Origin of the sequence: Streptomyces sp. NPDC093097, assembly GCF_044754325.1 — a bacterium.
In the GTDB taxonomy this organism is placed as follows: domain Bacteria; phylum Actinomycetota; class Actinomycetes; order Streptomycetales; family Streptomycetaceae; genus Streptomyces.
In genome coordinates this window covers 115,343-173,013 of sequence record NZ_JBIVOW010000011.1, presented here as the reverse complement: position 1 = coordinate 173,013, position 57,671 = coordinate 115,343, and the positions used below count along the sequence as shown (strand labels likewise).

General features: G+C 73.6%; 37 protein-coding genes and 1 pseudogene (2 of these 38 running past the window's edge). 24 read left to right on the top strand and 14 right to left on the bottom strand.

Translation table 11 applies throughout. The features are described 5' to 3' along the window. The 4 genes in view from ACIQE0_RS20295 to ACIQE0_RS20280 are tightly spaced (at most 42 nt apart) and all read right to left on the bottom strand, a layout consistent with a single transcriptional unit that may run on beyond the window. Positions 1-292, bottom strand: the beginning of a protein-coding gene (locus tag ACIQE0_RS20295) for an acyl-CoA dehydrogenase family protein (RefSeq protein WP_402333962.1). 788 nt of this gene lie to the left of the window's left edge; only the first 292 of its 1,080 coding nucleotides appear in the window; the start codon lies at positions 290-292; its stop codon lies off the left edge, out of view. Beyond that, positions 289-1,452, bottom strand: a complete 1,164-nt coding sequence (locus ACIQE0_RS20290; protein WP_366332187.1) for an acyl-CoA dehydrogenase family protein — start codon at positions 1,450-1,452, stop codon at positions 289-291. Before ACIQE0_RS20290 ends, ACIQE0_RS20295 begins: the two co-directional genes overlap by 4 nt. 42 nt (positions 1,453-1,494) lie before the next feature. Next, complete coding sequence (locus ACIQE0_RS20285) at positions 1,495-2,286, bottom strand: enoyl-CoA hydratase/isomerase family protein (protein ID WP_402333958.1); 792 nt, start codon at positions 2,284-2,286, stop codon at positions 1,495-1,497. 29 nt (positions 2,287-2,315) lie between these two features. Next, positions 2,316-3,497, bottom strand: coding sequence for a CaiB/BaiF CoA transferase family protein (locus ACIQE0_RS20280; protein WP_402333955.1), 1,182 nt, complete (start codon positions 3,495-3,497; stop codon positions 2,316-2,318). Positions 3,498-3,618: 121 nt separating this feature from the next. On the opposite strand from ACIQE0_RS20280, the gene ACIQE0_RS20275 reads away from it, so the two are divergent. After that, positions 3,619-4,566, top strand: coding sequence for a LysR family transcriptional regulator (locus ACIQE0_RS20275; protein ID WP_402333952.1), 948 nt, complete (start codon positions 3,619-3,621; stop codon positions 4,564-4,566). A gap of 76 nt (positions 4,567-4,642) precedes the next feature. Here the strand turns inward: ACIQE0_RS20275 and ACIQE0_RS20270 are convergent, their stop codons facing one another. Then, entirely contained in the window at positions 4,643-7,486 is a 2,844-nt protein-coding gene (locus tag ACIQE0_RS20270) for an AAA family ATPase (protein ID WP_402333949.1), read from the bottom strand. Between the two features lie 287 nt (positions 7,487-7,773). Between ACIQE0_RS20270 and ACIQE0_RS20265 the strand changes: the two genes are divergently transcribed. The 12 genes from ACIQE0_RS20265 to ACIQE0_RS20210 all read left to right on the top strand — a co-directional run bounded on the left by ACIQE0_RS20265 (position 7,774) and on the right by ACIQE0_RS20210 (position 36,875). Beyond that, complete coding sequence (locus ACIQE0_RS20265; RefSeq protein ID WP_402333946.1) at positions 7,774-14,226, top strand: type I polyketide synthase; 6,453 nt, start codon at positions 7,774-7,776, stop codon at positions 14,224-14,226. A gap of 126 nt (positions 14,227-14,352) precedes the next feature. After that, positions 14,353-16,194 (top strand): asparagine synthase (glutamine-hydrolyzing), encoded by a 1,842-nt coding sequence (asnB, locus tag ACIQE0_RS20260; RefSeq protein WP_402333943.1) that lies wholly within the window; start codon positions 14,353-14,355, stop codon positions 16,192-16,194. 95 nt (positions 16,195-16,289) lie between these two features. Next, positions 16,290-17,945, top strand: coding sequence for an amino acid adenylation domain-containing protein (locus ACIQE0_RS20255; protein WP_402333940.1), 1,656 nt, complete (start codon positions 16,290-16,292; stop codon positions 17,943-17,945). A 95-nt stretch (positions 17,946-18,040) separates the two neighbouring features. Continuing rightward, entirely contained in the window at positions 18,041-19,864 is a 1,824-nt protein-coding gene (locus tag ACIQE0_RS20250; protein ID WP_402333937.1) for an acyl-CoA dehydrogenase family protein, read from the top strand. Between the two features lie 78 nt (positions 19,865-19,942). Beyond that, positions 19,943-29,938 (top strand): amino acid adenylation domain-containing protein, encoded by a 9,996-nt coding sequence (locus ACIQE0_RS20245; RefSeq protein WP_402333934.1) that lies wholly within the window; start codon positions 19,943-19,945, stop codon positions 29,936-29,938. Position 29,939: 1 nt separating this feature from the next. Further along, positions 29,940-31,223 (top strand): MFS transporter, encoded by a 1,284-nt coding sequence (locus ACIQE0_RS20240; RefSeq protein ID WP_366332197.1) that lies wholly within the window; start codon positions 29,940-29,942, stop codon positions 31,221-31,223. Then, positions 31,220-32,506: a cytochrome P450 gene (locus ACIQE0_RS20235; RefSeq protein ID WP_402333931.1), complete on the top strand. Its 1,287-nt coding sequence runs from the start codon at positions 31,220-31,222 to the stop codon at positions 32,504-32,506. Before ACIQE0_RS20240 ends, ACIQE0_RS20235 begins: the two co-directional genes overlap by 4 nt. A 512-nt stretch (positions 32,507-33,018) precedes the next feature. Next, entirely contained in the window at positions 33,019-33,477 is a 459-nt protein-coding gene (locus ACIQE0_RS20230; RefSeq protein WP_402333928.1) for a hypothetical protein, read from the top strand. Next, positions 33,474-34,664, top strand: a complete 1,191-nt coding sequence (locus tag ACIQE0_RS20225; RefSeq protein WP_402333925.1) for a glycosyltransferase family 4 protein — start codon at positions 33,474-33,476, stop codon at positions 34,662-34,664. The genes ACIQE0_RS20230 and ACIQE0_RS20225 overlap by 4 nt, the downstream gene beginning before the upstream one ends. Before the next feature lie 45 nt (positions 34,665-34,709). Then, positions 34,710-35,093: a BlaI/MecI/CopY family transcriptional regulator gene (locus tag ACIQE0_RS20220; protein ID WP_402333923.1), complete on the top strand. Its 384-nt coding sequence runs from the start codon at positions 34,710-34,712 to the stop codon at positions 35,091-35,093. Continuing rightward, positions 35,090-35,989 (top strand): M48 family metalloprotease, encoded by a 900-nt coding sequence (locus ACIQE0_RS20215; RefSeq protein ID WP_402333919.1) that lies wholly within the window; start codon positions 35,090-35,092, stop codon positions 35,987-35,989. The genes ACIQE0_RS20220 and ACIQE0_RS20215 overlap by 4 nt, the downstream gene beginning before the upstream one ends. A gap of 247 nt (positions 35,990-36,236) precedes the next feature. Beyond that, positions 36,237-36,875, top strand: coding sequence for an HAD-IA family hydrolase (locus ACIQE0_RS20210; protein ID WP_402333916.1), 639 nt, complete (start codon positions 36,237-36,239; stop codon positions 36,873-36,875). 132 nt (positions 36,876-37,007) lie between these two features. Here ACIQE0_RS20210 and ACIQE0_RS20205 read toward each other — a convergent pair whose 3' ends face one another. Beyond that, complete coding sequence (locus ACIQE0_RS20205; RefSeq protein WP_402333914.1) at positions 37,008-38,456, bottom strand: FAD/NAD(P)-binding protein; 1,449 nt, start codon at positions 38,454-38,456, stop codon at positions 37,008-37,010. 800 nt (positions 38,457-39,256) lie between these two features. Between ACIQE0_RS20205 and ACIQE0_RS20200 the strand changes: the two are divergent. After that, a pseudogene (locus tag ACIQE0_RS20200) lies at positions 39,257-39,364 on the top strand (GlxA family transcriptional regulator); the annotation flags it as partial. A 68-nt stretch (positions 39,365-39,432) separates the two neighbouring features. On the opposite strand, the gene ACIQE0_RS20195 reads toward ACIQE0_RS20200, so the two are convergent. The 4 genes from ACIQE0_RS20195 to ACIQE0_RS20180 all read right to left on the bottom strand — a co-directional run bounded on the left by ACIQE0_RS20195 (position 39,433) and on the right by ACIQE0_RS20180 (position 42,679). After that, a complete protein-coding gene (locus ACIQE0_RS20195) occupies positions 39,433-39,867 on the bottom strand; it encodes a hypothetical protein (RefSeq protein ID WP_402333911.1) in 435 nt (144 codons plus the stop codon). A gap of 46 nt (positions 39,868-39,913) precedes the next feature. Beyond that, complete coding sequence (locus ACIQE0_RS20190; RefSeq protein ID WP_366332206.1) at positions 39,914-40,747, bottom strand: heavy metal-binding domain-containing protein; 834 nt, start codon at positions 40,745-40,747, stop codon at positions 39,914-39,916. A 69-nt stretch (positions 40,748-40,816) separates the two neighbouring features. Next, the gene (locus ACIQE0_RS20185; protein WP_402333908.1) at positions 40,817-41,773 is read right to left on the bottom strand and encodes a heavy metal-binding domain-containing protein; all 957 of its coding nucleotides are present in this window, start codon (positions 41,771-41,773) and stop codon (positions 40,817-40,819) included. Between the two features lie 768 nt (positions 41,774-42,541). Beyond that, positions 42,542-42,679: a hypothetical protein gene (locus ACIQE0_RS20180; RefSeq protein WP_366332208.1), complete on the bottom strand. Its 138-nt coding sequence runs from the start codon at positions 42,677-42,679 to the stop codon at positions 42,542-42,544. Positions 42,680-43,151: 472 nt separating this feature from the next. Here ACIQE0_RS20180 and ACIQE0_RS20175 point away from each other — a divergent pair, with 472 nt between their 5' ends. The 4 genes from ACIQE0_RS20175 to ACIQE0_RS20160 are packed head-to-tail and all read left to right on the top strand — an operon-like array spanning position 43,152 to position 47,629. Beyond that, on the top strand, positions 43,152-45,044 hold the full coding sequence (locus tag ACIQE0_RS20175) for an asparagine synthase-related protein (protein WP_402333904.1): 1,893 nt from the start codon (positions 43,152-43,154) through the stop codon (positions 45,042-45,044). Then, complete coding sequence (locus tag ACIQE0_RS20170) at positions 45,041-45,475, top strand: lasso peptide biosynthesis B2 protein (RefSeq protein WP_384097884.1); 435 nt, start codon at positions 45,041-45,043, stop codon at positions 45,473-45,475. The genes ACIQE0_RS20175 and ACIQE0_RS20170 overlap by 4 nt, the downstream gene beginning before the upstream one ends. 35 nt (positions 45,476-45,510) lie before the next feature. Further along, entirely contained in the window at positions 45,511-45,771 is a 261-nt protein-coding gene (locus tag ACIQE0_RS20165; RefSeq protein WP_402333901.1) for a lasso peptide biosynthesis PqqD family chaperone, read from the top strand. 34 nt (positions 45,772-45,805) lie between these two features. Beyond that, positions 45,806-47,629 carry an ABC transporter ATP-binding protein gene (locus tag ACIQE0_RS20160; protein WP_402333898.1) on the top strand — a complete coding sequence of 608 codons (1,824 nt, stop codon included), beginning with the start codon at positions 45,806-45,808 and terminating at the stop codon, positions 47,627-47,629. Positions 47,630-47,689: 60 nt separating this feature from the next. On the opposite strand, the gene ACIQE0_RS20155 is transcribed toward ACIQE0_RS20160, so the two are convergent. Further along, positions 47,690-48,100: a VOC family protein gene (locus tag ACIQE0_RS20155; protein ID WP_384097889.1), complete on the bottom strand. Its 411-nt coding sequence runs from the start codon at positions 48,098-48,100 to the stop codon at positions 47,690-47,692. Between the two features lie 10 nt (positions 48,101-48,110). Further along, positions 48,111-48,554: a helix-turn-helix transcriptional regulator gene (locus ACIQE0_RS20150; protein WP_402333895.1), complete on the bottom strand. Its 444-nt coding sequence runs from the start codon at positions 48,552-48,554 to the stop codon at positions 48,111-48,113. 180 nt (positions 48,555-48,734) lie between these two features. Between ACIQE0_RS20150 and ACIQE0_RS20145 the strand changes: the two genes are divergently transcribed. Further along, positions 48,735-49,418: a TetR/AcrR family transcriptional regulator gene (locus tag ACIQE0_RS20145; RefSeq protein ID WP_402333892.1), complete on the top strand. Its 684-nt coding sequence runs from the start codon at positions 48,735-48,737 to the stop codon at positions 49,416-49,418. Then, positions 49,415-50,098: a VC0807 family protein gene (locus ACIQE0_RS20140; RefSeq protein WP_366332216.1), complete on the top strand. Its 684-nt coding sequence runs from the start codon at positions 49,415-49,417 to the stop codon at positions 50,096-50,098. Before ACIQE0_RS20145 ends, ACIQE0_RS20140 begins: the two co-directional genes overlap by 4 nt. 285 nt (positions 50,099-50,383) lie before the next feature. Here ACIQE0_RS20140 and ACIQE0_RS20135 read toward each other — a convergent pair whose 3' ends face one another. Next, positions 50,384-51,262 (bottom strand): acyl-CoA thioester hydrolase/BAAT C-terminal domain-containing protein, encoded by an 879-nt coding sequence (locus tag ACIQE0_RS20135; protein ID WP_402333888.1) that lies wholly within the window; start codon positions 51,260-51,262, stop codon positions 50,384-50,386. Between the two features lie 167 nt (positions 51,263-51,429). Further along, positions 51,430-51,930 carry a GNAT family N-acetyltransferase gene (locus ACIQE0_RS20130; protein WP_402333885.1) on the bottom strand — a complete coding sequence of 167 codons (501 nt, stop codon included), beginning with the start codon at positions 51,928-51,930 and terminating at the stop codon, positions 51,430-51,432. A 411-nt stretch (positions 51,931-52,341) separates the two neighbouring features. Here ACIQE0_RS20130 and ACIQE0_RS20125 point away from each other — a divergent pair, with 411 nt between their 5' ends. From ACIQE0_RS20125 to ACIQE0_RS20110, 4 genes are all read left to right on the top strand, one after another. Further along, complete coding sequence (locus ACIQE0_RS20125; protein ID WP_402333883.1) at positions 52,342-53,331, top strand: phosphatidylserine/phosphatidylglycerophosphate/cardiolipin synthase family protein; 990 nt, start codon at positions 52,342-52,344, stop codon at positions 53,329-53,331. A gap of 371 nt (positions 53,332-53,702) precedes the next feature. Next, positions 53,703-54,851, top strand: a complete 1,149-nt coding sequence (locus tag ACIQE0_RS20120) for a hypothetical protein (RefSeq protein ID WP_402333880.1) — start codon at positions 53,703-53,705, stop codon at positions 54,849-54,851. Between the two features lie 608 nt (positions 54,852-55,459). Further along, positions 55,460-56,518 (top strand): S8 family serine peptidase, encoded by a 1,059-nt coding sequence (locus tag ACIQE0_RS20115; protein WP_402334213.1) that lies wholly within the window; start codon positions 55,460-55,462, stop codon positions 56,516-56,518. Positions 56,519-56,735: 217 nt separating this feature from the next. Continuing rightward, positions 56,736-57,671, top strand: the 5' portion of a protein-coding gene (locus ACIQE0_RS20110; protein WP_402333878.1) for an FAD-dependent oxidoreductase. The gene runs 237 nt beyond the window's last position; 936 of the gene's 1,173 nt are visible here — the first part of the coding sequence; it begins with the start codon at positions 56,736-56,738; the stop codon falls past the right edge of the window.

Here is a 57,671-nt window from a genome sequence, read left to right as displayed (position 1 = left end):
CGAAGGTGAGCGGGCCGTCCGGGACGGTGAGCCCCGCCGCGGCCAGCAGCGGGCGTGCGGTGAGCAGCGTCTCGGCGAGCGGGGCCGGGGTGTGGTGGTAGCCGGCCTCGGTCACCAGGGCCACCAGGGTGGCCGGTTCGGTGTCGAGCGGGGGCAGGGCGTCGGCGGCGCGCAGTGCCTCCCACACCGTCCGGGCGGACTCGGTGGGCCGCTCCGGTGCGTCGGTCGCGTTCGGTGCGGTGAGTCCGGCCAGTGCGGTGGCGGCGCGCTGGGCGAGGGATGCGGTGGTCATGAGGACAGCTCCAGACCGCGGGTGATGACGCCGCGCAGGATCTCGTTGGTGCCGCCGCGCAGCGTGTACCCCGGCGAGTGCAGGATCGCGGTGGCGAGCAGTTCGGGGAAGGTGCCGCGGGTGGCGTCGAAGCGGGCGGTGACCGGCAGGGTCTCGCGGACCTCGGCGACGAGGTCGCCCTCGAAGCGGGTGCCGAGGTCCTTGACCAGTGCGGCTTGGGTGTCGGCCGGGCGGCCGGCCTCCAGGGCGGCGGCCACGCCCAGGGAGAGCTGCCGGATCGAGGCCAGGCGCGCGGTGAGTCGGCCCACGCGGGCGTGTTGCGCGGGGCTGCAGGCGCTCCGCCGCAACTGGTCGACGAGTGCGAGCAGGAGGGGCAGCGTGGACAGGAAGCGTTCCGGTCCGCTGCGTTCCAGGGCGAGTTCGCCGGTGACCTGCCGCCAGCCGTCACCGGGGCGGCCCAGGAGTGCGTCCTCGGTGAGCTCGACGCCTTCCAGGTGGCAGTAGTTGAAGGTGTGCTCGCCGTTGAGCAGGCGGATCGGCTCGACCCGGAGGCGCGGGTCGCGCAGGTCGACGATGAACTGGCTCAGCCCGGCGTGGCGGTCCTCGCAGTCTTCGGTGCGGGCGAGCACGATCGCGTAGTCGTTGACGTGCGCGCCGCCGGTCCACATCTTGGTGCCGGTCAACCGCCAGCCGGTGGTGGTCCGTTCGGCCCGGGTCCGGACGGAGGCCAGGTCCGAGCCGCTGTGCTGTTCGCTCATGCCGATGGAGAAGAAGCACTCGCCGGCGGCGATCCCGGGCAGGAAGTGGTTCCGCTGCCGTTCGGTGCCGTGGCGCAGGATGGAGGGTCCGGCCTGCCGGTCGGCGACCCAGTGGGCCGAGACGGGGGCGCCGGCCGCCAGGAGTTCCTCGATGACGACGTAGCGGTCGAGGTTGCCGCGCCCGCTGCCGCCGTACTGCTGCGGCAGGGCCATGCCGACCCAGCCGCGTTGGGCGAGGCGTCGGGTGAAGGCGGGGTCCCAGCCGGTGAACCAGGAGTCGGGGCGGCCCAGGACGGTGCCGGCGGCGCGCTCCGTGGCGAGGAAGTCGCGTACTTCCTTGCGGAGTTGGCGGGTTTGGGGAGGAAGGTTTACGGCCCTGGTGGTGAGGGCGGAGAGAGCCATGCGGGCGCTCCTTGTGGGTCGTGGTGGAGGGGTGGTCGGCGGTCAGGCGCCCGTGAAGTGCGGGCGGCGGCGCTCCCGTCGGGCCGAGACGCCCTCGCGGAAGTCGTCGGTGGTGGTCGTGACCGGTTGGGCGAGTGCTTCCCAGGTCAGTGCCTGTTCGACGGTGGGCTGTCCCTGGGCCAGTGCGGCCTTGGTCAGCCGGACCGCCAGGGGGGCCGCGGCGGCGATCTCGTCGGCCGCGGCGAGGGCGGTGGCGAGGACCTGGTCGGCGGGCACGGCCTCGTGCACCATGCCCAGGGCGGCGGCTCGGGCGCCGCTGACCAGTCGTCCGGTCAGCAGCAGTTCCCGGGCGCGGGGCAGGCCGACGGCCTCGGCGAGCGTCGCGGTGGTGGCCATGCCCGGGTGCAGGCCGAGGTGGACGAAGGGGGCGCCGAGCCTGGCGTCCTCGGCGGCGTAGCGCAGGTCGCAGGCGAGGGCCAGGGCCAGTCCGGCGCCCACCGCATGGCCGTTGACGGCCGCCACGGTGGGGACGGGCAGGTCGCGGAGGGTCAGCCAGGTCCGGTAGAAGGCCGACAGGTGGGACCGGGCGGCCGGGAGGGATTCGTCGTGCCGGTCGGCGAGTTCGCCGAGGTCGGCCCCGGAGCAGAACGCGGGGCCGGTGCCGGTGACCACGACGGCGCGCAGGTCGGGGGCCTCGCGCAGGGCGTGCAGGGTGTGCCGCCACTGCTCGGTCAGCCGGGCGGTCATCGGGTTGCGTCGGTCGGGGTTGTCGAAGGTGAGCACGGTGACGCCGTTCGGTCGGTGCTCGACGCGCAGCGGTTCCTGTTCGCTCATGGGGTCCTCGGTTTCGGGGTGTCGGGTGCTCAGGCGGCGGGGTGGTGGCCGATCTCGGCGAGGACCTCGTCGGTGTGCTCGCCGAGCCCGGGGCAGTGTCGGTGCAGACCGGCCGGGGTGGCCCAGAAGCGCACGGGTTGGCCGATGAGGTGGTAGCCGCCCTCGGTGGGGTGTTCGGCCGGCTGGAGCAGACCGCCTTCGGTGGCGTAGTCGCTGGCGGCGGCCTGCTCCAGGCTCAGCACCGGGGCGGCGGGGATGCTCGCGGCGTCGCAGAACGCCTGCCATTCGGCGTTGGTGTGCAAGGCGGTGAACTCCCGTACCAGTACGTAGAGTTCGTCGGTGTTGCGGGCGCGGTCGGGCAGCGTGGCGAAGCGGGGCTCGTCGGCGAGTTCGGGGCGGCCGACGAAGGTGAAGAAGTCGCGCCAGTTGCGGTCGCTGTAGGGGAGGATGCACATCCAGCCGTCGGCCGTGCGGGAGGCGGTGCGCTGGGAACTGAGGGCCCGCGGGTAGCCGATGGGGCCTTCCGGCGGGTCCAGGGTGGCGGCCGCCAGGTGCTCGACGAGGTTGAACGCGAGCATGGTGTCGGCCATCGGGACCTCGACGTGCTGTCCCTGGCCGGTGCGGTCGCGGTGGTGGAGTGCGGCGAGTGCGGACTGCGCGATCACCAGGCCGCAGATCTTGTCCGCGACGACGGTGGGGACGAAGTACGGGACGCCGCTGACCCGTTCGTTGAGCCATACCAGGCCGGAGGCGGCCTGCACGATGTCGTCGTAGGCCGGGTGTCCGCCGAGGGCGGAGTCGCTGCGGAAGCCCTGGGCGTTGAGGTAGACCAGGCCGGGGTTGGCGGCGGCCGCTTCCTCGTAGCCCAGGCCGAGGCGTTGCAGGGCCTGCGGGCGGATGTTGGTGAGGAACACGTCCGCGGTCGCGATCAGGGCGAGCAGCGCGTCGCGTCCGCCCGGGGCCTTGAGGTCGATCACGACGCTGCGCTTGTTGCGGTTGAGGTTGAGGGCGAGGACGCCCATGCCGGGGTTGCGGGTCGGTGGGTAGTGGCGGGTCATGTCGCCGGCCGGCGGTTCGACCTTGATCACGTCCGCGCCGAGGTCCCCGAGCTGCTGTGCCGCATAGGGGGCCATGATCACGCTGGCCAGTTCGACCACCCGTACACCCTGCAACGGCCCTGTGCGGCCGGTCTCTTCCTGTCCTGTCGACATGGCGGGTCTCCGATCTCCGGCGCAACGTACGGTGTTCGCCGATCAGTTGGCTGCCAGTCAAGTCCTCCCCGTGCCATATCGTCCAATACTTCTTCCTGGCACCTCTCATATGCTGTGCCATATGGAACTGACCCAGCGCATCCTTCAGCAGTTCGTCGTGCTGGCCGAAGAACAGCACTTCGGTCGCGCCGCCGAGCGGCTGGCCATGCGGCAGCCGCCGCTCAGCCAGGCGATCCAGCGGCTGGAGCGCGGACTCAAGGTCACCCTGCTCGACCGGAGTTCGCGCGGCGCACGGCTGACCGCGGCCGGCCGCGCGTTCGCCGAGGACGCCCGGCGGCTGCTCGAGGCGCAGGAGGCCGCCGTCGACCGGGCCCGGCGCATCGCCGGCGGTCACGAGGGCGACCTCCGGCTGGGGTTCGTCAGCAGCCTCGGCTACGACTTCCTGCCGCGCGTCCTGCGCCGCGCCCACGCGGAGCTGCCCGGCCTGCGGCTGCACCTGGGCCAGCACCCCTCGGCGGAACTGGTCGAGATGCTCAACTCCGGGACGCTCGACCTCGCACTGGTCCGCCTGCCCGTCGCCGACACCGATCGCCTGACCGTCCAACGCATCGGCACGGAACGGCTGGTCGCGGCCCTCCCCGAGCGGCATGCGCTCGCCCCCGGGCCGTCTCTCCACCTGCGCGAGCTCGCCGGTGAGGCGTTCGCCCTCCCCAAGCCCAGTGCCCTGCCCGGGCTCGCCGAGCAGGTCGCGCTCGGCTGCGCCCAGGCCGGCTTCACACCCCGGCCCCTGGGCCAGGCGGACGACCTGCCGGGGCTGCTCAGTTATGTCGCCGCCGGACTGTGCCTGGCCCTCGTCCCCGAGCAGGTGCGCTCACTGGGCATCCCGGGCGTCGTCTACCGCCCGCTGCACGGCGATTCCGCCTATCTGGAGACGGCGGTCGCCGCCGTTCACCGCCCGGACGGACCCGACGCCGCCGTGCAGCAACTCCTGCGGCTGTTCGGCACCTTCGCACGGCCGGACGGCGACGGGACGGAGCCGGGGGTGGCGCCTGGCGGCAGCGCGCGGTGAGGACGCTCACTGCGCCCCGACGTCGTCCGTGGTGCCGTCGGCGACGGCCTGGGGCCGGTCCGGGTCGGCCGTGTGCTCACGTCATGTTGGCCAGGGCCGCCGGCAGGTCGGCGCGGCGGCGGATGCCGAGTTTGCGGTAGCAGTGGGTGAGGTGGGTCTCGACGGTGCGGACGGCCAGGTGGAGGAGTTCGGCGGCTTCCTTGTTGCTGTGGCCGGTGGCGGCGAGTTGGGCGATGCGGAGTTCGGCGGAGGTGAGGGCCGGCGTGCCGGTGTACTGGGCGCGCAGGGGGCGGGCGCCGCATCGGCCGAGGGCCTGGGCGGCGCTTCGCCGGGCCCGGGCGGCGCCCAGCCACTCGGCTTGTTGGGCGGCCTCCCGCAGGATGTCGCGGGCCTGCCGGCGTTGGCCGGAGTCGTGCAGTGCCTGGCCGAACGAGATGAGGGCGGGGATGAGTTCGGGGAGCGGGGCGGGGGTGTCGCGGAGGGTTTCCACGGCCTGTTCGGCGAGTTCCAGGCCGCGGCGGCCGCCCAGGGAGACGGCCAGTGCGCGCAGGGCGCGGCCGATGGTGCGGGGGGTGCCCCAGATCCGGGCCAGGCGGAGTTCCTCCTCCGCCAGGGGGACGGCGTGTGCGGCGGAGCCCAGGGCCACGTAGCAGTCGGCGGCGACGGACCGCCAGGGCGTCACGATCGGGCTGGTGGACTGTCTGGCGGTCTGGCGTCGGCCGCATTCCAGGAGGTCGGGCAGGGCGCCGGCGGGGTCGCCGGCGGCGGCGCGCAACCGGCCGCGGGCGTAGAGGAATTCGCTCCATTCCCAGGAGTCGTGCGCGCCGCAGTCGGCGATGGTGGCGGCCAGGCGTTCGGCCTCGGCCAGTCTGCCGGTTTCGGTGAGGGCGATGAGTGCCTGGGAGCGGAGGTGGACGTTGCCCGGGTAGGGGGCGGTGCGGCGGGCGGGCGGTGTCGGGCTCGGGGAGGGGCCCAGGGCGGCGTCGGCGAGCACGGCGTCGTAGTGGCCGCGCATCACCTGGGTCTCGGCCTGGACGCTCAGCAGGCTCTGGTGGGCGGGGTGGAGCAGCGGCGGGCGGTAGGTGGCGAGTCCTCGGGTGACCAGGCGGTCGGCCTCGTCCAGGTTGTCCGCCCACTGGGTCAGGGTGGCGGTGGAGGCCAGGAGGTAGGGCTCCAGCAACGGGTCGGCGGGGGCGGTCAGGAGGGTGCGGACCCGCGCCATGGCCTGGCGTGCGGTCAGTCGGCCGGCGGTGGCGTCGTATTCGGTGAGCAGGGCCCGGGCGGTGGGGGCGAGGCTGCCGGGGGTGCGGTCCTCCGCGCGTTCGAGCTGGGCGACGACCTGGAGCCAGGCGGTGCCGTCGTGCGAGGAGATCAGGGTGATGGCGGCCTGCACGGCGTGTGCCAACTCGCTGGCGTGGGCGAAGGTTTCGGCGAGTTCGCCCAGGACCTCCAGAGCGGTGGGCACCTCGCCGCGGGCGACCAGGGCCATGCCGAGGCTGGTGGCGGCCTGGACCTTGCCGCCGTCGCGCTGCTGGAGGCGGAGCGCCTCGGAGAGGTGGCGGACGCCGGCGGTGCGTTCGGCCGGGACCTCCAGGCAGCCGAGTTCGGTGAGGACCGCGCCGCGCCGCCGGTCGGTGAGCGGTTCCAGCAGGGCGCGGCGCAGGACCGCGAGGGCGTCGTCGGTCCGTCCGTCGCGGATCGCCCGATTCGCGGCGTCGATGAGGAGGTCGGCGGCCCAGGGCGCGCCGACCGGCGGGACCGGGAGCAGATGGCGGGCCACGGTGTCCTCGGGGGCACCTCGGTGGTGGAGCAGTTCCGCGGTGCGGCGGTGCAGTGCCGCGCGCTGGTGGGCGTGCCAGGTGGCGGTCACCGCCCGGCGGAGGAGGGGGTGGCCGAGGAGCGGGCGGGCGGTGTCCGGGCCGGGGCGGAGGAGCCCTTGGCGGGTCGTCTCGGCGACCCAGCCGGGTACCCGCAGCGGATCGCAGCCGGTGACGTGGGGCAGCAGGGCCAACGCGTCGTCCTCGTCCTGGAGTTCGGCGTAGGCGCGGACCGCCTCGGCGGTGTGCGGGCCGCAGCCGTGCAGCCATCGGGCGACGGCGGCGGCGAACATGCCCGGGTGGAGGTCGGTGCAGCCGGCGGGCAGGCGAGGTGGTGTCGGGGTGCCGTCTGCGGTGATCTCCCGCAGGTCGGACAGGAGGGCGTGCAGCAGCATGGGGTTGCCGCCGCTGGCGCGGTGGCAGTCGGCGGCCAGTTCGGGCGGGGTGTCCGCGCCCAGGGCGGTGCGGACCAGTTCCGCGGCGGCGGCCGGGCCGAGTGGTTTGAGGGTGCACAGGTGCGCCGGGCCGCCGCCGGTGGTCTGGGCGAAGGCGGGGGCGGCCGGGACGAGGTCGTACTGCCAGCGTTCGGTCACCGCGAGCAGGACGGGCAGGTGGTCCAGTCGGCGGGCGACCTGGGCGAGCCAGCGCCGGGAGTGGGCGTCGGCCAGGTGGATGTCGTCGACGGCGAGGAGTACGGGTCCGACCGAGGCTTCGGCGCGGAGCATGCGCCAGAGGCGGGCCGGGAGGTCGCCGCCGTGCAGGGAGCCGTCCCAGTGCGTGGAGCGGGCCGCGGACGGGGCGTCCGGGATGCCGTCCTGCCGGGCGCTGTCGCACAGCTGGTGCAGGACGCTGAACGCGGTGTCGGTCTCCTCGTCGGAGCAGCGGGCGCGCAGGACCGTCGTGTCGCGCGCCGCCCGGTCGCGGGCGAAGGCTTCGAGGAGTGTGGTGCGGCCGGTGCCGGTGCCGCCGCGGATCACCAGGACGCCTCCGGTGCCCGCCCGCGCTCGGCGGGCTGTCGCCGTCATCCGGGCCAGGGCCTCCTCACGCTCCCACAGCCGGTCGGGGTGTCCGGCGGTTTCGTGCCGTGGCCACGTAGCGGTCATCTCGGTCCTCCGGAGTGCTCAAGGGCGCGGTGCCGACGGAACGTTGTCCGGTATCCCCGTGTAAAGCGACGGTGACATCAAACTCCGGCCTTTCGCCAAAGATCAGTGATCTAGCTCACTCGCGCCGTTTTCGGCCGGTTTCCCTCCCTCGATCTCGTGGTTGACCACGATGGCCGACGGTCGCCCGGTGGGGGAACGTTGTGATCACCGAGCACCGCCCGTTTTCCGCACCGCGCCGTCCGAACGCGCCGTCGTAGGCGCCTTCCGTACCGGGAGATGCACGCCTGATGAGCCATGAGAACGCCGTCGCCCTGGTGGGTATGAGCTGCCGTCTGCCGGGGGCCCGCGATGTCGCGGAATACTGGCGCAATCTGCGTGCCGGAGCGATCGGCATCAGCCGTTTTGGCGCGGAGGAGTTGACGGCGGCCGGGGTGGACCCGGCGCTCGCCGCGCATCCCGATTTCGTCCCGGCCCGCGGGGCGGTCGCCGGTGGCGACCTCTTCGACCGGGAGTTCTTCGGGTACAGCGCCGCCGAGGCCGCGGGCATCGATCCCCAGCACCGGCTGTTCCTGGAGTGCGCGGCGCAGGCGCTCGACGACGCGGGGCTGGACCCGGGCCGGGTCGGGCAGTGGACGGGGGTCTACGCCGGTTGCGACCGCACGCCGTCGGCGGTCCCGGGCGCGGTCGGCGATCCGGCCCTCGCCACCCAGCGGTTGATCGGTCGGGAGAAGGATTTCCTGGCCACCCGTGTCGCCTACAAACTCGGGCTGTGCGGGCCGGCGGTCACGGTGCAGACGGCCTGTTCGACGGGGCTGGTCGCGGTGCACCAGGCGTGCCGGGCGCTGCTGGGTTTCGAGTGCGACGTGGCGCTGGCCGGTGGTGCCTCGCTGCGGTTGCCGGCGGCCGGCGGCTACCTCTATCAGGAGGGCGGCATCCTCTCGCCGGACGGCCGGTGCCGGGCGTTCGACGCCGCGGCGGCCGGCACGGTCAGCAGCGACGGGGTGGGGGTGGTGGTCCTCAAACGGCTGTCCGACGCTCTGGAGCAGGGTGACCGGATCATCGCGGTGATCCGTGGTTCGGCGGTCAACAACGACGGTGGGGAGAAGGTCGGTTACACGGCGCCGTCGGTGAGCGGGCAGCGTGATGTGATCCTGATGGCGCTGGCCCAGGCCGGGGTGGACGCCGGGGACATCGGTTACGTCGAGGCGCACGGCACCGGCACCCCGGTCGGCGATCCGGTCGAACTGGCCGCGCTCACCGCCGCGTTCCGGGAGAGCGGTGACCCGGAGCTGCCGACCGGCGGGTGTCTGATCGGGACGGTCAAGGCCAATATCGGCCACACCGGGGCAACCGCGGGCATTGCCGGACTGATCAAGACCGCGCTCATGCTCCGGCATCGGGAGTTCGTCCCCACTCCGCATTTCACCCGTCCCAACCCGGCGTTGAAGATCGAGGATTCGCCGTTCCGGGTCAGTACCGAGCACCGGACCTGGGAGTCCGAGGGGCCTCGGCTGGCCGGGGTGAGCTCGTTCGGGATCGGGGGGACCAACGCCCATCTGGTGCTGGAGGAGGGGCCGGTGGCCGGGGGCGGGGACGCCTCGCGGGAGCCGGAGGGCGGCACGCCGCGGGCGGTGTGCCTGTCGGCGGCGTCCCCGGAGGCGCTGGAGACGCTGCGCGTGCGGCTCGCCGACCGGTTGGCCGCTCCCGCGGACGAGGTGCCGCCGCTGCGCGAGGTGGCGCATACGCTGGCCGGGCGCCGGCAGTTCCCGCACCGGCTCACCGTGGTCGCCCGCAGCAGCGCCGAGGCGGCCGAGCGGCTGCGGGCCGCCGACCGCGGCTCCCTGGCCGTACCGCGCCCCGAGGCCGCCTTCCTCTTCCCCGGCCAGGGCACCCTGAAGGCCGGGCACGGCCGGAGCGCCCATGCGCTGCTGCCGGTCTTCCACGAGGTCTTCGAGGAGTGCCGGGCCCGTTGCCGGGCGCGCTTCGGCGTCGAGCTGGGCCAGGTCCTCGATCCGGGCACCGATGCCGGCTGGTTCACCGACACCCGGCATCAGCAGCTCGGCCTGTTCGTCCAGGGCTATGCGCTGGCGGCGCAGTTGGCGTCCTGGGACGTCGCCCCGGCCGCGCTGTTCGGGCACAGCGTCGGCGAGTACGTGGCGGCCACCGTCGCCGGGGTCTGGGACTGGCAGGACGCCCTGGAGCTGGTCTGGGCCCGGGCCGACGCGATGCACCGGGCCGCCCCGGGCCGGATGCTCGCGCTGCGGCTGCCGCCCTCGCAGGCCGGTCCGCTGCTGGGGGACGGGGTGGCGCTCGCCGTCGCCGGCACCGGTCATGTCGTGCTGTCCGGACCGGCCGACCGCATCGAGGAGTTGGCCCGGACGCAGGCCGCGCAGGGCGCCGCCGGGCGTCTGCTGGACACCGCGCACGCCTTCCACTCGCCGTTGATGGCCGACGCGGCCGACGCCGTGCGCCGGGCGGTGGCGGCGGTGCCCGGCCGGGCGCCGCAGGTGCCGTACGTCTCGAACCTGACGGGGAGTTGGGCGGAGCCGGACCGGGCCGGCGATCCGGACTACTGGGCGGAGCAGTTGGTGGGCACCGTCCGGTTGGAGGAGGGCATGCGCACCCTGGCCGGGGCGGGTGTCGGGCTGCTGGTCGAGCTGGGGCCGGGGGATTCGCTCAGCCGGGAGGCGGGGCGGTCCGCCGGCCGTGCCCAGGGGGCCGGCGACGGTCGACCGGAGCCGGCCGGCACTCCGTTGGCGCTTCTCGGGCGGGACCCGGAGGAGGAGTCCACGGTCCTGCTGGGCGGTCTGGCGCGGCTGTGGGAGGAGGGGGTGGCCATCCCGTGGGAGACGCTGCGCCATGCCGAGCCCGCGGTGCGGTGCGCGCTGCCGGCGCATCCCTTCGCTGCCACGCCGTGCGGGTCGCCGGAGCGCCCGGCGCACGGGCTGTCGGCTGCGCCGTCGGCCGTGCGGGAGCCGGTGCCGGCTCCGGTGCGGGAGCCGCTGCCGTCGGGCGGCGGCAGCCCCCTGGTCCGTTCCGCGTGGACGCAGACGCCCGCGGCCCGCCCGGGTGCGTACGACGGTGTGCTGCTGGTCGGTGCGGCCGCGCCGGGACTGGTGGCGCTGGTGGACGCGGGGTCGGCCGATGCTCCGGGTGCGGCGGGTGGTTCCGGTGCGCCGGCCGACGGTGTCGTCGGGGACCCCGGTGTGGTCCGGGCGTCCTGGGATGCCGGGTCGGCCGGGGCCGCGACGGGTGTGCTGGCCGCTTCGGGGGTGCGCGCTCCGCTGGTCCTCGCCGCCCTGCCCGCTGCCGCCGATCCGACCGACCCCGCTACCGCGGCCGTCCTCGACGCCCTGCTCACCGCCGCCCGGCGGCTCGGTGCCCCGCTGCTGCTCGCCGGGCACGATGTGGCGGACATGCCCGCCGGGGACGCCTCCCCGCCGGACGGTGCCGCGCGCACGTCATCGGCCGCGGAGTCCGTCCGGGCCGCCTGGACCGCCTGGGTGGAGCACCATGGCCGGTCCGGTCCGCAGGTCGCGCTGCTCGACCTCGCGCCGTCCGCGGACGGTGCCGCGTCCGGTCCCGTCCGGCTGCCGGCCCTGGACGGCGGCGGCCCGGCGTCCGCGTATGCCTGGCGGGGCCGGAGTTGGTGGGCGCGCACCGCGCAGGGCGTCTCGCTGCCGCCCGGCACGCCCGGTGCCACCGCCGCGGACCCGGCGGCCACCCGCTGGACGGTGCTCGCCGACGGCCGGCCCGACGGTGCCCGGTTCGCCGCCGATCTGGCCGAAGGCGGCCTGCGGGTGGGCGGGTTCGTCGATGTCACCGACCCCGCACCGGGCCCGCACCCGCATCGTGCCGGTCGTGTGGCCGGGGCGGTGGCCGGCGCCCCCTGGCACACGGCCGAGCCGCCGCTGACCCGGCGTTCCGCCCTCAGCCGTGATCTGGACCGCTACTGCGCCGGCCTGGTGGCGCGCCACCTCCTCCCGCGCACCGGCCTCACCGAGCCCCACGGCGGGCAGGGCATGGCCGATGCGGAGCTGCGTCGTCGTATCGACCCGGAGGACCGGCTGCCCGGTCTGGTCCGGTTCTGTCTGCGCGTCCTTGCGGAGGAGGGCTGGCTGCGCCGGGAGCGGGACGTCTGGTTCGCGTCGGGGAACCTCGCCGAGGACGTCGGGGCGGCCCTGCGCGGCGGCGAGCGGATCGGTGAACTCCCGGGCCTCAAGCGCATGCTGGACCATGTCACCGACGCCTACCCGGCCGTCTTCACCGGCGACCGCACCCCCGTCTCGGTCCTCTACCCGGACGCGGACGAGGACTTCCTGCACACCTGCCTCAAGGACAACCGGGTGCCGCTCGACGACAACGCGGCCGCGCTCGACGCGCTGCGCACGGTCGTCCGCACCCTCACCGCCCGGCGCGACGACGAGCGGCCGCTGCGCGTCCTGGAGATCGGCGCGGGCACCGGACGGCTCACCTGGCCGCTGCTCGCCGACTGGCCGGGCCGCCGCGGCGTCGAGTACCACTTCACCGACATCAGCCCGCTGATCGTGCGCCGCGCACGGCAGCGCGCCGCCGAACTCGGCCTGCCCGACATGCGGTTCTCCACCTATGACATCGGGCAGGACCCGGACGCCCAGGGGCTGGTGCCCGGCAGTTACGACCTCGTCCTGGGCTACAACGTCGTGCACGCCACCCCCTCGGTCCCGGCGGCCCTGCGTCATCTGGGCGGGCTGCTGCGGCCGGGCGGCCGGCTCGGTCTGGTGGAGGTCACGGAGATCCCCCGTTGGTCCCATGTGCTGTGGGGACTGGCCCCGGGCTGGTGGGACTTCGCCGACGAGCTGCGCACCGACTCCATCCACCTGGACGCGGCGACCTGGCTGCGGGCGCTGGACGAGGCCGGGTTCGCCGATGCGCGGCCGGTGCCGGCCAGTCTGGACAGCGATCACCTCGTGGTCCTCGCCGCGCGTCCGGTGGCGGACGGTGGTGCCGAGGGCGGCGTCGCAGTGGCCGCTGGGCTGCGGCAGGCACCGGGTGCTTCCCTGGGGGCGGAGGGTGCCGAGGCGCTGCTCTACGTCCCGGACCCCGAGCGCACGCCCGGGGCCGCCGCCCGGTGGGAAGAGCTGCGCGGCGCGGCCCCGTCGGCCGGTTCCGCCTGGGTCGTCACCGAGGATCCGGCGGACTGGCAGAGCCAGCAGACCCGTCGGCTGCTCGATCCGGACCCGCAGGCCCCGCTGTGGGGGCATGTGGAGGTGCCCGGGGCCGGTGCGGTCGGAGCGGCCGATCTGGCCGCGCTGCTCGGCCGTCCGCTCCCCCTCGGTACGCTCCGGTTGACGGGTGCGCTGCACCGCCCGGAGGCGGCGCCCCGCAGGGATGCGGAGTCGGCGCGCCGCCCGGGGGCGTCGGGGGATGTCGCCGCGTCCCCGGAGGCGGCCCCGGTGGAGCGGGAAGCGGCCGGTACGGCGGTCTCCGGCACCGCGGGGTCCGTCCCCGCGGCGCCGCCGGAGCCGGCCGCGGCCTCGGATGCGGCGGCTCTCTCGGGGGCACCGTCGGGGGCGGCCGCGCCGCATCCCGCAGCCGACGCCCTGCGCACGGCCGTTGCCGGTGTGTGGTGCGAGGTGCTGGGCGTCGCGGAGGCGGCCGAGGCGGACGCGTTCGACCGGCTCGGCGGGGACTCCCTGATGCTCGTCCAGCTCACCGGCCTGATCCGCAACCGGCTCGGGCATCGCGTCTCCGCGGTCTCCCTGCCGCGCGAACTGACCTTCGCGGGGCTGCTCGCCGCGGTCCGGGAGGTCGCCCCCGCCCCCGCCCCGCAGCCGGCCCCCACCCCGGTCTCCCCCACCGCCGTCTCCGTCCCCGTCCCCGGCCCCGCGCCGTCCCCCCTCCCCGGCCGCCTCACGCTCCTCAGGGACGGCGGTCCGGGCACCCCCCTGTTCCTCATCCCGCCCGCCTCGGGCAGCAGCCTGTGCTACCGCCGGCTCGCCGATCACCTCGACGACTCCCGGCCGGTGTACGGCGTCGAGTCGCCCGGTCTGCACGACGGCCGGCGGCCGCCTTCCCGGCTGACCACCTACGCCGCGCACCATCTCGCCGCCATCCGGCGGGTGCAGCCGAACGGCCCCTATCTGCTGGGCGGTTGGTCCTTCGGGGCGATGGTGGCGCACGAGATGTCCCGGCTGCTGGAGGCCGCCGGGGAGCGGGTGGAGCTGCTGGTGGCCATCGACGGCTTCCTGCCGCCGACCAGGGGGCTGCCGGTCGGGACGCTGCCGTCCTGGCTGCTGCCGAGCGTCGGGCTCCAGTTGGAGGCCCGGTTCCCGCGCGGCCGGATGCTGCTGCGCGGTGGTCCGGGGCGGCGGCCCGCGGCCGACCGCGGCCGGTTCCTGAACCTCCTGCGCGACGTCGCGCCGCTCGGCGGAGCGGCACCGGCCGGTGAGGTGGCCCGGATCGGGGAGGTGGCCGGGGTGGCGGCCGATGCCGGACCGGAGTACGTCCGCGTCCACAACGCGAGCATCACCGCGATGCTGCGTCACCGCCCCCGGCCGGTGGCGGGACGGCTGCTGCTGCTCAAGGCGGGTGCCGACGCGGCGCTGCGGGCCCGGCTGACCGGGCGGCTGGGCGCGCTGTACGAGGGGGGCGTCGTGGTCCGTGCCGTACCGGGCGACCACTGGACGGTGCTCGGGGCGCAGCACGCCCCGGCCCTCGGCGCCGAGATCTGCCGCGCCCTGAGCGTCCCGCAGGACTGACCCCGAGGCCGTACGGCCGGCCACCCCGTGCGGCGGGAACCTGCCCGCCGGTTCGCGGGGCGGCGCATCCGCCCGCCCCGCCCCCTATTTCCGCCCCCTGTTTCCGCCCCTATGAGGAGAAGCACGATGTCCGGGATCGCCGGCTGGTGGGACCACCAGCGTGATCTGACCGATGAGGGTTTCGCCGTCGCGGCGATGACCGCCCGGCTGGCGGCGCGCGGCCGGCACGGCGAGGGCCGGTGGTCCGAGCGCCGTCTGGCGTTGGGGCTGCGCGCCGACGGCGGTGACCGGCAGGCCGCCGCCGGGCCCGAGGTCGTCATGGCGGACGGCCGGACCCTGGGGGCCGTCGTCTTCGACGGGGCCCTCACCAACGCGGCCGAGGTGCGGGCCGCGTTGGCCGCCGCCGGCCGTCCCGTCGGCACCCGGAGCGACGCGGGCACGGTGCTGCACGCGGTGCTGGCGTGGGGGGCCGGTGCGGCGGAGCGGCTGGCGGGGCTGTTCGCCTTCGCGGCCTGGGACGCGCGCAGCGGCGAACTGCTGCTGTGCCGCGACCGGCTGGGCGTCAAACCGCTGAGCTACGCCCGGCTGCCCGGCGGCGGCCTGGCCTTCGCCTCCGAGCTGGCCGCGCTGTTGGAACATCCGCTGGTACCGGCCGAGTTGGACCTGCCGGGCCTGTGTGCGGTGCTCTCGCAGGTGCGTGCGGCGGGCCGTTCGGTGCTGCGCGGGGTGCACGAGGTCCGGCCCGGGCATGTGGTGTGCGTCCGGGCCGACGGCGTCACCGAGCGGCGGTACTGGGGGTTCGAGCCGCGGCCGCACGAGGAGGACCTCGACGGGACGGTGCGGACCGTGCGCGGGCTGCTGGAGGAGGCGATCGACCGGGACTGCGGGGCGGGCGGTCCGGACGGGCCGGCCGTACCGGCCGTGCTGCTCTCCGGCGGGCTGGACTCCAGTGCGCTGGCGGGCGTCGCGGCCGCGCTCCGGGGCGGTCCGCCGCGCACCTTCACCGTGGACTTCGGCGGCGACCGGGCCGTGCCGGCGCCCGACCGGCCGTTCGCCGAGGACGTGGTGCGGTATCTGGGCAGCCGCCACCAGGACGTGCTGATCGCGCCGGGCACGCTGACCGACCCGGTCGCCGAGGCCGCGGTGCTCGCCGCCCGGGACGCCCCGAACCCGTTCGGCGACAAGAACCTCACGCCGTATCTCTTCTACCGTCGGGTCGCGGAGCGGGAGCGGGTGGCGCTCAGCGGGGAGGGCGCGGACGCGGTGTTCGGCGGGCCGGCCGGGGCCGGGGAGCCGGACGGCGGCCCCGGGCGGACCTTCCCCTGGATCGAGCGGGCGCGCCGCCTCGGGATGGCCGACGGCATCGGCAACGGCCTCTTCGACGCGGAGCTGCTGCACCAGGCGGATCTGCGCGGGCACTGTGCGGCGCGCTACGAGGAGGCCCGCGCCGAGGTTCCCCATCTGGCGGGCGCCTGCGACGACGACCGCCGGGCCCGTGAGACCTCCTACCTCACCCTGACCCGGTTGTCCGAGCAGACCCTTCAGCACTCCGAGCGCCTCGCCGCCGCGGCCGGGCTCGAGGTGCGCTTCCCGTTCGCCGACCACCGTCTGGTCGACTATCTCTACAACGTCCCCTGGCGGTTGAAGTCCTGCCACGGTCAGGAGAAGGACCTGCTACGGGTCGCCGCCCGCGACGTCCTGCCCGAGTCCGTCCTCACCCGGCGGAAGGTCCCCTTCCCGATCGCCTACCACCCCGCGTACAAACAGCGGTTGACCGACCGGCTGCGTGCTCTGCTCGCGGACGGTTCCGCCCCGGTCCGGCCGCTGCTGGACCTGTCCGCCGCCCGGCGGGTGGCCGAGGAACCGCGTCTGCTGGACCGGGGCGGCTGGCTCGGCCGGGCGGATGTGGAGTCCGTGCTCCAACTCGATGCCTGGTTGCGCCGTCTGCCGGTCCGGCTGGTGCTCTGACCGCCGGCCCGGCCCGCCTCCCGTCCGTCCGCGCCCACCGACCAGCGAAGGCCACCGCCATGACACCGGCACACGCCATGACAGAGGGACACGCCATGACAGGGACCCCCGGGACACCGGTGCCGCCCGCGCCCGTCCTGCTTCCGCACCTCTTCGACGCGCAGGCCGCCCGGGTCCCGGACCGGACCGCGCTGCGCGACGCGCACGGTGCGCTGACCTATGCCGAAGCCGCGGACCGGGCCGACCGGTTGGCGGCCCGGCTGCGCGCGCTGCTGCCCGCCGGCGGCGGCCGGATCGGTCTGCATCTGCGGCGCGGCGCGGACACCGTCGTGGCCATGCTCGCGGTGCTCAAGAGCGGCCATGCCTATGTGCCGTTGGATCCGGCGTACCCGGCCGAGCGGCTGGAGTTCATGGCGCGGGACGCCGCGCTGTCGCTGGTGCTCTCGGACGGGGAGGTGCCCTCGGGGCTGGCGGAGCTGCCCGTGGTCCGCCTGGACGCGGCCGAGCCGTCGGACCCGCCGGCCGCGGTGGAGGTGCCGGGCGGCCCGGACGCGGCCTCCGCCACCGCGCACCCCGATCCCTCCTCCCCCGCCTATGTCATCTACACCTCCGGCTCCACCGGCCGCCCCAAGGGGGTGGTGGTCCCGCACCGCAATGTGCTGGCGCTGGTCCGTGCCTGCGACGAGCGGTTCGCGCTGGGGCCGGACGATGTGTGGACGATGTTCCATTCGGCGTCGTTCGACTTCTCCGTGTGGGAGGTGTGGGGTGCGCTGGCGCACGGCGCCACGCTCGTCATCGTCCCGGAGGAAACCGCGCGTTCGCCCCGGTCCATGCTCGACCTGCTGGTGCGGGAGCGGGTCACGGTCCTCAATGTGGTGCCGTCGGTCTTCCGCCACCTGGTGCGCGCCGTCCGCCCGGGTGTCACCCCGGCCCCCGGTCTGCGCTATGTGGTCTTCGGCGGGGAGTCCATCGACGTGGCCGATGTGCGGGCCTGGCGGCGGGCGTTCGGCACCGCCACCCGCTTCGTCAACACCTACGGGATCACCGAGGCCACGGTCCTGGTGACCACCCGGCCGCTGACCGACGCCGAGTTGGACGGCGATCCGGGCGGTGCGCCGTCCGCCGATGCCGCCGCCGGTTTCGCCCTCGACCTCGGTGAGCCGCTGGCCGGGTGCGAGATGCGGGTGCTCGACGAGGACGGTGAGCCGGTGCGGGAGCCCGGGCAGATCGGCGAGATCCACGTGGCCGGCGGCGGTGTGGCGCTTGGCTACCTCGGCCGGCCGGAGCTGACCGCCGAGCGGTTCGTCACCCGCTCGGTCGGCGGCGGCCCGGCGCGCCGCTACTACCGCAGCGGAGACCTGGCCCGGCTGCTGCCCGGGGGCATGCTGTGCTACGCGGGCCGGGCCGACGACCAGGTCAAGATCAATGGCTTCCGGATCGAACTGGGGGAGGTGGAGGCCGCGTTGCGCGGTCTGCCGGGCGTCCGCGACCTCGTCGTGGTCAGGACCGTGAGCCGGGTCGGCGAGCCGATGATGACGGCCTGCTGGACGGCGGCCGAGGGCACCGACCCGGAGGCGACCGCCGCGCAGCTGCCCGAGGCCGCCCGCGCCCGGCTGCCGCGTCATCTGGTGCCCGGCCGTTTCACCCGGCTTCCCGAGCTTCCCCTGGGGCCGTCGGGGAAGACCGACCGTCGGGCCCTGGCCCAGCGGCTCTCGGCCGCCCCGGCCCGGCGCGCCGCCCCGGTCGTCTGACCGCGGGCCGCCGCCCGCACCGCCGACGACCGTCAACACACTCCCGATGTACCGGACTTCACCCCGCTGCCCACACCTCCCGCAAAGGAACGCCCGTGGCTCATCCCACCCGCAACTTCATCAGCGACCCCGGCCGGCCGAGTTTCCTGGAGGAGCTGTACCAGGGGCGGTTCCGCTGGGACCTGCTCCACCCCTTCCCCCATCAGGACACCGTCGATCGCGCCCATGGGGACGAGGTGGTGTCGGCGCTGCGGGAGTTCCTGCGCCGGCGGGTGGACCCGGTCGCCGTGGAGGCCAAGGGGCAGCTGCCGGACGGTCTTGTCACCGAACTCCACGACCGCGGCTATCTGGGCCTGCAACTCGACCAGAAGCTCGGTGGTTTGGAGCTGTCCCACTTCAACACCTTCCGGGTGCTGGAGGCCGCCGCCGGCTGGTGCTTCCCCGTGGCGTTGGTCCTGGGCATCGAGAACTCCGTCGGCGCTCCCGCGTTCCTGCCGGTCGTGCCGGAGGGCCCGCTCAAGGAACTGCTGCACCGGCACGTCACGGCCGGGGGGCTGTCCGGCACCGCCGACACCGAGCCCGACGGAGCCGCCAACCAGCGGCGGTTCACCACCGCCGAGCCCGTCGAGGACGGGGCCGCCTACCTCCTCAACGGGCACAAGGTCTTCGTCGGGCACGCCCCGGTCGGCACCCTCTTCAGCGTGACCGCCTCCGTCGTCGACGAGGACGGTGCCGCACAGAACCGGGTGTTCTTCGTCGAGGCGGACACCCCTGGTTTCGGCAACGGCGCAGCGCAGGAGTTCTCCGGCATCCGGGGCTTCCCCAACGGCTGGATCACCCTCGACAACGTCCGGGTGCCGGCCGGCCACCAGCTCGTGGAGGCCGAGGGGCCGCACCGGTCCCGGCTGACCCCGGCCGTCTCCCGGCTGGTGATGCGCGGCCGGCTCCATATGATCGTCGCCCCCTCGCTCGCCGTGGCCAAGCGGTGCCTGCACTGGTCCAGGGAGTTCGTGAACCGGCGGAGCGTCGACGGTCGCCCCCTCGGGGAGTACGAGGAGATCCGGCGGCAGCTGGCCGAGTCGCTGTCCGAGGCGTTCGCGATCGAGAGCGTCGCCCGGGCCGCGCTGCTCGCCGAGGACGGCGGGCCGGCCCGCAATCTCGCCTTCGAGCAGAACGCCGCCAAGAACATCGGCTCGGTCATCGCCGGGCGGATCGCCGACCGGACGACATCCCTGCTGGCGGCCGAGGGGTACGAGACCGCGGCCAGCAAGGCCCGGCGCGGCGCCCCGGCCCTGCCGTTGGAGCAGGCCGTCCGGGACGTCCGCAACATGCGGATCTCCGGCGGCGTGGACTTCCAGATCGACAACTGGATCTCGGGCCGCAACATCCTCTCCTACTACTACCCGGAGCCGGACCATGCGCAGGAGCTGGCGGCCGGCCCGGCCCCGGCCGCGGACCCCGGGGACGCGGTCCTGACCGTCCGCAACCGCGCCCATCTGGACACGGTGGCCGCCGAGGTGCACCGCTTCGGCCGCACCTGTCTGAGCCTGGCCCGCCGCTGTCCTGACCGGGCCCGACTGAGCCTTCAGGAGCGGGTGTTGATCCTCGTCTCGCAGCTCAGTGCGGAGCTGCTGACCATGTCGACGGTGCTCGCCCGGGCCGCCGGGATGAGTGCGGCGGCGGCCGACGGCCACGGCGACGAGGGGGACGGCGACGGGCAGCGGCTCGCGGATGTGTACTGCACCGCCGCCCGGCACCGGCTGGCCGATCTGTGGCAGCGGCTCGACCACGCCGTGGCCGAGGGCGACGGGTCCGGTGACGGGGCCGGCGGGGGCACGGCGGACTTCGCCGGCCTGAGCACCGCCTGGCTCGCCGAGACAGGCCCCCGCCACCTCTCCGACGACCTCCCCACCGCCTGAACCAGCGCCCGGGTCACCCCCGGAACCACCCCTGACCACGCCACCGCCCCGACCGGGCGCTGACGCGAGGAGCAGCAGATGACCATGCGCCCCGGCCCGGAGAGCGCCGGCCCCCTCTCGCCGTGCCCGGTGTACGAACCCGGCGCCCGGCAGGTTCCGCTGTCCGTCGGCCAGGAGGCCATGTGGGTCTCCTGGAAGCTCGACCCCGGGCAGTGGATCCACATCATCCCGACCCCGTTCCGGGTCCGCGGCAGCCTGGACCCCGACCGGCTCCGCCAGGCCGTCACCGCGCTCGGCCAGGCGCATCCGCAGCTGCGCGCCCGGATCGCGGAGACCGTCGAAGGACCGGTCCTGACCTGGGAGGACGCCCCGGACATCCCGATCGTCGAACACACCGTCACCGGTGGCCCCGACGAGGAGATCCGCCGCGTCTGGCAGCGTCCCTTCGACCTGCGCCGCGGGCCGCTCGCCCGGATCGACGTCCTGCACGGCCCTCACTGGACGGTGCTGCTCCCCTCCGTCCACCACCTCGTCCTCGACGGCGCCTCGGTCCTGCTGCTGCTCGACCGGCTGCGCCGGGCCTACGCCGGGGAGCCGCTCGACGTCGCGGACGCCGGCCCGGTGCTCGCCGCGTTCGCCGCCCGGTCCCGGGAGTTGACCGACACCCCCGCCGGCGACCCCCACCGCGCCTACTGGCGCGAGACCCTGGGCGACGACCTGCCCGCCCTCGCCCTCCCGGCCTCCGTCGACGAGCCCGGCTACACGGTGCTGGACACCATGATCCCGCCGGAGCTCACCGCCCGGCTGCGCGTCCGCGCCCGTGAACTGGGCGTCTCCTATGTGACGGTGCTGTTCGGCGGTTACTTCGCCCTGCTGCGCCGCTACTGCGGGCAGGACGACCTGCTGTCGTCCATCCCCTTCCACGGCCGCGTCGACCCCGCCACCCGCGAGACGGTCGGCTACTTCGTCAACGCGCTGCCGTTCCGTCACCAGGTGCGCGGCGAGGACTCCTACGCCACGGTGATCCGCACCCTGCGCACCGGTCTGCGGACCGCGATGTCCCACGGCGAACTGCCGCTGCCGGCGATCCTGCGGGCGGCCGGCCTGACCGGCTGGGAGTCCCGCGCCCGCAGCCACGGGACCGTCTTCCAGTACTGGCACGCCGGACTCCACGCCGACCTGGACGTCCAGGACCTGCGGCTGCGCGCCGGGGACGGCGATGAGTGCACGCTGTCCCTGCTCGGCATGGAGAGCAGCGCCGACTACACGCTGGCGGTGATGGTCCGGGAGGACAGCGGCGGCACCCATGTGCTGTGGAAGGACCCCGCCGGGGCGGTCGGTGCGACCCTGGTGCGGATGCTGGCCGACGACTACACCACCGTCCTGGAGGCCATCGCCGACGATCCGGACGCCGCCGTCGGCACCGTCACCGACCGGGTCGCCACCGCGCACGGGACCGTCGAACCGCGCCGGATCGCGGCGCTGCTGGCCACCCACCCGGCGGTCCGGCGGGCGGTGGTGACCCCGACCGGCGGCGGGGCGGACCTGCATGCCCGGCTCGTCCTCGACGGCGACGGCGAGGGCGAGGGGGCCGCCGCCGACGTACTCGCCCTCGTACGGGCCGAGTTCGGCGAGCGGGCGCCCCGGGTCCGGGTCGAGACGGTCCGGGAACCGGTCCGGCAACCGGTGCGGGAGGCCGTCGCGGCGTCGTCCGCCGCGGCGGAGGCGCCCGCGCTGACGCACCTGGTCGGGCTGTGGGAGGAGGTCCTCGGTATCGACGGGATCGTCCCCGACGACTCCTTCTTCGAGCTGGGCGGGCATTCGCTGCTCGCCGAATCGCTGGTGCTCGCGGTGTCCGAGAGCCTAGGCCGGGAGGTGCCGCTGCGGGACCTCTTCGAGTACCCGCGGCTACGGGACTTCGCCGCCCACCTGGGCGTCCAGGACGCCGAACCGGAGCCCGATCCGGAGGTGTTGCCATCGCCATCGCCATCGCCGTTGCCGTTGCCGTTGCCGGAACGGGAGTCGGCTGCCGCGGACCGGTCCGGCCCGCTCACGCCCCCGCCGACCGACCGGTCCGCCACCGCGGACCGGCTCTTCCCCGCCGCCGGATTCCAGCAGCGCATCTGGCTCGCGGAGCGGATCGAGCCGGGCACCGGCGCGTACAACGTGCCGTTGGCCTGGCGCGTGCCGGGTGCCCCGCTGGACGCAGGCACCCTGGCCCGGGCGCTGGAACTGCTGGTGGCGCGGCACGAGATCCTGCGCACCCGTTTCGTCGAGCACGCCGGCCGGCTGCACCAGCAGGTCGGCGAGCCCTGGGCGCCCCGGCCCGACCATGTCGATCTGCGCGCCGCCGCCGATCCCGAGGCCGCGCTCCAGAGCCGGCTGAACGAGGCGGCCGGCCACCGCTTCGACCCGGCCGGCGGGCGCCTGCTGACCGCTGCGCTGCTGGAGACGGGCCCGGACGCGCAGGTGCTCTTCCTCTGCCTGCACCATCTGGTCTGGGACGGTGAGTCCGCCGGCGTCTTCCTGCGCGAACTCTCCGCCTGCTACGACGAGGCCGCGGCGGAGCGCACCGTGGAGCCGGAGGTGTCCGCGGCGGAGGCGAGGGGCGACGCCGGGACCCCGTCCGCACGGCCGGCAGGCGCGGACGCCCCCACCGACCACGCCCTGTCCCCCGCCTCCGCCCACCAGGAACGCATCGCCTTCATCGACCAGTTCGAGAAGGGCACCGTCTATCCGACCGCGCCCGTCTACCACAACCTCCCGCTCTACCTCCGTCTGGAGCAGGCGCCCGAAGCCGCCCGTCTCCAGGGCGCGTTGGACCGGGTCGTCGCCGCGCACGAGGCGCTGCGCACCGACCTCCGGGTGGTCGACGGCACGACCGTGCAGCGCGTGCATGCGCAGGCCCGGGTGGTGCCGCAGTGGTTCGGTTCGGCGGCCGAGGAGGCCGGGGAGGTCCCCAAGGCCCTGCGGGCGTGGGCCGTGGAGCCGTTCGACCTCGGCGGCGGACCGCTGCTGCGGGTGGCCGTCCAGCCCTCGCCCGAGGGCCCGGTGTGGCTGGCCCTGCTCGGCCACCAGGCGGTCGCCGACCGCACCGCGCTGCGCATCGTCGCGGAGGACCTGCTGACGGCCCTGCGCGGTGCACAGATCACCGGCAGCAGCTACCGCGGGTGGCTCGCCGACCGGTCCGAGGCGGAGCGGCGGTCCGCCCTCGACGCGCGGGCCGCGGCGCTGCGCGGCGACCTCGAACCGCTCCGCCTCCCCGAGCGCCGCCCGCGCGCCGCCATCCACGTCTACCAGGAGCAGACGGTCCCGGTGGAACTCCCGGACGATCTGCCGGTGGTCGCCTTCGCCGAGTGTGCCGGTGTGACGTGTGAGGACGTCCATCTCGCCGCGTTCGCCGCGCTGCTCGGCTGGTACTCGGGCCAGGAGGAGATGGTGGTCGGCGCCGCCCACCACGGCCGTCGGGCCGCCGACCGCCGGGTGGTGGGGCCGCTCGCCAATCTGCTGCCGCTGCATCTGCGGCCCGCCGTCGGCGCCACGTTCGAGGAGCTGGCCGCCCAGGTCGCGGCGGAGTTGGCGGCCGCCCGGGAACACGACCGGGCGCCGTTCGACGAGTTGGTCCGCCGGGTCGACCCGGCCAAGGACATGAGCCGCACCGCCCTCTTCGACGTGCTGTTCACCTGGGCGGACGAGGGCACCGGGGAGGCCGGCGCCGCCACCGAGGTCGTGGAGACCGGCGCCGGGCACGGCAAATACGACCTCCATCTCTTCCTGCCCTCCGGCGGCGGGGCGGCTCGCGGTGCAGGCCGGCTGGTCTTCAACGCCCACTATTTCGACGCGTCCCAGATGCGGCTGATGGCCGAGCACTACGTCCGGCTGCTGCGCGCCCTGCTCGCCGCGCCCGGGCAGCCGATCGGCGCCGCCGAGCCGCTGACCGAGGCCGAGCACCAGACCCAACTCGCGGTGTGGAACGCCACCGACGCCGCCTATCCGCAGACCACGCTGCACGCCCTGGTCCGCGACCAGGCCGACCGGCGGCCCACGGCCCTCGCGCTCACCGACGCCACCACCGCCGCCCCGGCCCACCACACCTACCGCGAACTGCTGGACCGGGCCGAGCTGTTGGCCGCCGGGCTGGTCGCCCGCGGGGTGCGGCCCGGTGAGCGGGTAGCGCTGCTGGTGCCCCGCGGCGCCGCACAGGTCGAGGCGATGCTCGCGGTGCTGCTGGCCGGCGGCGCGTACCTGCCGCTGGATCCTGCGCTGCCGGAGGGCCGCAAGGAGTTCATCCTCGCGGACTCCGGCACCCGCTGGGCCCTCGTACCCGACGGAGCCGACGAAACCGGCGCTCCTGAGGGCTCCGACGGCCCCGAGGAGCGGCAGCGCAGCGGTCTCGTCCCGGCCGCCTTCACCGGCGAGGCCCTGACGCCGGCCGCGTTGGCGAGGGCCGCCGCCACGGCCCCCGACGGGCCGGCGGTCCGGCTCCCCGCCGTCAGCCCCGACGCCCCGGCCTACTGCATCTACACCTCCGGTACCACCGGCCGTCCCAAGGGCGTGCTGCTCAGCCACCGCAACGCGGTCCGGCTGCTGGTCAACGACCGGCTCCCGTTCGCCTTCGGCCCGGCGGACGTCTGGACGATGTTCCACTCCTACGCCTTCGACTTCTCCGTGTGGGAGCTGTTCGGCGGGCTCGCCCACGGCGGCCGCGTCGTGCTCGTCCCGGAGGAGGACGCCCGCGATCCGCACCGCTTCTGGCAGCTGCTGCGCCGCGAGCGGGTCACCGTGCTCAACCAGACGCCCAGTGCCTTCCGCCAGTTGCTCACCGCCGAGCAGCGGGACCCGGACCCCCTCGACCATCTGCGTTATGTCGTCTTCGGCGGTGAGACGCTGCAACCGTCCCTGCTGGCAGGATGGTTGGCGCACCATCCGCACATCCGGCCGGTCAACATGTACGGCATCACCGAGGGGACCGTGCATGTGACCGCGCACACCGTCACCCGGGCCGACGCCGAGCGCGGCGCCAGCGTCATCGGCACCCCGATCCCCACCACCACCGTCCATCTCCTCGACCCGCGCACCGGACGCCGGCTGCTGCCCGTCGGGGCGGTCGGTGAGCTGTACATCGGCGGGGAGGGCGTGGCGGCCGGCTATCTCAACCGGCCCGAACTGGACGCCGAACGCTTCGTCCGCGACCCCTTCGGTCCCGGCCGTCTCTTCCGCACCGGGGACCTGGCCCGCTACCGGCCGGACGGCGCGCTGGAGTTCCTCGGCCGCGCCGACGCCCAGGTCCAGCTGCGCGGTTACCGCATCGAGCCGGGTGAGATCGAGGCCCGGCTCCGTGAGCACCCGGGCGTGGCCGACGCCGCGGTGCTCGTGGAGGACGACCGCCTCATCGGCTATGTGCTGCCGCACGGTGCGCCGCCCGCCCCGGACGAGCTGACCGCCCACCTTCGGGCCACGCTCCCCGCGTACATGCTCCCGGCCGCCCTGCGCAGCGTCGCCGCGCTTCCGCTGACCGCCAACGGCAAGCTCGACCAACAGGCCCTGCGCGCCGCGGCGGTGGCGCTGGAGGCCCCCGAGGGGCGGGCCCCCACCACGGACACCGCCCGGGCGCTGGGCGGGCTCTGGGCCGGTCTGCTGGACGTCCCCCGGGTCGGCGCCGACGACTCCTTCTTCGCCCTCGGCGGGCACTCCATGCTCGCGGTGCACATGCTGAGCCAGGTCCGTGAGCGGTTCGGCCCCACCCTGCCCCTGCGCACCCTCTTCGAACGCCCGCGTCTCCAGGACTTCGCCGACCATTTGGACGACCTGGACGCGCAGACCGGCGGCCGCGCGGACCGGCAGCCGGAGCCGTCCGGTGCCCCGGCGGCGGACCCGGCCGGTGCGCCCGCGGCCTCCGGATTCCAGGAACGCATCTGGCTCGCCGAGCGCTACGCCCAGGACACCGCCTACAGCATCATCCTCGCCTGGCGCGCCCCGGACGGCCTGGACCACCGGCTGCTCCAGGCGGCCCTGGCCCGGCTCATCGAGCGCCATGAGATCCTCCGCACCGCCTTCGCCGCACACGGCGGACGGCTGCGCCAGCTCATCGGGCCGGCCTGGGTCCCGCGGCTGGAGCACCTCGACCTGAGCCGGGCGGCCGATCCGGACACCGCCCTGCGTGCCTGGGCGAACGAGCAGTCCGCCCGCCCCTTCGACCCGGCCGCCGGCCGGCTCCTCCGCCCCGCCCTGGCCGATCTCGGCCCCCGGGGCCATGTGCTGCTGCTCTGCCTCCACCACCTCGTCATCGACGGTGCCTCCGTCCCCGCGTTCCTGACGGACCTTCAGCAGTGCTACCGGGCAGCGGCGGACGACACCCTTCCGCCCGCCGCCCCGCCCGCCCAGTACCGCGACTTCACCGCCGCCCAGGAGGCCGAAGGCGAGAGCCCCCGGCGCGCCGCGGACCTGGCGTACTGGCAGCAGCACCTCGCGGGCGCGCCTGCCTACGCCGCGCTGCCCGCCCCCGACCGCCCCGGTCCGCACGGCGCCGTCCCGTTGGATCTGCCGGCCGACCTGGCCGGCCGCCTCCACCCGGTGCAGCAGGAGCACGGCCTGTCCTGGTTCATGATCGCGGCCACCGCGCTGGCCGCGGTGCTGCACCGCACCACCGGTGAGGCCGACCTCGCCTTCGGCGTCCCGGCCTCCCTCCGCGAACGGCACGAACGGCGCGAACGGCCCGACACCGGCGGCCTGTTGGGTCCCTGCCTGAACACCGTCGTCCTCCGCTCCCGACCGGCCCCCGCGGCCACGCTGCTGGACCTCCTCCGTGCCGTCCGCACCGAGGTCCTGACCGCCCACGAGCACCGCGGCGCCCCGTTCGAGGAGGTCGTGGAGCGGCTCAACCCGGTGCGCGAGCCGGGCCGCACGCCCTATGCCGACATCACCCTCAACATGAACCTGCTCACCGACCGCACCGCGCGCCTCGGCCCGGGCACCCTCACGCCGTTGCTGCTGGAGCCCATCGGCCGGCGGGAGACCAAGTTCGCGCTCACCATCACCCTGGCCGAGCAGGACGGCCGGCTCAGCGGTGCGGTCTCCTACCGCGGCGACCGGGTCCCCGCCGCCGAGGCCGCCCGCCTCGCCCACCGCCTCTCCCACCTCCTGCGCGCCTTCCCGGAGGTCCTCGACCTCCCCCTGGAACGGCTGCCGCTGGACGCCGGCGGCCGGTCGGCAGCGCCCGATCCGGCCACCACCGCGGCCCTTCCCGTCGCTCCTCAACGGCGGGTGCAGTACCGGGACTTCGTCGCCGTGCAGGAGGCCGAGAGCGGCAGTGCCGAGCGCGCCGCCGACCTGGCCCACTGGGAGCGGCACCTGGCCGGCGCTCCGGAGTACACGGAGTTCCCGGCCCCCGCCGCACCGGGCCCCAACGGCTCGGTGGTCGTCCCCCTCCCCGCCGGTCTGCCGGACCGGTTGCGTCCGTTGCAGCAGGCGCACGGTTTCACGCTGTACCAGGTGGCGGCGGGCGCGCTGGCGGCCCTGCTGCACCGCTGGACGGGCCGGGACGACGTGGTCTTCGCCGCCCCGCTGACCCACCGCGACCATCCCGACTTCGTCGAGCTGCTGGGGCCGTGCCTGAACATGGTGGTGCTCCGCTCCCGACTCGCGCCGCAGGCCACGCTGTTGGAGCTGCTGCATGCCGTCCGCGGTGAGGCCCTCACCGCCTACGAGCACCGCGGTGCCCCGTTCGAGGAGGTCGTGGAGCGGCTGAACCCCGCCCGGCGTCCCGGCCGTACCCCGTATGCGGATGTGACGCTCAGCCTGGAGACCGCCCCGGTCCGCCCGGCCCGGCTCGGCGGCAGCCCGCTGGTGCGGCTGCCGCTGGCCGACGACGGTGTGGGCTACCTCGGCAAGCTGGGGCTGACCGTGGTGGTGTCGCAGGCCGGCGACACGCTCGGGTGCCGTATCGCCTACCGGGGCGACCGCTACCGCCGCGCCGATGTCGAGCAACTGGCGTCCCTGTTCGGCCACTTGCTCACCGTGCTGCCCGACTGCCTGGACTCCCGCGTCGACGCGCTCGACCTCGTCGGCGGGGAGGCCGGTGAGGCGGCGGGCCCCGCGGGGAGATCCGGGAAGGGGGCGGCGGCAGGAGTCAGCGGCGGCGGGGACGTCGAGCGGCTGCGCCGCTGGGAGAGCGGCGGTTCCCCGGCGCCCGCCACCACCGTCCCGGCGCTGGTGGCCCACTGGGTCCGGCACACCCCGCACGCCCCGGCGGTCGAGACCGCCGCCGGTGCGCTCAGCTACCGGGAACTGCACGAGCGGGCCATCGCGCTGGCCGCCCTGCTGCGTCCGCAACTGCGGGCGGCCGAGCCGGTGGTGGCGCTGCTCTTCGAGCGCGGCGCGGAGCTGGTCGTGGCGATGCTGGCCACCTGGTACGCGGGCGCCGCGTTCTGCCCCGTCGAGCCCACCGCGCCGCCGGCCCGCATCGACGCGCTGCTGGCCGACCTGGACGCCTGCGCCGTCCTGACCACCGACGGCCACGAGGCCGCCGCCCGGCTCACCGCCGCCGGCCGCACCGTCCTGACCGTGCGGCCGGGCACCGCGGAGCCGTCCGCGGCCCCGGACCACCCGCAGGCGCCGGCCGCCGAACGCGGCGCGCCGCCCGCCCCGGCCCCGGACGCCCTGGCGTACGTCGTCCACACCTCCGGTACCACCGGCGAGCCGAAGGGCGTGGCCGTCCGGCATCGCGGGCTCGCCCAACTCGCCCTGTGGGGGCGGGAGTCGTTCGGGATCGGTCCCGGCGACCGGGTCGGGCAGCTGCTCGGCGTCGCCTTCGACGCCACCCAGTGGGACGTCTGGTCCGCCCTTGCCTCCGGCGCCTGCGTCGTGCCCTACGAGGGGCCGCTCGCGGTCACCACGCTCCCCGGGTGGCTGGACCGGCGGCGCGTCTCGGTCGCCTTGCTGGCCACTCCGCTCGCGGAGTCCGTCTGGGCCGCCGATGCGCCGCTGCCGCATCTGCGGTGGATGGTGGTCGGGGCCGCGGCGCTCACCCGCCGGCCCCCGCGCGGCACCACCTACCGGATCCGCAACGCCTACGGCCCCACGGAGTCCACGGTCATCGCGCTCACCCACGATCTGACCGCCGACGCCGAAGGCCCGCTCAACACGCTGGGCCGGCCCATCGCCGGTACCGACGTCCAAGTGCTCGACCCGGACGGCAACCGCTGCCCGGCCGGGATCGCCGGGGAGATCACGCTGAGCGGTGCGGGCACCGCGGCGGGCTACTGGCGCCGCCCGGACCTCACCCGGAGCAGCTTCGAGTCCGCCGCTCCCGAGGGCGCCGGCGGCACGCCGCGGATCCGCTACCGCACCGGCGACCGCGGCCGCTGGCTGACCGACGGCACCCTGGAATACCTGGGCCGCCTCGACCGCCAACTGAAGCTCCGCGGCTACCGGATCGAGCCGGGCGAGATCGAAACGGCGCTCCTTGCGCACCCGGAGGTGGCCGCCGCGGCCGTCCACGGCGATCCGCAGCGCTCCCCCGCCCTCGTCGCGTATCTGGTGCCGACGGGCGTGCACCGTCCCGGGCCCGCCGAACTGCGCGAGCGGCTCCGCATCCGCCTGCCGTCCCATATGGTCCCCGAGGCGTTCGTCTGGCTGCCCGAGCTGCCGCTGACCGCCGCCGGGAAGGTCGATCCGACGCGCCTGCCGGTGCCCGGCCGCGCCGACCTCCCCGTGGCCGCCGCCCGGACCGCCCCTTCCGACGCCACCGAGAAGCTGATCGCCCAGGCGTGGACCGAGGTCCTCGGCCGTACCGAGGTCGGGGTGCACGACAACTTCTTCGACCTGGGCGGTACGTCCCTCACCCTGGCCGCCCTGCACGCGCTCCTGGTGGAGCGCCTCGCCGCCGAGCTGCCCCTGGTGGCGCTCTTCGAACACCCCACGGTCGCCGCGATGGCCCGCTCGCTGGCCGCTCCGCCCGGGGCGCCCGCCGGATCGGCCGGGGCGCGGAACAGCGCCCTGCGCGAGCGCGCCGCGCGGGCCCGGCAGGCCGCCTCCCAGCGGGCCGCGGCCGCCCGTCGCGGCCCGAGGGACTGAGATGACGGCCGCCCGCCCGACCACCGGGACGCCGTCGACCCGCCGCGTGCTGCGCACCGTGCTGTCCGCCGAGGTCCTGTCGATGACGGGGTCCCAGCTCAGTGCGGTGGCCATGCCGTGGTTCGTGCTGGAGACCACCGGGTCCTCCGGCGCCATGGGCCGCGTGATGGCCGCGCAGATGATCGCGGTCGCCGTCTTCGGCGTCATGGGGGCCGCGTTGGCCGGCCGTCTGGGGCCCCGCCGGGTGATGCTCCTGTCCGACCTCACCCGCGGGCCCCTGGTGGCCCTCGTGCCGCTGCTGCACCACGCCGGGCTGCTGCCGCTGCCGGTGTTCATGGTGCTGCTGTTCGCGGTCGGCGCCTTCTACGCCCCGTACACCGCGAGCCAGCAGGCGCTGCTGCCGGCGTTGGTCGGCGACGACGAGGAGCAGCTCAGCCGGGCGAACGCCCTGCTCCAGGGCGCCACCCGGCTGACCGTCCTGCTGGGGCCGCCGACGGCCGGTGTGCTCATCGCCTGGCTCGGCGCGTCGACGGTGCTGGTGCTGGACGCCGCCAGTTACCTGCTGTCCGCGGCCCTGCTCCGCCACGGCCTGCCCCAGGCGCTCGCGCTTCCCGCCCCGACGGTCCGGCCCCGTATCCGGGACGCGTTCGGCGCCCTGCGCCGCGACCGGCTGCTCTCGCACTGGACGGTCGGGCAGATACTGGGCGAGACGACCTGGCAGGCCCTGTTCGCCATGCTGCCCGTGCTGGCCCTGCTCCACTACGGCGGCTCGTCCGCGCTCGCCGGGCTGCTGCTCGGGGCGTTCGGGGGCGGCGCGCTGCTCGGCACGCTGCTGGTCGGCCGCGCCCTGCGCCGGTTCTCCGCCACCCGGCTGACGCTCTACGGGCGGCTCGGGCAGGTCGCCGCCTTCGCCGTACTCCCGCTTCCGCTGGGCCCGTTGGGGCTGACCGCGCTGCTGGCGACGGCCGGTCTGCTCAACGGTCTGTCCAACGCGCCGATGGTCGCGGTCCGCACCACCCGTATCCCGGCGCCGCTGCGTTCGGCCACGCTCACGGTGATCGCCGCCGCCGGTCTCACCGGCGGCACCCTGGGTCTGCTCGGCGCCGGCACCGCGGCCGAATCCCTTCCCGTCCCCACCATCTTCACCGCCCTGGCGGTCCTCCAGGCCCTCGCCGGTGTCTTCTTCCTCCTCGGCGCGGCACAGGGCCGCCGTACCCCCTCGCCACCGACCACCACGTCCCAGCCCAAGGACCACACCCACCCTCCCGAGGAACGGACGCCATGACCACCACGGACGCCGAAGACCACGGCCGCACCGCGCCCCCCGGCACCTGCCCGCACCACCAGGTCGACACCCGCGCCCTCACCGCCGACTTCACCCAGGACCCCTACCCCACCCTCGACGCCCTCCGCGCCGAGGGGCCCGTCCACCACGTCCGTCTGCCCAGCGGCGCCGAACGCTGGCTGATCACCCGCTACGACGATGTGGTCGCCGCCCTCGCCGATCCCCGTCTGAGCAACGAACTGGCCCGTGGTCTCCAGCAGGCCCTGCCCCCCGAACCGCTGCCGCCCCGCTGGCAGGTCACCCTGCGCACCAGCCGGCTCCTGGGCCGCGCCATGGCCAATCTCGACCCGCCCGACCACGACCGGCTGCGCAAGCTGGTCGTCCGGGCCTTCAGCGCCAAACGCGTCGAGTCCCTGCGTCCCCGGATCCAGCAGGCCACCGACGCCCTCTTCGACGCCGTCGCCGACCGGCCCGAGTTCGACCTCATCACCGCGGTCGCCAACCGGCTCCCCATCACGATGATCTGCGAACTCCTCGGTGTGCCGGACTCCGACGCCGAGCTGTTCCGCACCGCGGCGAGCGTCCTGGGCGGGTTCCAGGCCGATGACGAGGCGGCGCTGCGCACCGTCGCCGCCCTGGACGCCTTCGACGCCTACGTCCGCAAGCTGATCGCCACACGCCGCACCGCACCCGGCACCGATCTGCTCAGCGAGCTGGTCACCGCCACCGCCGACGGCACGGCCCTCACCGACGACGAACTGGTCAGCATGGCGGGCCTGTTGCTCTTCGGCGGGTACGAACCCTCGGCCCAGCTCATCGGCAACGCACTGCTCGCCCTGCTCCAGCACCCCGACCAACTGGCCGCCCTGCGCGCCGACCCGGCCCTGCTCCCGGGCGCCGTCGAGGAGGCCATCCGCTACGACGGCCCGGTCAACCCGGGCCTGAGCCGCTATGCGCTGGAGGACGTCGAGATCGGCGGTACGACCATCCCCAAGGGCTCCTACGTGATCGTCGGTGTCGCGGCCGCCAACCGCGATCCCGCCCACTGGCCCGCTCCGGACCGCTTCGACGTCACCCGCGGCGCCTCCACCCGCCATCTCGGCTTCGGTCACGGTCTGCACTACTGCGTCGGCGCCCGACTGGCCGCCCTGGAGGTCGAGACCGTCCTGGCCACCGCCCTGCGCCGCTTCCCCCGGCTTCGCCTCGGCATCCCCGCCGACCGGCTCCGCCACCGCGACGGCTCCGTCCGCGGCGTCCACGAACTCCCCCTGCGCGTGGACTGACCCACCCCGCTCCCCGCCACACGGCACCGGCGGGCGGCCCGGCCACGGGCCCCCGTCGGCGACCGCCGGCACGCCCTGCACGGCGCTCCGCGGTCAGTGCGCCTGCCCACAGCCCGAGTTCGAGGCCGTGGTGTCGCGCGAGTCGGTCCGGTGGGGTTCCGATCGAGGTGCGGCGTCCGTCGACGGGGTCGCCGCGGCTTCTGAGGCCGGGGGGCTTCGGAGGCCGGGTGTGGCGTGGCGCGTTGTCCGCCGCGCCACGACGCGTCCACGAGCGGCCGGCCCCTCTACCGCGTCTCCATGTCCACGCGATCGCCGGCGTCGCCGCCGGGACTGTGCGCCGTCGAAACCCTTACCCGGAGTCACCCCACCCCGGCCGCCCACGCCACCGGATACCGGCCGCGGGCGCCCGGCCCCCACCGGGAGCCCGGACCGCCCACCCCCTCTACAGCGTGTAGGGTCCCATCTCATTGCCCTACACGCTGTAGGGGAAGTGCAGTGGGAGGTAAATCGGCATGGAGAGGACGGACCGGGCGATATCCCCCGGCGTCCCGCACGCGGAGGCCGGAGAGATCTGGCCGCGCGACGGCTACATAGGCGTCCACGGTCACTGCGTCGGCGCGGAGCGGGAGCCCTGCACGGTGGTCGTACGGGCCCGGGCCCCGCAGGAGGCCGAGCTGCGCTTCCCGGCGGAGGTCGGCGACGGCGGTTTCGCGGTGCGGATACCGCTGGGGGAGCTGGCGGCCGCGTGCACCGGGGCGGAGCAGACCTGGGACCTCTATGTCAGCGTGCCGGGCAGGGCGGCGGAGCTGCGGCTGGGCCGGCACCTGGACGACATCGTGGGCAAGAAGAAGATCTTCACGTACCCGGCCCAGTGTGCGGCGGGGTGGTGGATCGAGCCGTTCTACACGGTCAAGGACAACGTCTCGATCGGCTGCCGGCGCGCGGACCACGAGGGGCAGGACGGCCGATGAAGATCCGGTTCCTGCTGCTCAACGCGTTCACGGTCGGGGGGACCGTACGGACGGTGGTCAACCAGGCCAATGCGCTGGCCGAGGCCGGGCATGAGGTGGAGATCGCCAGCGTCTGGCGGCGGCGCGAGGAGCCGGCGTTCCCGATCGACCGCCGTATCCGGGTGCACACGCTCGTGGACGCGTCGCCCGCCGCGCCGGTGTGGCGCAAGCGGTTGGAGGCGCTGGCGATGCGCTCCGCCAGCCGGCTCGTGCCGCGGACCGAGGTGCGCTACAGCCGGTTCAACCGGCTGACCGACCGGCGCCTGGTGAAGTACCTGTCCACGCTGGAGGGCGGTGTCCTGATCACCACCCGCCCGGCGCTCAACCTCCTCTCCGCGCAGTACGCGCCGCGGAGCGTCGTCCGCGTGGGCCAGGAGCACCTGCACTACGAGCACCACAAGCCCGACCTGGCACGGGCGCTGCGGGCCGGATACCGGCAGCTGGACGCCCTGGCGGTGCTCACCGAGGCCGACGAGCAGAGCTACCGCTCCGTGCTCGACGGCAGCGGCGTGCGGATCGCCCGCATCCCCAACGCGCTCGCCGAGGCCCGCCCCCAACCGTCCGCGCTGGACCGGCCGTTGGTGGTCGCCGCCGGACGACTGGTGAAGGCCAAGGGCTTCGACCACCTGATCACCGCGTTCGACGACGTGGTGCGCGAGCACCCCGACTGGCAGTTGCGGATATTCGGCGCCGGTCCCGAGAAGGACCGGCTGCGCGACCTCATCCACGCCCGGCATCTGTACAACCACGTCTATCTGATGGGCCCGACCTCGCACCTGGACGAGGAGTTGGCCAAGGCGTCGATGTTCGTGCTCGCCTCGCGCCACGAGGGGTTCGGGATGGTGCTGGCCGAGGCCATGAGCCACGGCGTGCCGGCGGTCAGCTACGACTGCCCGCACGGGCCCCGGGAGATCATCACCGACGGCGACGACGGCCTGCTCGTCCCGCCCCAGGACCGCCCCGGCCTCACGGCGGCGATGAACCGGTTGATCGACGACCCGGACCTGCGCAACACGATGGGGGAACGCGCTCGCGCGTCGTCGGAGCGCTACGCCATGGAGTCGATACGGCCGCGCTGGGAGGCCCTGTTCGGCGAGCTCCTCGCCGCCAGGAGCGACCGGGAGGCCGCCGGTCCCCACGCCGCCTGACGGCCGCCCGATGTCCTGCTCACGACGATCCGTAAGGTGAAGCACATGGCAGACACATGCCCCCGTGGCAAAGGGGAGCGGCGCAGCGCGGGCGAGTTGGAGAGCGAGGTTCTCGCCGCGCTGTGGGCGAGCGATGGCCCGATGACACCGGCCCAGGTGCAGGCGGACATCGGCGGCCTGGCGTACAACACCGTGCACACCATCCTCAAGCGGCTGCTCGACAAGGGTCTGGTCGTCCGGGATGCCGCCGGGCGGCGCGGCGCGTACCGCCCGGCGAAGAACGCGGCGGAGCGGACGGCCGAGATCATGCACGAGGCCCTGGGCCGGGGCCCGGATCCGATCGCCGCGCTCCAGCAGTTCGTCACCAGGCTCAGCCCGCAGGAGGAGCGCGCGTTGCGCGACGTGCTCGGTGGGAGTGCGGGCCCTTGAGGATCGATGTGTATCTCTCGTTGCTGTTCGCGGTGGCGCCGGCCGCGGTCAGCCCGGTGGCCGGCCGTCGGCTGGCGCCTGCGTACGCGGCGCGGACGCTCGTCATCGCCGGGACGGTGGCCTCGGCGGCCTCGGTGTGGGCACTGGTCCTGCTGGGGGCCACCCTGCTCGACGACGTCCCGCCGATCGCGGCCGAAGCGCACTCGCGGGGCGCGTCCGTGCCGGGGCCCGTCCCGGTGACCATCGCGCTGCCGGCGGTCGCGGTCCTCGTCGCCGCGGTGTGGCGGGTGCAGCGGGTGCTGCGCACCCACGCCCGCACCCGGCGCACCCTGCGCCGGCTCAGCGCGGCGCACCCCACGGACAGCGAACTGGTCGTCGCGTCCTCCGGCACGCCGCAGGCGTTCGCGCTGCCGGGAAAGCCCGGCCGCATCCTGGTGACCTCGGCCATGCTCGCCGGTCTGGACGCCCGGGAGCGCCATGTCCTGCTCGCGCACGAGCGCACCCATCTGCGGCACCGCCACGACCGTCTCCGCCTGTGCGCCGACCTGTCCGCGGCCGCCAACCCGCTGCTGATCCCGCTGCGCGACACGGTCGCCTATCTCCTGGAGCGGTGGGCGGACGAGACCGCCGCCGAGGACGTGGCGAACCGCACCACCGCGGCCCGTGCCGTCGCCCGCGCCGCGCTGCTCTCCCACCGGAGCCGTGCCGCCTGCACTCCCCTGCGGTTCTCCCATCTCGCCGTGACGCGCCGCGTCGCCGCCCTCCAGGACGCGCCCCTGCCACCGGCCCGGCTCTGGGTGTGCGCCCTGCTCGCCCTCGCCGCGGCGCCCGCGCTCGGTGCCGTCGACGCCACCGGCGACTTCTTCCGCCTCCTGGGCGACTCCCTGCATCTGTGACCCCTCGTGGTCGGCCCCTCGTGGTCGGCCCCTCGTGGTCGGCCCCTCGTCACAAGGGCGAACGCACCCGTTGTGCGGTGAGTCGGGTTAGGCGGTCTCGGGCACGGCCGGCACCGGCTTCGAAGATCGCTTGACCTTCTCCCCGGGTGAAGGACGACGGTGTCCCCATCGATCGCCGCAGCGGGCGGTGAGCACTTGCGGGACAGGCCGGACGGCCTGCTCGGACTGGCATGAAGAGGGGGTTCGCATGACCGCGACCTGCATCGTTCTCGACATCGGTGGCGTGCTGGAGATCACGCCACCGACCGGATGGGTACAGCGGTGGGAAGCGCGGCTGGAGTTGCCGCCGGGCACCGTGAACGATCGGATGCGCGACGTGTGGCGGGCCGGAAGCGTCGGGAGCATCGGCGAGCGGGAGGTGCACGAGCAGGTGGCGGCCCGCCTGGGTCTCGACGCGTCCCAGGTCGAAGCCTTCATGGCCGATCTGTGGGCGGAGTACCTGGGGACGCCGAACGAGGAACTCATCGCCTGTCTCCGAGGGTTGCGGGGAAGGTGCCGGCTGGGCATTCTCTGCAACAGCTTCGTCGGTGCCCGGGAGCGGGAGACTTCGCGGTATCACTTCGACGAACTGGTGGAGCGGATCGTCTACTCCCACGAGATCGGCGTCGAGAAGCCCGACCCGCGTGCCTTCGCGGCCGCCTGCGCCGGCCTGGCGGTACGGCCGGCGGACTGCCTCTTCATCGACGACGTCGCCGTCAACGTCGAGGCCGCTCGGGCGGCGGGGATGCGGGCGCATCTGTTCCGGGACAACGCCCGGACGATCGCCCGCATCGCGGTTCATCTGGACGGCGGGCCCCTGACTCCGGGTCGCGTCGGGCTCGGATGACGCCGGCCTGGCCGGCCCTCGGCGCTCACCGGCCGGGCAAGGATGCGGGCCGGTCGGCCCGCATCGGCTTGCTCGGCCCGGCCGCGGCCGATGGCCGGATGAACGGCGCCGGGGCCGGTCTCGGTGGAGTGGTCAGCGCGGTGCCGTGCGTGTCGTGCGGTCCAGGATGCGGGTCGCCAGTTCTCCCGCCTGGACGCGGATCTCGCCGATGGCGGTGGTCTCCCACAGGTTCCCGCGCCGCAACGGGCCGAGCGTCCACACGGGCGTCGTGCTGCGGCCGGCCGTCCCGATCAGGCGGCCGTCGGGGGCGGTGTCGAAGCCGAGTCCGTGCGGTCCGGGTGCGGCAAGGCCCGAGCGGAGCAGGCTGCGGACGAGCGGGTCGGTCAGGCGCTCCACACGGCCCTCGGTTCCGGTGCAGTTGACGACGGCGCCGACGGTCAGCGCGCGGCCGTCGGACTGCCGGACCGTGATCTCGCGGCCGCCGCCCGTCCGTGCGCCGACGACTTCCGCTGGCCGTACGGTCAGCAGCCCCGCCCGCCGGGCGGCGGTGAGCGCCTGCGCGGTGGCCGGCGGCAGCCGGTGCCGGTGGACCTCCCATTCCCGCATCTCCGCGGCGAGGAAGCGCTGTTGGTCCGAGAAGGAGAGCTGTTGCCACAACCGGGGGATGTGCGGCCGGAGTTCGTCGATGGCGTGACGCCAGTCCCCGTACAGCCGTCGGGAGCGCGCCGCGCGGTAGCGGACGGCGCGCTTGAGTGCGGCGAGGTCGCACGGTTCGGTGGCGGGGATCCCGTATGCGGTCGGTCCCGGCGGTCCCCCTGGTCGCGCCGTTCCCGTCGGTGCCGTCGGTGCCGTGGCGGCGTGCGGCCTCGGCAGCATGCCGTGCCGGGAGACGGCGTGCACCGTGCGGTCGGGGTGGAGCAGCGTCCGGGCGATGTCGCACATGGTCAGGCCGGTGCCGACGAGCAGGACGTCGCGGTCGGTCGGTACCTCCGCGAGCGCCCCGGGGCACCAGGGGTCGGCCACGAAGCCGGGGGATTCCTCAAGTCCCGGCGGGAGCCAGGAGGTTGCGGGTTCGAGGTTGCCGAGTGCCAGGACCACCGCGTCGGCGTCGAGTGTCCCGCCGTCGCGCAGACGGAGCCGGACGCCGGCGGCTGCGGGCCCGTCGCCGGCCGCGGGGAGGTGGTCCAGCGCCACGACGCGGTCGTGCCGTCGTCGGATCGTCGCGTAGTCGCGGCCGGCCTCGGTCGACCGGTCCAGATCGTGGGCTAGGTAGGCGCCGAACAGACCGCGCGCCACATACGCTCCCGGATCGGCCGTGCGGCCCTCCCGGTCGGAGAGCCACCGCACGAAGTCGTCGGCGGTGTGCGGCAGGGCGCTCATCTGTCCGGCCGACACGTTCAGCAGGTGCCGCGGGTCGGGCGTGGAGTAGGCCAGACCGCGGCCCGTGCCCGGGGCGGGGTCGATGACCTCGATGACGGTCCTGCGCCTGCTGCGGGCCGCGGCGTCCGACAGCCGGGCGGCGGTCAGCGTGCCTGCCGCGCCCGCTCCGGCCACGACGACATGGAGGGATTCTGTGCTCATGGGATCACTTGGTGCCGTGAGGGGTGGGTGACTTGGTAGAGGGGGGTGCGGGGATCGCGGTGGGGCGCGTGAGGTGGGGCGGTTCGGGCGGCTGCGGCGGTGGGGGTGGTCAAGCGGATTGTCCGGGCTGGAGTGGGTGCGGTTGTCGCCGGCTCGGTCGTGGTGGTGGGGGGCGAACCGCTGTGGGGGGTGTCGGGGACCATCTCGCCTCCGTCTGTGGTGGCCGCGTCGGAGTCTGCGGACCCCAAAGTAGGACATGTCACCGACGGTTCGGTAGCACGCCCTCCGCTTTTCGGCCTCCACCCGTCCTGGGGCCCGCTCCGGCAGCCCGCGGCAGGCGGTGCGCCCGCCCCGGTCGGCAACGATCCGTCCCGTCCTCCTGCGCGCCGGCCTCAGAAGCCCAACCCGAAGTCCGACCCGGCGATCAGCGGCACGAAGAACGGCAGGAACGAGACAACCGCCCCGATCGCCGCGCCCGCGGCCCCGACCGGGCCGGCTCCAGGCCGGCCGGACTCCCTTGACGCACGCCCGACGTGTCCGGTGACGTGCCTGCTGTCTGCGGTCCGTCGAGCACCGGGCGCACGTGCACCTCGCGGGTAGGCGCGCAGGGCGATGGCACGAATCGTGGGGTGGCTGTCGTTGACGCCGGGGCGTGGGGGTCAGCAGGCTGAGGACGTGCACCAACGCCGCATCGTCTTCGTGGTCTTCAACGGTTTCCAGGCACGGCGATCCATACGGATCCCGGAGCCCGGCACGGCATCGCCGATCTGGCCGCCCGCGCGGGCCTGAGTCCCCGCCATGTGCAGCGCCGGTTCACCACCGAAATCGGCACACCGCCGGCGGCGTACGTGGAGCGGGTGCGCGTCGAGGCGGCCCGTCGGGCGCTGGTCGACGGCGAGGACTCGGTCGAGGCCATCGCGCCTCGCTGCGGCTTCGGCACCGCGGAGACGCTGCGGCGTTCGGCCGTGCGCATACCTCAGCCGCCGAGCAGCAGGCGCTCCAGCGCTGCCCGGGCCCGGGCGTCGGACGCGGCGCGGGCGGTGACGGCCTCGGCCAGCTCGCGCACCCACTCGTCCAACGCCACCGGGCGCCGGGAGAGGACCACGCCCCGCACCTCCTTGCAGATCTCACCGCTCGGGCGGCCGCCGGAGAGGTCGAGCACCAGTCGCTGTTCGCCGAGGGAGACGTCCAGCCGGGCCACCTTGCCCTCCCGGCCGGCCAGTCGATCGGCCATGCCGCGCTTGCGCTCGATCGCCACCGATCCGGGCGGCAGTGCGTCCGCCAGCGTCCCCGTGAGCACCTGGGCGTAGACCTCCAGATCGGCGGCGTCCCGGCACAGGGCGGCGGCGAGCAGTTCGACCGAGGCGGGGTCGCCGCCGGGCTCGGACGGCATGGGGGCGGGGGAGGACATCGGCGGCGGCCTTTCGTTGCGGACTGGGGGCGGAGAGGCGGGTGCGTCAGCCGTCCAGGCCCAGCACCATGGTCGGACGTTCGATGACATGGTCGTCGCGCAGCGGCCGCACGGCCGTGCCGATGGCGAAGAACTCCGTGGTGTGCCCGCCCCAGCGGTGGTTGTGCGAGTTGAGCTGGACGCCGACGATGCCCTCCGCGTGCAGTTCCTCCGCCTCCCGCTGCATCCGCTCCATCGCCAACTCCCGGGCGTCGTAGAGGGCTTGGGTGAACGGTTCGATCTCCACGTTCTTGCCGATGTTGGAGAACATCGCCCCCATCTTCTGATGGGCGATGTGGTAGACGCAGGTGCCCATCACCATGCCCAGCGGGGCGTATCCGGCGCGGACCAGGGTCCAGAAGTCCTGTCCGCTCAGATCGGAGGTGAACGGCTGTCCCTTGGCGTTGCGCCAGCTGCCGTTGCCGCCCGGCGCGGGCTCGTCGGCCTTGACCGCGGTGCCGATCGCGATGAACTCGGCGATGTCGTTGCCGAACTCCCGTGCCTCGACCGAGAGCCGTACGCCCACGATGCCGTCGGCGCCGAGCTGCGCCGCCTCGGCCTCCATCCGCGTCATGGCCAACTCCCGTGCGTGGTACATGGCCTGGCTCAGCGTGGTCAGCTCCTGGTTCTTGCCCCAGCGGCCCAGTTGGATGCCCACGTGGTAGATGGAGCTGCCCAGGACGAGGCCGAGCGGCCGGAACCCCGCCTCGCGCACCAGCAGGAACTCGTTGACCGTCAGGTCACTGGTGAAGAGCGAGCCCGGCCTGCCCGGCTGGAGTTCGGCCAGCCGCCGCATCGCGTCGGCCGGTACGCCCTGGGCTGTCGGGTCGGTGGCGGTCATGAGCGGTTCCCCTCGTGAAAGTGCGCGGTGGTGATGGAGGTGCGGTGATGAGCCGAGTGCGGTGGTACGTCAGGCAGGACGCGGACGGCGCCGCTTCGGATCCAGCGGCATCACGGTCAGCGTGCGCGGTGGCGCCTGGCGCGTGGTGAACGCGGCCACCGCGGTGCCGATCAGGGTGGCCTCGGCGACGTGGTCCTTCTGGTCGGAGTCGTTGTTGCGTCGGCGTGCCCGGAAGCACGCCTCCTCCCACACCCGGAGCCGGTTGTCGCCCAGCACCACGCCGTCCGCTCCGGTGTGCCAGGCCTGTTCGCCGATCTGCCGGCGTGCGTCATGGCGTGTCAGGGCGACCAACTGGCTCCAGCCGGTGACCTCCTGGTTGCCGGCCGCGAACCAGTTCTGCCGCCGGGTCGTCCAGTCGTCGTGCCGGGTGCCGATGGCGAGTCCCACCAGGAGCTCGACCGGCACCCATCCCGCGGCGATCAGTTTGGCGAACCCCTGGCCGTCCAGATGTGTGGTGAAGGGACGCCTCGGCCGCACCTGCCCCTGTGCCCGCACGGCGGTGCCGATCACCTGGAACTCGAAGCAGTGGGGAGCGGCGGGGAAGGGCGCCATCGTGAGGTCGGCGGCCACCACACCGTCACCGCCCAGTGCCGTGCACTCCGCGATCATTCGCCCGAGCGCGGCATGCCGTGCCGACAGCAGCACGTCGACCAGCGCTTTGGAGGCGGCGCCCTGCCCTGAGACGGCTACCCCCGCGGGCGCCGAACGGCGGCTGGACCAGCCGGCGTTCTGGTAGCCGCAGTCGTAGTAGCTCCAGCCGGCTGCCCTGCCCGCCACGCGATACACCGCCGTGCCCAGCACCTGTCCGACCGGTTCGAAGCCCACCGACCTGATCGCGGCGAACTCCCCCGTCGACAGCGCCGAGGACCACGTTCCCCTCTGCCGCGCCTCGGCCGTGCGCGCCGCCGCCACCGGCGGCAGCCCACCGTCGGCGAACCACTCCCCGCCCATGGACACCCCCTCCATGCTCCAAGTCCCCCGGGACGAGCCCTGCAAGAGCGAGTCTAGGGCCCGGGTCTGACATCACCGGATGCGGGGAGCGAAAGAACACGGGGCGGAGAGCGGCAGCGGATCGTCTCCCGGCCCACCCCGACCGTTCCGGTCAACGGCGGCCCGGTGAGAGCGACTTACCGGAAATCCGCTCCGCTCGATGGCTCGGATCTGGTGCGCCGGAAACAGTTGGACGCGCTTGGTTCGCACGCCGCGAGGCGGCCAAGGAAACGTCTCCGGCAGGCGAAGCCAGCGATACAAAACGCACCGTCGATTGCCAGAAGGCCCTCCTACTGTTCGAGTGTTTCGCCCGCGATGTGACGTCACCTTCGAACGGTGGGCACATTCCCCGCCACGTGAGCAATTCAGGCGAACGGTCGAGCGATGGAGAAGCGTTTCGAACGGACGCGTTCGCGCTTTCGCCGACAGGGAACGGAGCCCGGGAGGGGAGGCTGGGGCCACGGCGAACGGCGCGCGGCGTCCACACAGAAGGGCGGCCTCCAACTCCCAGCCGTGGCACGGGTTTACGCCCATGCCGTACGGGTCGGGAATTGAAGGCCGCTTTCCACTTCCCTCCCCGTGCCGCTCATCGGGGAGGAGTGGTGTCGTGCACTTCCCGGCCATGCTCCGGACGTCTACTCGTCTCGCTCACCCCGTGCTGTCGCGCGGTGATACGAAGACGCCGTCCGGCGCAGGGCCGGGAACGACCACGGTCCGCCGGTCAGCCGAAGCCCACCGACCGGACTACTTGGCCTTCTTGAAGCCCATGGTCGTGGCGTCCTTCTTGGTGTGGATGGTTCCGTCGGTGTCCTTGTTGAAGTGACCGACCTTGGCAGCGGTGGGCGGCATGTAGCGCTCGGGAAGCTGCTCGTTCTTGCGCATGTCCTTCTCCTATCCATCTGGCTGGAAGCTGAAGTGGCGCCGATTTCATGTAACAGGCTGCGATCCGAGGTGTCCACATCGGTCCGCTCAACACCGTTGAATTCAAGCTGGTTTGAGACGGACAGTAAGGATCACCGGTGAACTCAGGCGTTCATTCGTGCGAGTGAATAATGCGACAGACAATACAGTGCAGCATTGGTCTGGCGGCCGGTGCGGGCTTGGCGTGCATGTGTGTGCGTGCTAAGGCCGGGGGGCCTTTATTTGCGCACGCCACCGCCGAGACGCCTCACCTGACGGGAATCAGGGGAACTTCCGTCCCACGCGACGGACTTGCGCGGATTCGCACTGCCGCACACACGGTTGTGGCGTGATATCAACTATGACCCGTTGCGCGATCCCACCCTGTGATGGACGGTTCTGCGGCGGCCGTGCGGGTGGCGCGGGTATCGCCCTGATATCTGGTGGTGAGGCAGTGCAATCGCTGAACGGCAACAACCTCGTGGTCTTTCCGGACTCCCCCGGAGGCGCCTGGGCCCACCATCAAATCGGGGCCCCGGCACCGCAGTTGGTGTCCCATGCGTCCGGACGGCCGTGGCTGGCCGGCTCCTGGGACCCGGCGGATCTGGTGGTGGCCGACGCGGGCCCGGTGCGGGTGGCGGTGTTCGGCACGGTCTCCCTCACGCCGGAGTGCCTGTCCGCGCTGTTCTCCCCGGCACGCGACCTGGTGGACCTGGACCGGCTGGTCCGCCGGCTCCCCGGCAGCGCGCATGTGGTGGCATCGGCCCGGGGCCAGGTGCGGTTCCAGGGCACCGTCACCGGAACCCGCTGCGTCTTCACCGCCTGCCTCAACGACGTGACGATCGCCGCCGACCGGGCCGACGTCCTGGCCGGGCTCATCGCTGCGGAGCCGGACGAGGAGCTCCTCGCCGCGAATGTGACGTCCGGCATGTTCTTCGCGCCGTTGAGCGAGCGCAGTTGGTGGCGCGGCGTACGGCAGGTGGCCGCGGACTCCTATGCGCTGCTGCCCGCCAACGGCACGGCGCGTACGGTGCGTTGGTGGCAGCCGCCGGAGCCGGCCCTCTCCCTGGCGCAGGGGGCGGGCCAGGTGCGCGAGCGGTTGCGGGAGGCGGTGGCCCTGCGGCAGCCCCGGCAGGGCCGGCTGTCGGCGGACCTGTCCGGCGGCATGGACTCCACGGCACTGTGCTTCCTGGCCGCCGAGCACCACCCCGACCTGCTGACCTTCCGGTGGACCGGCGGCAGCGCGATCAACGACGACCCGTTGTACGCGGAGCAGGCCGCGCGTGCGCTGGAGCGCGCCGAGCATCTGACCGTGCCGGAGAGCAGCGCTCCGCCGGTGTTCTCCCCGCCGTACTGGGCCTCGGACACCGAAGCGCCGCGGGCCACCACCCGGGGGATGAACGCGATCCGTACGGGCATCCGGCTGCTGGTCGAACACGGTGCCACCTGGCATCTGGCCGGGCACGGGGCCGATGAGCTGTTCACCGGCAGCGCCGCCTATCTGCACACGCTCCTGCGCCGCCGGCCGGTGACCGCGCTGCGGGAGCTGCGGGCCCACCGGGCGCTGTCCCGCTGGCCGTTGGGGGCCAGCCTGTCCGAGCTGTTGCGCGGTGAGGACCTCGGTACGTGGTGGCGACGGTGCGGCGACGACCTTGTCCGTCCCGCGCCGTCCGGACCGGTCCCCGCCCTGGGGTGGGGGGCGCGGCTGCCCGCCACGCCGTGGGCCACCGCGGACGCGGTGCGGACCACGCGGCGGCTCTTCCACGACGTGGCGGACGGCGCCGCCCCCCTGGCGCCGGACCGCGGGCAGCACGAGGCCCTCACCGGGCTGCGCAGCGCGGGGCCCGTGCTGCGGTTGCTCCTTCGTGAGTACGCGGTCGAGGGGCTGCGCCTGGAGCTGCCCTACCTGGACGACCGTGTGGTGGAGGCGGCGCTGTCGATCGTCCCCCACGAGCGCTACACGCCCTGGCGGTACAAGCCGGTGCTGGCCTCGGCGATGCGCGGTCTGGTGCCCGATGTGATCCTCGACCGGTCCACCAAGGGTGACTGCGAGGAGTCCGTCGACCGTGCCCTGCAGCAGCACGTTCCCGATCTGCTGGAGCTGTTCGGCGACTCGCTGCTGGCGCGTCGTGGCCTGATCGACGCGGCGAAGCTGCGGACCACCCTGCTCACGCCGCCGCGCAGTACGGACGTCTGGTCCGCGCAGCTGGAATCGACGCTCGGCGCCGAGCTGTGGTTGCGGGAGATCGAGGCCCGCCCCCTCGGCACGTCGTCGGCCACCGCCGGCCGCGCCCGCGGCGGCGCCCCCCAACGACAGCCTGTGCCCGACTCCGAGGAGACCCTGTGACCAGTCCCCCGTGCGCGCTGCCGCCGCGTGTCCGACTGCCCCTGCACCGGCGGGTGCTGCCGCTGACCGCCGTGGCGGTTGCCCGGCCGCTGGCCGCGTTGCCGCCCCGCTATCTGCGCGTCGGACTCCAGGTGTTGCGCGTCGGCGCCCGTCCGAGCAGCGCCGAGCAGGCTTCCGCGGCCCGTACCGCGGTCGTCGCGGTCAGTCTGCGCTGTGCGGTCCACAACTGCCTGCAACGCTCGATCGCCGCGGCGCTGTTGTGCCGCTTCAAGGGGACATGGCCCACCTGGCAGGCCGGTGTGCGCACCACGCCGTTCGGGGCCCATGCCTGGATCGAGGCCGACGGGCAGGTGATCGACGAACCGTATCCCGACGGCTACTACCGGCCGCTGCTCACCGTCGCCCCCACGCCGCCCAAGCAAGTGCCCTAGCCGGCCCGTCGTCCACACCACCCCCGGAGGACCACATGAAGCTCCAGTTGACCCCCCACACGCTCGCCACCGACACCGACGACGGTGCCGTGCTGCTGAGCCAGCGCACCGGGCATTACTGGCAGCTCAACCCGACCGGCGCCTACGCGCTGCACCGTCTGCTGGACGGCGGTACCACGGATCAGGTGGCCGAGGAGTTCGCGGCCGAGTTCGGCATCGCACCGGACCAGGCACGCGAGGACCTCGCGGCGATGACCGAACAGCTCCGGTCGTCCGGACTGGTGGAGGCGTGCTGAGAGCCGTCACGACGGAGGAGGAGCGGCGCACGCGATGTTGCGACAGCTGTGGACGTTGACCCGGGGGCAGCGCCGTTCCTTGAGCGCCGCCCTGCTGCTGACCTTGATCGCGGCCGCGGTCGGCGTCGCGCAGCCGCTGGCCGCCAAGGGGGTGGTCGACGCCCTCACCGCACACCGGTCGCTCCTCCTCCCCGTGGCGGCCCTGGTACTGCTGCTGCTGGCGCAGGCACTCGTCGGCGCCTTCGCCGCCTTCCTGTTGGAGCGGGCCGGCGAGCGGTTCGTGCTGGAGATGCGCACCGGACTGTTCTCGCGCCTGCTGCGGATCCGGATGCAGGCCTTCGACCGCCTGCGCGTGGGTGACTTGATGGCGCGCGCCTCGACGGACGTGGCCGTGCTGCGGGAGGCGCTGACGCACCTCTCCGTGCAGATCGCCACCAATCTGTGCATCGCGCTGGGCAGCGTCGGTGCGATGTTCGTGATCGACCCGGTGCTGATGCTGCTCATCCTGGGCGTGCTGCTCATCGGCAGCAGCGTCATCAAGGTGCTGTCGACGCGGATCGGCCGGGTGTCGCTGGAGCTCCAGACCGCCGTCGGAGCCATCTCGGCAGGACTGGAACGCGCACTGTCGGGCCTGCGCACCGTCCGCGCCAACCGCGCCGAACGGCGCGAGCTCGCCCAGCTCAGCACGCTGGCCCAGGACGCCTACGACGCCGCCGTGCGCAGTGCCCGGCTCACCGCGACGGTCGCCCCCGTGGTCCAGATGGCGATCAACGCCGCCTTCGTCCTGGTCCTGCTGGTCGGCGCGGCCCGCGTGGACCAAGGGGCGCTCTCGCTCGGCGCCCTGGTGGCGATCCTGCTCTATGCCAGCCAACTCGGGGGCCCGCTCGCCGAGTTGATCGAGGGCATCGCCTCGGTGAGCCGCGCCAAGGGCGCCACCGCACGCATCCGGGAGGTCTCCGCACTCCCCGTCGAAGAGGACACCGCGCAAGGGCGCACCGCGGAGGAGTCGACCGTCGAACGGTGCCCCACCGCCGCGGCACGTCATGGCGGACAGCGCCGGCAGCCCTCCGGCCGCGGCCCCGCGGCGCCGTCGTTGGAGATCCGTGACCTGCGGTTCGGGTACGGTTCCGACGCCCCCGTACTCCGCGGGCTGTCGCTGACCGTGCCGCCCCACGCACTCGTCGCCCTGGTCGGCCCGTCCGGGGCCGGCAAGTCCACCACCTTCGCGCTGATCAACCGGTTCTACGAGCCGTGGAGCGGCAGCATCCGCCTCGACGGGCGCTCCGCCGCCGACCTCGGCCTCGACGCGTGGCGTTCGCACATCGGCTGGGTCGAGCAGGACTGCCCGATGTTGCACGGCACCCTGCGGGAGAACCTCTGCTACGCCGCCCCGGACGCCGACGACGACAGCCTGTGGCGGGCCCTGGGCCTGGTCAACCTCGCCGAGAAGGTCCGCCGGCTGCCGGCGGGCCTGGACACCGAGATCGGCGAGCGGGGCGCGCGCCTGTCGAGCGGTGAACGGCAACGGCTCGCCATCGCCCGCGCGATCCTGGCCCGCCCCCGGCTGCTGCTGATGGACGAACCCACCGCCCACCTCGATCCCGCCAACGAGGCCGCCCTGACGGTCGCCATGCACAACCTGCGCAAGGAGTGCGCGCTGCTGGTCATCGCCCACCGGATGTCCACCATCGAGGCGGCGGACTCCGTCGTCCTGCTCGACAACGGCACGGCGCACGCCACCGGGACGTATGCCGAACTCCTTCGCCACCACTCCGGATTCCGGCAGCATGTGCTGTCCCGGCCGCCCGCGTCCCCGCCGCTGAGCCAGGACCCGGTGGTTGTCACCGACCCCTCGTGAGGGACCCGGGTCTGCGCGCGCCCTCGCTCAGCGGCCCGTGACGACTGCACTCGCGGATGGTCAGCGCAGCTCCTTGATGCGGATCTGGTTGCCGGCCGGATCGCGGAAGGCGCAGTCGCGCACGCCGTAGGGCTGCTCGATCGGCTCTTGGATGACCTCGGCGTCGCCGGCCTGAATCCGCTCGAAGGTGCCGTCGAGGTCCCTGGTGGCCAGGAGGATCCAGCCGTAGGTGCCCTTGGCCATCATCTCGGTGATCGTGCGGCGCTCGTCGTCGGTGACACCGGGGTCGGCGACCGGCGGCGCGAGGAGGAGGGAGGTGTCGGGCTGGTCGGCGGGGCCGACGGTGATCCAGCGCATCCGGCCCTGTCCGACGTCGCTGCGGACCTCGAAGCCGAGGATGTCGCGGTAGAAGGCCAGGGAGGCGTCCGGGTCGTCGTGCGGGAGGACGCTGGTGTTGATCGTGATGTCCATGCCGGTCACGCTAACCGGGCTCGGTGGCCGGTGCTTCTCGATTCCTGATCGGTCGGGTCACCTGTTTCGCCACGCACGGCGGCATTCCCTCGGTGGAGCGCGCCGCCTCGCGCCGGTAGGTGCTGGGCGGCACACCGACCAGTTCGGTGAAGCGGGTGCTGAAGGTGCCCAGCGAGGCGCAGCCGACCTCGAAGCAGACCTCGGTGACGCTGAGATCGCCGCGGCGCAGCAGTGCCATCGCGCGCTCGATGCGCCGGGTCATGAGGTAGGCGTACGGTGACTCACCGTAGGCGAGGCGGAACTGGCGGCTGAGGTGCCCGGCCGACATGTTCACGCCGCGGGCGAGCGCCTCGACGTTCAGCGGCCGTGCGTACTCCCGGTCGATCCGGTCACGGACGCGGCGCAGCCGCGCGAGGTCCCGCAGGTGTTCCTCTGCGGTGGGTCTGCTGGTCACCTTCGCGAGGGTGCCATGCCGCGCGGGCGTTTGCCCAACGCCGCAGGCGTCTCCCCCGCCGATTGCCTGGGACCCGGCGAACGCGCCGCCTGGCCGTACCTCCCGAGGCGGCTGCCGGCCTCCTGCTCCTTGCGGTTCCCAGCGGGTTTAGGTGTTACTCAGCCAAGGAATCAGTTACTCATGCGAGTAAGAGATGGGCTGAACCAGCCAGACACCCCGGCCACCGGCGCCTCCTCCCCCGGCACGACCCCCGCCGACACCCCCGAGCGGTCGCTCGCCGCGAACGCGCGCCGGGCGCAGATCGTGGAGGCGGCCATCGAGACGCTGGCCGAGAGCGGCTACGGGCAGACGACGTTCGCGCGGATCAGAGAGCGGGCGGGAATCTCCAGCACCCGGTTGATCTCCTACCACTTCGGCACCAAGGGGGAGTTGATGGACGCCGTGCTGGAAGAGGTCGGGTTGCGCGCGCACCAGGCGATCTCACGACGCGTCGCGGACGAGACCTCGGCGGCCGGGGCGCTTGCGGCCCGGATCGAGGCGCAGGTGGAGTGGGTCGCCCACAACCCCTCCGCAGTGCGGGCGATGTACGAGGTCTGCATGAACGAGCGGGACGCCGAGGGCGCGTTGCGCTACGGCGTTCAGGCCACGGCGCGGGCCAACGTCGATGCGCTGGAGCCGATCTTGCGTGCGGGGCAGGAGAGCGGTGAGTTCCGCCAGTTCGACACGGGTCTGATGGCGCTCACCCTGAAGTCCGCGATCGATGCGGCGATCGTCCGCATGGCGCGCCCACCGCGCCTGACCCCGGCGCAGTGCGTCCGCGAACTGACCACCCTGGCCCGGCTCGCCACCAGGCGGGAGTCATGACCGCCGACGCGGGTCGCCCCGGCAACCGCCGCCTGCTGTTCCGACTGGTGTGGGACGTGGCCGCGCCCATCGTCCTGTTCTATGTGCTGCGCGGACTGGGGGTGAGTACGTTCGCCGCGTTGCTGGCCGGTGCGGTGCTGCCTGTGGTGACCACCGGGGTGTACTGGCTGCGGGACCGCCGGTTGGAGCCGATGGCGGCGTTCATGGCGGGGGTGATGCTGCTGGGAATGCTGGTGTCGCTGATCAGTGGGGGCACCCGGTTCATGCTGGCCAGGGACGGTTGGGTGACGGCCGCGGCCGGTCTGTGCTTCCTGGGGTCGGTGTGGGCGCGGCGGCCGCTGGCCTATCTGGGGGCGCGGCCGTTGCTGGAGGGGCGGTTCCGTTCGGACGGGACGCCGTGGGAGACGCTGTGGGCGAGCGAACCGGCCTTCCGGCGCATCTGGCGGATCTCCACCGCGATCTGGGGCGTCGCACTGCTCGCCGACGCCGTGGCGCGGGTCGCGATGTCGTACACGCTGCCAGTCACCGTCGTCCCCGGGCTGGGCGGTCTGCTGTGGCCCGTCACGATGGTGCTGTTGCAGCTGGTGAACGGCGTCTACTACCGGCTGGCGGGGCTGTGGCGGCTGACGGCCGGGGAGGGCCGGCAAGAGGGGGTGGCGGCCCCGGCGGCTCAGGGGTGAGGTGCGGGGACCGGCTGCCGGGCCTCTCCCCCGTCACGGTCAAGAGCCGCGGATCGCCCCAACGACCGGGCTCGTTGGGCACTTTGCCGGGATGGATCGGCTTCCGCGATATGTGCGGCGGCCCCTGCGCCCCAGGCAACGGAGCCGCCGCGCGACTCCGCATCCCTCAGTGGTCAAACCTGGAAGTCCTTCGGGGGGTGACATCGGAGTCTGCTACGCGTTGGCCCAGACGCCTCGCGTGCGCAAGCCCGCCCGGCAGTGACGCCACGACGAAGTCGGCACCTGTCACCTGGAGTCGGCCTTGGTCTGCCCCGGATGGAGCAGACCGAGGATGGGTGCCCAGGCTGCTTCGCCGAGCAGGGCGTCGCTGCGGGCCGTCCCTCCGTAGGCAAAGGTCTTCGAGGGTGCGGCGGGGCCTTCGCCCGGGAAGCGCGGCCGGTGTCCGGCGTCGTCGCGGGTCACCAGGTGGACCGGGGCGCCGGCGGCGCGGCGGCGCGCGGCCAGCTGCTCGGCATACTGCAGGGAAGGCCACATCGCGTCGTCGCCGCCGGCGACGAGCAGGATGTCGGCGGACGCCTTCTCCACCGGGATCGCGGCGGCGTCCAGACGCCGGGCGTAGGTCCGCTCGCTGAGTTCGTACCAGCCGCGGATCGCCACCGGGCCGTCGCCTTGCCCCACGGGCTGCCAGGAGTCGCCGGCCACCGGGACGAAGGGCAGCGGCTGCCCCTGCCAGGTCCAGGAGGACCTCCAGGGCCGGTCCCGCCCGTCGAGCCCCGGCCCCACGTTGCACCAGACCAACGACGTCGGAGAGAGGGCCACCACCGCGTTGACGCGCGGCTCGTGGACCGCGGTGAGCAGCGCGGCCTCGGCGCCCTTGGACCAGCCGAGGATGCCGACGCGCTCCGTTCCACGGGATCGCAGCAGGTCGACGGCCGCGACGAAGGTCTCCAGCGGCACCTCGCAGATGCCCGCCGGCTGCCCCGGTCCGCCGAACCAGCGGATGGCCAGGGCGAGGAGACCGTGCTCGGCGAGCAGCCTCGCTCGTCGGCGGTCCACCCGGCCGCTCGACCCGGCCAGTACGACGACACCCGTGCCGTTGCCCGCGGTCGGCTCCATCAGGACCGCTTCCCAGGGGGTCGTCAGCTCGTGTTCGACGACGCTCACGGTGTCTCCTCTCTCGGCAGGGAGTTCACGTGAAGTGAGGCTATCGGCACCCCGACGGCCCCGGGCCTACGGCCACAAGTCCGGGTACCGGCGGTGTCTGCGGGCACGGGTGGTGCCGCACGCGGCACGTGCCGCTCCAACGCGGGCATCGCCCGGGAGACCGGCCTTCATGGCTGGACGACCAGGTCGCGCTGATACCACGTGCCTGGCCTACCGCCGAGGTGGGCTGGTTCGGCGGAGCCGACGGGGACGAACCCGGCTTTGGTCAGCACCTTCTGGGAGGCCACGTTCTGGCGGACCGTGGCCGCTCGCAGTGTGCCCAGCCCGTATTGGGCCGCCGCCAGTCGGCACAGTTCCCGGACGGCCGCGGTCGCCACGCCGCGGCCGGTGAGGTGCTGCGCGACCCGGTAGCCGAGTTCCGCGGTGTGGTCCTCGATGTCGACCAGGTTGAACCGGCCGAGGACCGAGCCGTCCTCGGCGACGAGCACGTGGAAGGCGCAGATGCCGGCCTCCTGCTCGGCCAGCAAGGCGTTGTACCTGTCGGTGAACTGGGCGAAGAAGTCGTCGCCGCGGTCGGGGACCGCGGCAGCGAAGTAGGCGCGGTTCGCCAGCTCGAAGGCCAGGACCGCCGGGGCATGGCCAGCGTGCAGCCGCTTCAGCTCGGGCATCGCCCGACCTTACCCAGACGGTGCGCCAAGGCAACCTGGTTTCCGCCGGCGGCAGATGGCCCCAAGGCCAGGGCGCATGAAGAGCTTCGGCTGAAGTATCGGCCGCCCGGGCCGGCCGAAGGACGCGATGCGCTGGTGGCGCTCAGCCGAGTGCGAGCCGGGCATATACGTACGCCAAACCGAGGCGGGTCACCTCTCCGAAACCCGGGACAAACACCGCCCGTCTCCGATATGAATCGGACTTTAACTGCCCTCCTTTTTGCAACAATTGACGCATGACCAATTCCCAGGAAGTGCTTTGCACAACGCTTCCCTTCTCTTCACCCAACCGGGCTTCAGCGCACCTCGGGGCTGTGTCTTACTGGGGACGCTACGCGCGTTGCGCGCTCCCCCTACGTCAGGAGAGTTCCGGTGAGCCCCACCCGCCGTCTCATACCCGTCCTGAGTGCAGGCGTCCTGGCCGCGGTAGGTGCCCTGGTGCCCGCCACCGCCCACGCCACGAGCCCCTTCTCCCTGGTGATCCTGCCGGATCAGAAAGAGGGCGCGATCTACGACTTCGTCAACTCGGCGAAGCAGTCGATCGACGTGACGATCTACGAACTGCGCGACACCACCCTCGTCCACGACCTGGTGAAGAAGGAAAAGGCGGGCGTGAAGGTCCGCGTGGTGTTCGACTCCCAGCACTCCGCCATCGACGGCGCGGCCTACAAGGCGCTGTCCGCGGCCGGCGCCGGGGTGACGTACTCGTCCTCGGCCTACGTCTACACACACCAGAAGACCATCACCGTCGACGGTGCCAAGTCCTACATCAGCACCGGGAACTTCGACACGAAGTACTACGCGACGTCGCGTGACTACGGCGTCTTCGACTCCGACAAGGGCGATGTCGCCGCCATCGAGAAGGTCTTCGAGGCCGACTTCAAGAAGGCTTCGGTCACTCCCTCCGACGGCACCGACCTGGTCTGGTCGCCCACGGATTCGCAAAGCCGGCTGCTGGCCCTGATCAAGGGGGCGAAGCACTCCCTCGACGTCCAGCAGGAGGAGTTCGGCGACACCACGTTGGTGAATGCAATCGTCGCGGATGCCAAGCGCGGCGTCACCGTTCGCGTCGTCGCGGAAAACCAGTCCTCGAAGTACAGCAAGCAGCTCAAGAAAGTCACCGCAGCGGGCGGCAAGGTGACGACCTACACGAGCTCGACGGGCTACTACATCCACACCAAAGCAATCGTCGTCGACCACGGCACCTCCTCCGCGAAGGTGTTCGCCGGCTCGGAGAACTTCTCCAACAACTCGCTCAACCACAACCGCGAACTCGGCCTCATCGTCAGCGACTCCGCCGTCGTCGGCGGCATCGAAAAAGCCTTCACCGCCGACTTCGAGAAGAGCTCGGGCGCTGCCTGACGCCGCCCCGCCCGTTCCGTCGCCGGCCGCTCGGAACGGGTTGGCGGTGACGGCTCGCCGGCGGCCCGGAGCCACCTGCCTGCGGTGGCTCCGGGCCGCTTCGCGGCTACCGGAAAAGGCTTCGCCGTCGCGGCGGGAGAGCGCGCACATTTCGAGTGACATGCCAGGACGTACTCCTGCGCGCGATTACCGAGGAGATGACGAGGCCAGGCGGCGATCACTCGGCGGGAGCCGTGACGTGTCACCCCCTCGACAGCGGTGCGTGCGGTCGTGGTTTCCTTCGCAGTGCGGAGACCAGGAATCCCTGGTGACACGGCAGCAGTCACCGGCGAGAGACGGGAGAGAGCAGAGATGAGAGCGGAGGATTGCGGATGTACGCGTCAGTGCGCCACGGGTTCGTCCATGTCCTGGGGAGGGCCGTCGTCGGGGCGGTCCTCCTCGGGGTGGTGGCGGTCGGCCCCGCACGCGCGGCCGCGCCAGGTGCTCGGGCGGTCGACGTGCCGGCCGGCGTGACCGCGGGCGTCGCGGTCTTCGATCGGCAGACCGCCACGTTCACCGAGCAGCTCAATCCCCATATGCAGTTCCGTTCGGCCTCGGTCGTCAAGATCCTGCTCGCCTTGGACCACTTGTGGGACCGGGATCCGGGCAGCCTGCCGGCGGCCGACCGCGACCGGCTCGCCTCGATGCTGCGCAGCAGTGACGACGATGCGGCCTCCGCGTACTGGACGGAGGGCGGGGGCAGCACGATCGTCGACCGGATGGTGGCGCGTCTGCACCTGACCGAGACCGCGGGACCGCCGCCGGACTACCCCGGGTTCTGGGGCTACACCGCGCTGTCGGCCGCCGACACCGTGCGGATCTACCGCTATCTCCTGGACAGTGCCCCGGCAGCCGTCCGCGACCTGGTCATGGGTGATCTGCGGGCCGCCACGCGCTGCGGCGCGGACGGCTTCGACCAACGCTTCGGTATCCCCTCGTCGTTCGAGCGGCCCTGGGCGGTCAAGCAGGGCTGGTCCGGCTTCGGCAGCTCGGACGACTGCACCGGCAACGCCACCGCGTCGTCGGCCGCGCCGGTGACGCCCGTCGGCGCCGGCGGCGTGGATCTCGCGCGCAAGGCCCTGCACAGCACCGGCACGGTCGGGGCCGGCGACCGCACGATCGTCGCCGTCTTCACCCTTCAGCCGCAGGACACCGGCTTCGGCGCCGCGTACACCAACCTGAACCGGCTGGTGCGGTCTTTGCAGAACGTGCCTGGCGCCAGGCGTCCGAGCGGCAGTTGGTTCGACACCTGGGGCTCCGGCGTTCGCGTCCGGGCGGATGCCACCACGAGTTCGGCGGCGCCGGCCACGCTTCCCGCGGGTGTGGAGGCGCTGGTCGCCTGCCAGAAGCAGGGCGAGTCGGTGACCGAGGGTCCGTACACCAATGACTGGTGGGCCTATCTGCCGCTGTACGGCGGTTACGTCTCCAACATCTACATGAAGAGTCCCGGCAGCAAACTCCCTGGCGTGCCTGGCTGTTGATCCGGTCCCCGGTCGGGGTTCCGCGCGCTGGACCAGGGATCATGTGGCTGTCGGCGCAGGCTGATCGCCCCCGGGCGGGGCGATCGGCCTGGCCCCGCGCCTCACCAGACCGAGGGAAAGCCTTTGCCGTAGTTCGGTGTCGCTTTGACGCAGGGTTCACTACTTTTCACACAAGCCACCACTCACCGGGGTGGCATCACTGAGTGCACGTGCGCAACTCATCATCGACAGTTTGACGCCCCCCTGACGGGCCGTCGCCTCCACCGGCAATATGTCATGTCTTTGACATGTCCCCCTTGGCATATCCATGTGGAGAGCGTGGCCCGGAAGGCGTCCCCGGGGCGCCGACTGCCGGTCCCTTCCCCACGGAGGTCGTTCCCTTGCGTTCGCTACGAAAGGGCACATCAACTCGCACGAGAGGGCTGGCGCGCCGCGCCGTCCCCGCTCTGCTGTCGGCGACAACCCTCGTCATCGGCGGCGTCATCGCCGCCAGCCCGTCCAGCGCCGCACCGGCGCCGTCCGCGCCCCACGCGTCCGCCACCGTATCCGCGGCGCACGCCCAGGTCCCCACCCGCCGGTTGTGTGCGCACCCGTCGAAGCCGGGCTACATGGCCTGCAACGCGGTGGCCCGCACGGACGTCAAACAGCACCTGTCCCTGGGGCCGCACGCCGCCCCCTCCGGCTACGGCCCCAGCGATCTGCGGAGCGCCTACAACCTTCCCTCGGGCGGCTCCGGCCAGACCGTGGCGATCGTCGACGCCAACGACGATCCCAACGCCGAGAAGGACCTGGCGACCTACCGCTCCCAGTACGGCCTGCCGGCCTGCACCACGGCCAACGGCTGCTTCAAGAAGGTCGACCAGAACGGCGGCACCACCTATCCCACGCCGGACTCCGGCTGGGCCGGCGAGATCTCCCTCGACGTCGACATGGTCAGCGCCGCCTGCCCCTCGTGCCACATCCTGCTGGTCGAGGCCAACAGCGCCAGCATGGACGACCTGGGAACGGCGGTGAACCGCGCCGTCTCCATGGGTGCCAAGTTCGTCTCCAACAGCTACGGCGGCTCCGAGGACTCCACCGACACCACCTCGGACGCGCAGTACTTCAACCACCCGGGTGTCGCCATCACCGTCAGCTCCGGCGACAGCGGCTACGGCGTCGAGTACCCGGCGGCCTCGCAGTACGTCACCGCGGTCGGCGGCACCTCGCTCCAGCAGGACAGCAGCGCGCGGGGTTGGAGCGAGACCGTCTGGGGCTCCAGTGCGGGCGGCGAGGGCGCAGGATCCGGCTGCTCCCAGTACGACGCCAAGCCGGCCTGGCAGCAGGACACCGGCTGCGGCAACCGCACCGTCGCGGACGTCGCGTCGGTCGCCGACCCGGCCACCGGCCTGGCGGTCTACGACACGTACCAGGCAAGTGGTTGGAACGTCTACGGCGGGACCAGCGCGTCGTCGCCGTTCATCGCCGGCGTCTACGCCCTCGCGGGCACCCCGGGCGCCGGTGACACCCCGGCCTCGTACCCGTACAGCCACACCGGTGCACTGAACGACGTCACCGACGGCGCCAACGGCAGCTGCTCACCGTCGTACCTCTGCACGGCGGGCACCGGCTACGACGGCCCGACCGGCCTGGGCACCCCGAACGGCGCCACGGCCTTCGCGCCCTGACAGGCACGGGACGGCCTGCGGCACCGCGAGCACAGGGTGACGCGGTGACCGTCGGATAGCCGACTGGCACATCCCACGCGCGTCACAGTCCGGCGGCCTTCGCGGCGCCGGACTGTGACGCGCGTGCGGCGCGTTCCGCGGCGGCCACTCCGGCCGGGCAGGGGTCATCATGGGTCCGGACGGCCAAGAGGACCCACGCAGGAGAGCGGAGTGGCACGTGACGCGGATAGTGGTCATCGGTGGGGGGATCGCCGGTACGGCGACGGCGCTGGCGCTGCACAAGGTGGGATTCGACGTCACCGTGCACGAGGCGCATCCCGACACCGCCGAGGACATCGGGGCGTTCCTGACTCTGGCGAGCAACGGGATGCGCGCCGTGGCCCAGCTCGGCGCCTCGGACGCGGTCACCGCGATCGGCTTTCCGCTGCGTTCGATGCGTCTTCTCGACGAGCGGGGCAACGAGGTGGCGCAGGCGCCGATGGGAGAGACCGAGGACGCGCTGCTGCAGTACCGGTGTCTGCGCCGCGGTGAGTTGAACGCCGCCCTGCAGGCCGAGGCCGTCCGCCGGGGCATCGCGCTCCGGCACGGAACGCGGCTGGTGTCCGTGGACAGCGGCCCGGATCAGGTGACCGCGCGGTTCGCCGACGGCAGCGTCGCGACCGGTGATCTGCTCATCGGCGCGGACGGCCTCAACTCGGCCGTCCGACGGTCGGTGGCCCCCGACACCCGGCCCGTCTACGCGGGGCAGTGCGTCTTCTACGGCTACACGCGCAGCGCTCCGGTGACGGAGGGCACCGGCCACCTCACCATGATCCGGAACGGCAGCGGGACCTTCGGCTACGCGGTCTCGCCGGACCGTGAGACGTACTGGTTCGCCCGCGTCGCCGGACCGGCCGTCCCCGCAGAGGAGTTGGCGCGCCCCGCCCCGTCCCGTTGGCGTGCGCAGCTCCTGGAGCTGCTGGGCAAGGACGACACCCCCGCCGCGGAGATCGTCGCGGCCACCTCCGACGCCGTCATGGCCACCAACGCCACCGAGCTTCCGCCGGGCGCCCGTTGGCGTTCCGGGCGGACGCTGCTCATCGGTGATGCCGCGCACGCGGCGTCCCCGGCGACGGGTCAAGGAGCCTCGATGGCGCTGGAGGACGCCGTCATC

Bases quoted from the DNA above. Each gene is read 5' to 3' on its own strand.
- ACIQE0_RS20290 (WP_366332187.1), bottom strand. From the start codon at position 1,452: ATGGCTCTCTCCGCCCTCACCACCAGGGCCGTAAACCTTCCTCCCCAA.
- ACIQE0_RS20285 (WP_402333958.1), bottom strand. From the start codon at position 2,286: ATGAGCGAACAGGAACCGCTGCGCGTCGAGCACCGACCGAACGGCGTC.
- ACIQE0_RS20280 (WP_402333955.1), bottom strand. From the start codon at position 3,497: ATGTCGACAGGACAGGAAGAGACCGGCCGCACAGGGCCGTTGCAGGGT.
- ACIQE0_RS20275 (WP_402333952.1), top strand. From the start codon at position 3,619: ATGGAACTGACCCAGCGCATCCTTCAGCAGTTCGTCGTGCTGGCCGAA.
- ACIQE0_RS20270 (WP_402333949.1), bottom strand. From the start codon at position 7,486: ATGACCGCTACGTGGCCACGGCACGAAACCGCCGGACACCCCGACCGG.
- ACIQE0_RS20265 (WP_402333946.1), top strand. From the start codon at position 7,774: ATGAGCCATGAGAACGCCGTCGCCCTGGTGGGTATGAGCTGCCGTCTG.
- asnB (WP_402333943.1), top strand. From the start codon at position 14,353: ATGTCCGGGATCGCCGGCTGGTGGGACCACCAGCGTGATCTGACCGAT.
- ACIQE0_RS20255 (WP_402333940.1), top strand. From the start codon at position 16,290: ATGACAGGGACCCCCGGGACACCGGTGCCGCCCGCGCCCGTCCTGCTT.
- ACIQE0_RS20245 (WP_402333934.1), top strand. From the start codon at position 19,943: ATGACCATGCGCCCCGGCCCGGAGAGCGCCGGCCCCCTCTCGCCGTGC.
- ACIQE0_RS20240 (WP_366332197.1), top strand. From the start codon at position 29,940: ATGACGGCCGCCCGCCCGACCACCGGGACGCCGTCGACCCGCCGCGTG.
- ACIQE0_RS20235 (WP_402333931.1), top strand. From the start codon at position 31,220: ATGACCACCACGGACGCCGAAGACCACGGCCGCACCGCGCCCCCCGGC.
- ACIQE0_RS20230 (WP_402333928.1), top strand. From the start codon at position 33,019: ATGGAGAGGACGGACCGGGCGATATCCCCCGGCGTCCCGCACGCGGAG.
- ACIQE0_RS20225 (WP_402333925.1), top strand. From the start codon at position 33,474: ATGAAGATCCGGTTCCTGCTGCTCAACGCGTTCACGGTCGGGGGGACC.
- ACIQE0_RS20220 (WP_402333923.1), top strand. From the start codon at position 34,710: ATGGCAGACACATGCCCCCGTGGCAAAGGGGAGCGGCGCAGCGCGGGC.
- ACIQE0_RS20210 (WP_402333916.1), top strand. From the start codon at position 36,237: ATGACCGCGACCTGCATCGTTCTCGACATCGGTGGCGTGCTGGAGATC.
- ACIQE0_RS20205 (WP_402333914.1), bottom strand. From the start codon at position 38,456: ATGAGCACAGAATCCCTCCATGTCGTCGTGGCCGGAGCGGGCGCGGCA.
- ACIQE0_RS20195 (WP_402333911.1), bottom strand. From the start codon at position 39,867: ATGTCCTCCCCCGCCCCCATGCCGTCCGAGCCCGGCGGCGACCCCGCC.
- ACIQE0_RS20190 (WP_366332206.1), bottom strand. From the start codon at position 40,747: ATGACCGCCACCGACCCGACAGCCCAGGGCGTACCGGCCGACGCGATG.
- ACIQE0_RS20185 (WP_402333908.1), bottom strand. From the start codon at position 41,773: ATGGAGGGGGTGTCCATGGGCGGGGAGTGGTTCGCCGACGGTGGGCTG.
- ACIQE0_RS20180 (WP_366332208.1), bottom strand. From the start codon at position 42,679: ATGCGCAAGAACGAGCAGCTTCCCGAGCGCTACATGCCGCCCACCGCT.
- ACIQE0_RS20165 (WP_402333901.1), top strand. From the start codon at position 45,511: ATGAAGCTCCAGTTGACCCCCCACACGCTCGCCACCGACACCGACGAC.
- ACIQE0_RS20160 (WP_402333898.1), top strand. From the start codon at position 45,806: ATGTTGCGACAGCTGTGGACGTTGACCCGGGGGCAGCGCCGTTCCTTG.
- ACIQE0_RS20155 (WP_384097889.1), bottom strand. From the start codon at position 48,100: ATGGACATCACGATCAACACCAGCGTCCTCCCGCACGACGACCCGGAC.
- ACIQE0_RS20145 (WP_402333892.1), top strand. From the start codon at position 48,735: ATGCGAGTAAGAGATGGGCTGAACCAGCCAGACACCCCGGCCACCGGC.
- ACIQE0_RS20140 (WP_366332216.1), top strand. From the start codon at position 49,415: ATGACCGCCGACGCGGGTCGCCCCGGCAACCGCCGCCTGCTGTTCCGA.
- ACIQE0_RS20130 (WP_402333885.1), bottom strand. From the start codon at position 51,930: ATGCCCGAGCTGAAGCGGCTGCACGCTGGCCATGCCCCGGCGGTCCTG.
- ACIQE0_RS20120 (WP_402333880.1), top strand. From the start codon at position 53,703: ATGTACGCGTCAGTGCGCCACGGGTTCGTCCATGTCCTGGGGAGGGCC.
- ACIQE0_RS20115 (WP_402334213.1), top strand. From the start codon at position 55,460: ATGGCCTGCAACGCGGTGGCCCGCACGGACGTCAAACAGCACCTGTCC.